At 63.1% G+C, this 56,556-nt stretch carries 54 protein-coding genes (2 of these 54 cut by a window edge); 28 read left to right on the forward strand and 26 right to left on the reverse strand.

Going from position 1 to position 56,556, the window contains the following annotated elements:
- Positions 1-2,669, forward strand: partial view of an efflux RND transporter permease subunit gene (locus PCJ49_RS04445; protein WP_269909912.1) — the 3' portion only. The gene continues 394 nt to the left of window position 1, outside the view; only the last 2,669 of its 3,063 coding nucleotides appear in the window; its start codon lies off the left edge, out of view; the stop codon is at positions 2,667-2,669.
- Positions 2,670-2,724: 55 nt separating this feature from the next.
- On the opposite strand, the gene PCJ49_RS04450 is transcribed toward PCJ49_RS04445, so the two are convergent.
- Entirely contained in the window at positions 2,725-3,489 is a 765-nt protein-coding gene (locus PCJ49_RS04450) for an SDR family NAD(P)-dependent oxidoreductase (RefSeq protein WP_269909913.1), read from the reverse strand.
- Positions 3,490-3,689: 200 nt separating this feature from the next.
- On the opposite strand from PCJ49_RS04450, the gene rhmD reads away from it, so the two are divergent.
- The 4 genes from rhmD to rhaT all read left to right on the forward strand — a co-directional run bounded on the left by rhmD (position 3,690) and on the right by rhaT (position 7,905).
- The gene (gene rhmD, locus PCJ49_RS04455; protein WP_089289614.1) at positions 3,690-4,877 is read left to right on the forward strand and encodes an L-rhamnonate dehydratase; all 1,188 of its coding nucleotides are present in this window, start codon (positions 3,690-3,692) and stop codon (positions 4,875-4,877) included.
- Between the two features lie 232 nt (positions 4,878-5,109).
- Positions 5,110-5,973, forward strand: coding sequence for a fumarylacetoacetate hydrolase family protein (locus tag PCJ49_RS04460; protein WP_269909914.1), 864 nt, complete (start codon positions 5,110-5,112; stop codon positions 5,971-5,973).
- Complete coding sequence (locus tag PCJ49_RS04465) at positions 5,970-6,725, forward strand: SDR family NAD(P)-dependent oxidoreductase (protein ID WP_269909915.1); 756 nt, start codon at positions 5,970-5,972, stop codon at positions 6,723-6,725. Before PCJ49_RS04460 ends, PCJ49_RS04465 begins: the two co-directional genes overlap by 4 nt.
- 106 nt (positions 6,726-6,831) lie before the next feature.
- Complete coding sequence (gene rhaT / locus PCJ49_RS04470; protein WP_089289611.1) at positions 6,832-7,905, forward strand: L-rhamnose/proton symporter RhaT; 1,074 nt, start codon at positions 6,832-6,834, stop codon at positions 7,903-7,905.
- A gap of 27 nt (positions 7,906-7,932) precedes the next feature.
- Here the strand turns inward: rhaT and PCJ49_RS04475 are convergent, their stop codons facing one another.
- Complete coding sequence (locus tag PCJ49_RS04475; RefSeq protein WP_269909916.1) at positions 7,933-8,514, reverse strand: PadR family transcriptional regulator; 582 nt, start codon at positions 8,512-8,514, stop codon at positions 7,933-7,935.
- A gap of 113 nt (positions 8,515-8,627) precedes the next feature.
- Between PCJ49_RS04475 and PCJ49_RS04480 the strand changes: the two genes are divergently transcribed.
- The gene (locus PCJ49_RS04480) at positions 8,628-9,407 is read left to right on the forward strand and encodes a siderophore-interacting protein (protein WP_269909917.1); all 780 of its coding nucleotides are present in this window, start codon (positions 8,628-8,630) and stop codon (positions 9,405-9,407) included.
- Positions 9,408-9,419: 12 nt separating this feature from the next.
- Here PCJ49_RS04480 and PCJ49_RS04485 read toward each other — a convergent pair whose 3' ends face one another.
- On the reverse strand, positions 9,420-10,376 hold the full coding sequence (locus PCJ49_RS04485) for a hypothetical protein (RefSeq protein WP_269909918.1): 957 nt from the start codon (positions 10,374-10,376) through the stop codon (positions 9,420-9,422).
- Positions 10,377-10,607: 231 nt separating this feature from the next.
- Here PCJ49_RS04485 and PCJ49_RS04490 point away from each other — a divergent pair, with 231 nt between their 5' ends.
- The 7 genes from PCJ49_RS04490 to PCJ49_RS04520 all read left to right on the forward strand — a co-directional run bounded on the left by PCJ49_RS04490 (position 10,608) and on the right by PCJ49_RS04520 (position 16,863).
- Positions 10,608-11,432: a hypothetical protein gene (locus PCJ49_RS04490; RefSeq protein ID WP_269909919.1), complete on the forward strand. Its 825-nt coding sequence runs from the start codon at positions 10,608-10,610 to the stop codon at positions 11,430-11,432.
- 16 nt (positions 11,433-11,448) lie between these two features.
- On the forward strand, positions 11,449-11,754 hold the full coding sequence (locus PCJ49_RS04495; RefSeq protein WP_089289606.1) for an STAS domain-containing protein: 306 nt from the start codon (positions 11,449-11,451) through the stop codon (positions 11,752-11,754).
- Positions 11,755-11,775: 21 nt separating this feature from the next.
- Positions 11,776-12,519 carry an ATP-binding protein gene (locus tag PCJ49_RS04500; RefSeq protein ID WP_269909920.1) on the forward strand — a complete coding sequence of 248 codons (744 nt, stop codon included), beginning with the start codon at positions 11,776-11,778 and terminating at the stop codon, positions 12,517-12,519.
- On the forward strand, positions 12,516-13,715 hold the full coding sequence (locus tag PCJ49_RS04505) for a fused response regulator/phosphatase (RefSeq protein ID WP_269909921.1): 1,200 nt from the start codon (positions 12,516-12,518) through the stop codon (positions 13,713-13,715). The genes PCJ49_RS04500 and PCJ49_RS04505 overlap by 4 nt, the downstream gene beginning before the upstream one ends.
- A 3-nt stretch (positions 13,716-13,718) precedes the next feature.
- Positions 13,719-14,063, forward strand: a complete 345-nt coding sequence (locus PCJ49_RS04510) for a PilZ domain-containing protein (RefSeq protein WP_269909922.1) — start codon at positions 13,719-13,721, stop codon at positions 14,061-14,063.
- 167 nt (positions 14,064-14,230) lie between these two features.
- Entirely contained in the window at positions 14,231-16,000 is a 1,770-nt protein-coding gene (locus tag PCJ49_RS04515; RefSeq protein ID WP_269909923.1) for an ABC transporter ATP-binding protein, read from the forward strand.
- Positions 16,000-16,863 (forward strand): alpha/beta hydrolase, encoded by an 864-nt coding sequence (locus PCJ49_RS04520; RefSeq protein WP_269909924.1) that lies wholly within the window; start codon positions 16,000-16,002, stop codon positions 16,861-16,863. The genes PCJ49_RS04515 and PCJ49_RS04520 overlap by 1 nt, the downstream gene beginning before the upstream one ends.
- Here the strand turns inward: PCJ49_RS04520 and PCJ49_RS04525 are convergent.
- From PCJ49_RS04525 to PCJ49_RS04540, 4 genes are all read right to left on the reverse strand, one after another.
- Positions 16,847-18,448, reverse strand: coding sequence for a molybdopterin-binding/glycosyltransferase family 2 protein (locus PCJ49_RS04525; RefSeq protein WP_269909925.1), 1,602 nt, complete (start codon positions 18,446-18,448; stop codon positions 16,847-16,849). The two genes, PCJ49_RS04520 and PCJ49_RS04525, sit on opposite strands and share 17 nt — an antisense overlap.
- Before the next feature lie 5 nt (positions 18,449-18,453).
- Positions 18,454-19,170: an XdhC family protein gene (locus PCJ49_RS04530; protein WP_269909926.1), complete on the reverse strand. Its 717-nt coding sequence runs from the start codon at positions 19,168-19,170 to the stop codon at positions 18,454-18,456.
- Complete coding sequence (locus tag PCJ49_RS04535; protein WP_269909927.1) at positions 19,167-19,499, reverse strand: XdhC family protein; 333 nt, start codon at positions 19,497-19,499, stop codon at positions 19,167-19,169. Before PCJ49_RS04535 ends, PCJ49_RS04530 begins: the two co-directional genes overlap by 4 nt.
- Before the next feature lie 72 nt (positions 19,500-19,571).
- Positions 19,572-20,435, reverse strand: coding sequence for an ATP-binding protein (locus PCJ49_RS04540; RefSeq protein ID WP_269909928.1), 864 nt, complete (start codon positions 20,433-20,435; stop codon positions 19,572-19,574).
- Positions 20,436-20,656: 221 nt separating this feature from the next.
- Here PCJ49_RS04540 and yajC point away from each other — a divergent pair, with 221 nt between their 5' ends.
- Together yajC and PCJ49_RS04550 are read left to right on the forward strand one after the other, a co-directional pair.
- On the forward strand, positions 20,657-21,004 hold the full coding sequence (gene yajC / locus PCJ49_RS04545) for a preprotein translocase subunit YajC (protein WP_089289598.1): 348 nt from the start codon (positions 20,657-20,659) through the stop codon (positions 21,002-21,004).
- 96 nt (positions 21,005-21,100) lie between these two features.
- Positions 21,101-21,475 (forward strand): Mth938-like domain-containing protein, encoded by a 375-nt coding sequence (locus tag PCJ49_RS04550; RefSeq protein WP_269909929.1) that lies wholly within the window; start codon positions 21,101-21,103, stop codon positions 21,473-21,475.
- On the opposite strand, the gene hpnE is transcribed toward PCJ49_RS04550, so the two are convergent.
- The 3 genes from hpnE to PCJ49_RS04565 form a co-directional block, all read right to left on the reverse strand.
- Complete coding sequence (gene hpnE, locus PCJ49_RS04555) at positions 21,472-22,722, reverse strand: hydroxysqualene dehydroxylase HpnE (protein WP_269909930.1); 1,251 nt, start codon at positions 22,720-22,722, stop codon at positions 21,472-21,474. The two genes, PCJ49_RS04550 and hpnE, sit on opposite strands and share 4 nt — an antisense overlap.
- An 8-nt stretch (positions 22,723-22,730) precedes the next feature.
- Complete coding sequence (locus PCJ49_RS04560) at positions 22,731-24,494, reverse strand: squalene/phytoene synthase family protein (RefSeq protein WP_269909931.1); 1,764 nt, start codon at positions 24,492-24,494, stop codon at positions 22,731-22,733.
- A 170-nt stretch (positions 24,495-24,664) separates the two neighbouring features.
- Positions 24,665-25,291 carry a superoxide dismutase gene (locus PCJ49_RS04565; protein ID WP_153203675.1) on the reverse strand — a complete coding sequence of 209 codons (627 nt, stop codon included), beginning with the start codon at positions 25,289-25,291 and terminating at the stop codon, positions 24,665-24,667.
- Positions 25,292-25,508: 217 nt separating this feature from the next.
- On the opposite strand from PCJ49_RS04565, the gene PCJ49_RS04570 reads away from it, so the two are divergent.
- Entirely contained in the window at positions 25,509-26,354 is an 846-nt protein-coding gene (locus PCJ49_RS04570) for a phytoene/squalene synthase family protein (RefSeq protein WP_269909932.1), read from the forward strand.
- Here PCJ49_RS04570 and PCJ49_RS04575 read toward each other — a convergent pair.
- The 3 genes from PCJ49_RS04575 to PCJ49_RS04585 are packed head-to-tail and all read right to left on the reverse strand — an operon-like array spanning position 26,351 to position 28,789.
- Positions 26,351-27,091, reverse strand: a complete 741-nt coding sequence (locus tag PCJ49_RS04575; RefSeq protein ID WP_269909933.1) for a nucleotidyltransferase domain-containing protein — start codon at positions 27,089-27,091, stop codon at positions 26,351-26,353. The two genes, PCJ49_RS04570 and PCJ49_RS04575, sit on opposite strands and share 4 nt — an antisense overlap.
- Positions 27,088-27,588 carry a CinA family protein gene (locus PCJ49_RS04580; RefSeq protein WP_269909934.1) on the reverse strand — a complete coding sequence of 167 codons (501 nt, stop codon included), beginning with the start codon at positions 27,586-27,588 and terminating at the stop codon, positions 27,088-27,090. Before PCJ49_RS04580 ends, PCJ49_RS04575 begins: the two co-directional genes overlap by 4 nt.
- 22 nt (positions 27,589-27,610) lie before the next feature.
- On the reverse strand, positions 27,611-28,789 hold the full coding sequence (locus PCJ49_RS04585) for a bifunctional 2-C-methyl-D-erythritol 4-phosphate cytidylyltransferase/2-C-methyl-D-erythritol 2,4-cyclodiphosphate synthase (RefSeq protein ID WP_269909935.1): 1,179 nt from the start codon (positions 28,787-28,789) through the stop codon (positions 27,611-27,613).
- 247 nt (positions 28,790-29,036) lie between these two features.
- On the opposite strand from PCJ49_RS04585, the gene dusB reads away from it, so the two are divergent.
- The 6 genes from dusB to trkA all read left to right on the forward strand — a co-directional run bounded on the left by dusB (position 29,037) and on the right by trkA (position 37,970).
- Positions 29,037-30,053 carry a tRNA dihydrouridine synthase DusB gene (dusB, locus tag PCJ49_RS04590; protein ID WP_269909936.1) on the forward strand — a complete coding sequence of 339 codons (1,017 nt, stop codon included), beginning with the start codon at positions 29,037-29,039 and terminating at the stop codon, positions 30,051-30,053.
- On the forward strand, positions 30,053-31,174 hold the full coding sequence (locus PCJ49_RS04595; protein WP_269909937.1) for an ATP-binding protein: 1,122 nt from the start codon (positions 30,053-30,055) through the stop codon (positions 31,172-31,174). Before dusB ends, PCJ49_RS04595 begins: the two co-directional genes overlap by 1 nt.
- 3 nt (positions 31,175-31,177) lie before the next feature.
- On the forward strand, positions 31,178-32,626 hold the full coding sequence (gene ntrC / locus PCJ49_RS04600) for a nitrogen regulation protein NR(I) (protein ID WP_269909938.1): 1,449 nt from the start codon (positions 31,178-31,180) through the stop codon (positions 32,624-32,626).
- A 261-nt stretch (positions 32,627-32,887) separates the two neighbouring features.
- Positions 32,888-35,194 (forward strand): PAS domain-containing sensor histidine kinase, encoded by a 2,307-nt coding sequence (locus PCJ49_RS04605; protein ID WP_269909939.1) that lies wholly within the window; start codon positions 32,888-32,890, stop codon positions 35,192-35,194.
- Between the two features lie 6 nt (positions 35,195-35,200).
- Complete coding sequence (locus tag PCJ49_RS04610; protein ID WP_089286813.1) at positions 35,201-36,589, forward strand: sigma-54 dependent transcriptional regulator; 1,389 nt, start codon at positions 35,201-35,203, stop codon at positions 36,587-36,589.
- A 4-nt stretch (positions 36,590-36,593) separates the two neighbouring features.
- Positions 36,594-37,970, forward strand: a complete 1,377-nt coding sequence (trkA, locus tag PCJ49_RS04615) for a Trk system potassium transporter TrkA (RefSeq protein ID WP_269909940.1) — start codon at positions 36,594-36,596, stop codon at positions 37,968-37,970.
- Between the two features lie 400 nt (positions 37,971-38,370).
- Here the strand turns inward: trkA and PCJ49_RS04620 are convergent, their stop codons facing one another.
- Positions 38,371-39,306: a hypothetical protein gene (locus PCJ49_RS04620; protein ID WP_269909941.1), complete on the reverse strand. Its 936-nt coding sequence runs from the start codon at positions 39,304-39,306 to the stop codon at positions 38,371-38,373.
- 654 nt (positions 39,307-39,960) lie between these two features.
- On the opposite strand from PCJ49_RS04620, the gene PCJ49_RS04625 reads away from it, so the two are divergent.
- The 5 genes from PCJ49_RS04625 (at position 39,961) to PCJ49_RS04645 (ending at position 43,322) form a co-directional block, all read left to right on the forward strand.
- Positions 39,961-40,086: a hypothetical protein gene (locus PCJ49_RS04625; RefSeq protein ID WP_269909942.1), complete on the forward strand. Its 126-nt coding sequence runs from the start codon at positions 39,961-39,963 to the stop codon at positions 40,084-40,086.
- Positions 40,083-40,805, forward strand: coding sequence for an HAD family hydrolase (locus tag PCJ49_RS04630; protein ID WP_269909943.1), 723 nt, complete (start codon positions 40,083-40,085; stop codon positions 40,803-40,805). The genes PCJ49_RS04625 and PCJ49_RS04630 overlap by 4 nt, the downstream gene beginning before the upstream one ends.
- 84 nt (positions 40,806-40,889) lie before the next feature.
- A complete protein-coding gene (gene hfq / locus PCJ49_RS04635; protein ID WP_029014379.1) occupies positions 40,890-41,141 on the forward strand; it encodes an RNA chaperone Hfq in 252 nt (83 codons plus the stop codon).
- A complete protein-coding gene (hflX, locus tag PCJ49_RS04640; protein WP_269909944.1) occupies positions 41,128-42,507 on the forward strand; it encodes a GTPase HflX in 1,380 nt (459 codons plus the stop codon). Before hfq ends, hflX begins: the two co-directional genes overlap by 14 nt.
- Complete coding sequence (locus PCJ49_RS04645; RefSeq protein ID WP_269909945.1) at positions 42,495-43,322, forward strand: inositol monophosphatase; 828 nt, start codon at positions 42,495-42,497, stop codon at positions 43,320-43,322. Before hflX ends, PCJ49_RS04645 begins: the two co-directional genes overlap by 13 nt.
- A 43-nt stretch (positions 43,323-43,365) precedes the next feature.
- On the opposite strand, the gene PCJ49_RS04650 is transcribed toward PCJ49_RS04645, so the two are convergent.
- From PCJ49_RS04650 to PCJ49_RS04705, 12 genes are all read right to left on the reverse strand, one after another.
- Positions 43,366-44,148 (reverse strand): SDR family NAD(P)-dependent oxidoreductase, encoded by a 783-nt coding sequence (locus PCJ49_RS04650; protein ID WP_269909946.1) that lies wholly within the window; start codon positions 44,146-44,148, stop codon positions 43,366-43,368.
- Between the two features lie 20 nt (positions 44,149-44,168).
- Positions 44,169-44,984 (reverse strand): nucleoside triphosphate pyrophosphohydrolase, encoded by an 816-nt coding sequence (gene mazG / locus PCJ49_RS04655; RefSeq protein ID WP_269909947.1) that lies wholly within the window; start codon positions 44,982-44,984, stop codon positions 44,169-44,171.
- A 163-nt stretch (positions 44,985-45,147) separates the two neighbouring features.
- Entirely contained in the window at positions 45,148-46,185 is a 1,038-nt protein-coding gene (locus PCJ49_RS04660; protein WP_269909948.1) for an oxidoreductase, read from the reverse strand.
- A 26-nt stretch (positions 46,186-46,211) separates the two neighbouring features.
- On the reverse strand, positions 46,212-46,985 hold the full coding sequence (locus tag PCJ49_RS04665) for an MBL fold metallo-hydrolase (RefSeq protein WP_269909949.1): 774 nt from the start codon (positions 46,983-46,985) through the stop codon (positions 46,212-46,214).
- A 23-nt stretch (positions 46,986-47,008) separates the two neighbouring features.
- Complete coding sequence (locus tag PCJ49_RS04670) at positions 47,009-47,809, reverse strand: TatD family hydrolase (RefSeq protein WP_269909950.1); 801 nt, start codon at positions 47,807-47,809, stop codon at positions 47,009-47,011.
- Positions 47,809-49,368, reverse strand: a complete 1,560-nt coding sequence (gene metG, locus PCJ49_RS04675) for a methionine--tRNA ligase (protein ID WP_269909951.1) — start codon at positions 49,366-49,368, stop codon at positions 47,809-47,811. The genes PCJ49_RS04670 and metG overlap by 1 nt, the downstream gene beginning before the upstream one ends.
- A gap of 40 nt (positions 49,369-49,408) precedes the next feature.
- Positions 49,409-50,530 (reverse strand): DNA polymerase III subunit delta', encoded by a 1,122-nt coding sequence (locus tag PCJ49_RS04680; protein WP_269909952.1) that lies wholly within the window; start codon positions 50,528-50,530, stop codon positions 49,409-49,411.
- The gene (gene tmk, locus PCJ49_RS04685; protein WP_269909953.1) at positions 50,527-51,165 is read right to left on the reverse strand and encodes a dTMP kinase; all 639 of its coding nucleotides are present in this window, start codon (positions 51,163-51,165) and stop codon (positions 50,527-50,529) included. Before tmk ends, PCJ49_RS04680 begins: the two co-directional genes overlap by 4 nt.
- Position 51,166: 1 nt before the next feature.
- On the reverse strand, positions 51,167-52,369 hold the full coding sequence (locus PCJ49_RS04690; RefSeq protein WP_269909954.1) for a D-alanyl-D-alanine carboxypeptidase family protein: 1,203 nt from the start codon (positions 52,367-52,369) through the stop codon (positions 51,167-51,169).
- A gap of 294 nt (positions 52,370-52,663) precedes the next feature.
- A complete protein-coding gene (locus PCJ49_RS04695; protein WP_269909955.1) occupies positions 52,664-53,641 on the reverse strand; it encodes a septal ring lytic transglycosylase RlpA family protein in 978 nt (325 codons plus the stop codon).
- A gap of 43 nt (positions 53,642-53,684) precedes the next feature.
- Entirely contained in the window at positions 53,685-54,692 is a 1,008-nt protein-coding gene (locus PCJ49_RS04700) for a lytic murein transglycosylase (RefSeq protein ID WP_269909956.1), read from the reverse strand.
- A 96-nt stretch (positions 54,693-54,788) separates the two neighbouring features.
- Complete coding sequence (locus tag PCJ49_RS04705; RefSeq protein ID WP_269909957.1) at positions 54,789-55,571, reverse strand: YdcF family protein; 783 nt, start codon at positions 55,569-55,571, stop codon at positions 54,789-54,791.
- Between the two features lie 366 nt (positions 55,572-55,937).
- On the opposite strand from PCJ49_RS04705, the gene PCJ49_RS04710 reads away from it, so the two are divergent.
- Positions 55,938-56,556, forward strand: the 5' end (the start) of a protein-coding gene (locus tag PCJ49_RS04710) for a bifunctional diguanylate cyclase/phosphodiesterase (protein ID WP_269909958.1). 686 nt of this gene lie beyond the right edge of the window; 619 of the gene's 1,305 nt are visible here — the first part of the coding sequence; the start codon lies at positions 55,938-55,940; the stop codon falls past the right edge of the window.

Below are 56,556 nucleotides of genomic sequence, written 5' to 3' on the forward strand. Positions count from 1 at the left end.
TCACCACCAGTTCCGGCTCTCTGCTGACCTATGAGGTGGCGTCCGACCGGATGGATGAGGAGGCGATTTCCTGGTTCATCGATAATGATGTGGCCAAGGCGCTGCAGGCGGTGAAGGGTGTCGCCAAGGTCAGCCGCGTTGGCGGTGTCCGCCGGGAAGTGCAGGTCGATCTTTCCCCCACGCTGATGGCGGGGCTGGGCGTGTCGGCCGCCGATGTGGCCAGCGGCCTGAAGGCGATGCAGAAGGATAATTCCGGCGGCCTGGGGGAAATTGGCAGCCAGCGCCAGTCGCTGCGCACGCTGGCCGCCCTGGATGATCCGCAGGATCTGCGCCAGGTGGTCATCCCCCTGGCCGGCGGGCGCACGGTGCGGCTGGCCGATATCGCCACCATCAGCGACAGCTATGCCGAACGGTCCAGCCGTGCCTTCCGCGATGGCAAGCCGGTGATTGCGTTCCAGGTCAGCCGTTCGCTGGGTTTCTCCGATGTTGCGGTGGCGCAGGCGGCGCGGGCGGCGGTGGCGGCGTTTGCCGCCCAGCATCCGGGTGTGCAGATCAGTGAAATTACCAACGGCGTCAGCGCCATCATCAGCGATTACGAAGGGTCGCTGCATCTGCTCTATGAAGGGGCGGTGCTGGCCATTCTGGTTGTCTGGTGGTTCCTGCGCGACTGGCGGGCGACGCTGATTTCCGCCACCGCCCTGCCGCTGTCGATCATCCCCACCTTTGCCTTGATGTATCTGCTGGGCTTCAGCCTCAACACCGTCTCCCTGCTGGCACTGGCGCTGGTGATCGGCATCCTGGTGGATGACGCGATTGTGGAGGTGGAGAATATCGCCCGCCATCTGCGCATGGGCAAAAGCCCCTATCAGGCAGCGATGGAGGCAGCGGACGAGATCGGGTTGGCGGTGATCGCCACCACCTTTACCCTGGTCGCCGTCTTCCTGCCCACTGCCTTCATGGGCGGCATTCCGGGCAAGATTTTCCGGGAATTCGGGCTGACGGCGGCGGTGGCGGTGCTGGTTTCCCTGCTGGTGGCCCGGCTGCTGACGCCGATGATGGCCGCCTATATGCTGAAACCGACCGACCATGAGGAACATGACGGGCCGGTGATGCGCCGCTATATGGCCTGGGTGCATCGTTGTCTGGGTGCGCGCAAGCGCACCGTGGCGGCGGCTTTGGCCTTCTTCATCGTGGCGGTGCTTTGCCTGCCAATGCTGCCATCGGGCTTTCTGCCGGCGCAGGATCGCGGGCAAACCCGGGTCAGCCTGGAACTGCCGCCGGGCACCACCCTGGACCAGACCACGGAAATGACCCACCGCGCCGCCGAATTGATCAAACAAGTGCCGGAGGTGGTGGGGGTGTTCAGTTCCGTCGGTACATCGGTCAGTGGCGGGGCGCTGATTTCCAGTAGCACCGCTGATTTTGGTGCCGCGACCCTGACGGTCGACCTGCAGGAACGCAGCGACCGCCATCGCAAGCAGAGCGCCATTGAGGCCGATATCCGCCAGTTGCTGCGTGGTCTGCCGGGGGTGCGTGTTTCCGTCGGCGGGGCCGGCAATGGGGAGAAGCTGGAACTGGTGCTGGCCGGCGATGATGGCGCCCTGCTGGAACGGACGGCGGCGACGGTGGAATCAGAAATCCGCCGTTCCATCAAGGGGATCGGCAATGTCACCTCCAGCGCTGCCCTGCAAAGGCCGGAGGTGCATTTCCACCCCGATTATGCCCGCGCTGCCGCCCTGGGTGTGTCCAGCCAGAATATTGCCGACATGCTGCGCGTGGCCACCTATGGCGAATATTCCGCCGCACTGGCCAAGCTCAACCTGTCACAGCGGCAAGTGGATATCCGTGTCCGTCTGGACCCGGCCGCCCGCACCGACCTGGACAGCATTGGCCAGTTGCGGGTGAAGGGGGCCAATGGTCAGGTGGCCCTGGCCTCCTTGGGCGACCTGTCCATGGGCAGCGGCCCGTCACAGATCCGCCGGCTGGACCGGTCGCGCAACATCACCCTGTCGGTGGAACTGAATGGCCGTACCATCGGTGAGGTGATGAAAGAGGTACGCGCCCTGCCTACCATGGCCCATCTGCCCGGCGGTATCCGTATTGTGGAGCAGGGGGAGCTGCAACGCATGGCGGAGATGATGAGCGGATTCGGCCTGGCCATGGCCATCGGCGTCTTCTGCATCTATGCCGTGCTGGTGCTGCTGTTCCATGATTTCTTACAGCCGGTCACCATCCTGTCGGCCCTGCCCTTGTCACTGGGGGGCGCCATCTTCGCCCTGCTGATCTGCAGCATGAGCCTGTCGATGCCGACGGTGATCGGCCTGCTGATGCTGATGGGCATCGTCACCAAGAATTCCATCCTGCTGGTGGAATATGCGGTGATGGCGCGGCGTGAACATGGGATGGGCCGGTTTGAGGCGCTGGTGGATGCCTGTCATAAACGCGCCCGGCCCATCCTGATGACGACCATTGCCATGGGGGCCGGCATGTTGCCCACCGCCATCGGCATGGGGGCTGATCCGGCCTTTCGCCAGCCGATGGCGGTGGTGGTCATTGGCGGCCTGATCACCTCCACCGGGCTCAGCCTTCTGGTGGTGCCGGTGATCTTCACCTATGTCGATGATTTCGTCATCTGGTTGCGGCGGCTGTTCCACCGCCGCGCGGCCTGATACAAGAAGGGCCGCCGCTCCAGACCAGAGCGGCGGCCCATTCTTTTTGGCAGGCTTACTGCAAGTTCACAAACGCACCGCCATCCACCAGGATGGCCGCACCGGTGACATACTTGGCCATGTCGGAGGCCAGGAAGACCACGGCACCGCCAATATCCTCCGGCTGGCCCAGGCGGCCCAGCGGAATACGGCCTTCCATATATTTGCGCTTGGCCTCATCAGCCAGATCATCGCGGTTGATGTCGGTGATGATGGTACCCGGCAGCACGGAATTGCAGCGGATGCCATAGGGGCCCAGCGCGATGGCGCAGCTCTGCATCAACGAATGCACACCCGCCTTGGTGGGGGTGTAATGCGTCTGCATCCCGCCACCGACCAGGGCCGAGATGGAGGAGATGGCGACGATGGCACCGCCCTTGCCCTGATCCTTCATCCGGTTGGCTGCCGCCTGAGTCATGTAGAAGGCGCCGTTCAGATTCACCTTGATGGTGCGGTCCACCACCTCCGCCGGCATGTCCAGAAAGCTGTGGAAGGGGCAGATGCCGGCGTTGGAAACAAACACATCCACGCTGCCAAAGGCATCGACGGCCGCCTTAGCGAATGCGGTGGCGGCGGCAGGGTCGGCCACGTCGCCCTTCACGGCGATGGCACGGCGGCCCAAAGCCTCAATCTCGGCCACCACCGCATCGGCGGCATCCGGGCTGCTGGCATAATTGATCGCCACATTGGCGCCATGGCGGGCGCATTCCACCGCCACCGCCGCACCAATCCCGCGCGAAGCGCCCGTCACCAGCACCGTCTTGCCTTCAAGCAGCATCATTTCCTCCGATTGCGAGTCCCATATTGCGGACATAACTCTCATAAAGCAAAATAGACAGCAAGGGGGAGCTTTACCCACCCTCGCTCCTGTCAAACCACCCCACCCATCGACATCATTGACAGGCGAAGTCCCATTTTATAGAACAGTATCCCATAAATGAGAACGGGCGATGATCGCCCCTCCAGGGAGTGGACAGCATCATGGGCTTTCCCCTTATCCGCGACGTTCGTGCCTATGTGGTGCGGGGTGGCGGTGCCGATTATCATGACCAGGGCGACGGCCATTGGATCGACGACCATATTGCCACGCCGATGAGCCGGTATCCCGAATACCGTCAAAGCCGGCAGAGCTTCGGCATCAATGTGCTGGGCACGCTGGTGGTGGAGATCGAGGCGGCCGACGGCACGGTCGGTTTTGCCGTCACCACCGGGGGTGAGCCCGCCTGTTATCTGGTGGAAAAGCACTTCTCCCGCTTCCTGATCGGGCGTTCCCCGGTGGAAGTGGAGAAGATCTGGGACCAGATGTATTTCGGTTCCCAATATTATGGCCGCAAAGGTTTGGTGGTGAACGCCATTTCCGGCGTCGACCTGGCCTTGTGGGATCTGCTGGGCAAGCTGCGGCAGGAGCCGGTCTATCACCTGCTGGGTGGTGCCGTGCGCGATGAGCTGACCTTCTATGCCACCGGTGCCCGGCCCGATCTGGCCAAGGAAATGGGCTTCATCGGCGGCAAGATGCCCCTGCATCATGGCCCGGCCGAGGGCGAGGAAGGCCTGCGCAAGAATATCGAGGAACTGGCCACCATGCGGGAGCGGGTGGGGCCTGATTTCTGGCTGATGTTCGATTGCTGGATGGCGCTGGACCTGAATTACGCCACCAAGCTGGCCCATAAGGCGCAGGAATACGGCCTGAAATGGATCGAAGAGGCGCTCTCGCCCGACGATTACTGGGGCTATGCCGCGCTGAAGAAGGCAGCCCCGCCGGGCATGTTGGTGACCACGGGTGAGCATGAAGCCACCCGCTGGGGCTTCCGGATGCTGATGGAAATGGATTGCTGCGACATCATCCAGCCCGATGTCGGCTGGTGTGGCGGCGTGACGGAACTGACCAAGATTGCGAACATGGCTGACAGCCGGGGCATCATGGTCATTCCGCACGGCTCGTCAGTTTATTCGTACCATTTCGTCATCACCCGGCACAACAGCCCGTTCGCCGAATTCCTGATGATGGCGCCCAAGGCCGACAAGGTAGTGCCGATGTTCCACCCGCAATTGCTGGGTGAGCCGGTGCCGGTGAATGGCAAACTGAAACTGTCCGACAAGCCCGGGTTTGGTGTGGAGCTGAACCGCGAGGTCGCCCTGCACCGGCCCTATGTGGGGGCGGGAAAGTAACAGACGCCTGGGGGGGCTGTGTCGACTACGTTTTCGTTTTTGACGCCACTCCACTTTCTAACCGTCACCCCGGCGCAGGCCGGGGTCCAGGGTCACAAGCGCTTTGCTCTACGAAACTGGACCCCGGCCGCAGCATGGGTGACGGGAGAAGGGGAAGGACGGACGGTGCCTCACCGGATGTTCGACGCAGCGCCTGCCCCCCATCCATTTCCGATCACGAAAGAAAAAACCCATGAAACTGCTGCGTTACGGCCCCAAGGGGCAGGAAAAGCCCGGTCTGCTGGATGCATCCGGCACCATCCGTGACCTGTCCGGCCATATTGCCGATATCACGCCCGACACGCTGACACCGGCCGGTCTGGCCCAGATCGCCGCCATCGACCCGGCCAGCCTGCCGGCCGTGGAAGGTTCCCCGCGTTACGGCATTCCGATCAATGGCGTGCGCAAATTCATCGCCGTGGGGCTGAATTTCGCGGACCATGCGGCCGAATCCAACCTGCCGGTGCCGTCCGAACCGGTTCTGTTCACCAAGGCCATTTCTTGCCTGACCGGCCCCAATGACCCGGTGATGATCCCCAAGGATTCGGTGAAAACCGACTGGGAAGTGGAACTGGGCATCGTCATTGGCAGCCGTGCGCGCTATGTCAGCGAAGAGGCGGCCTTGGATCATGTCGCTGGCTATGTGCTGATCAACGACGTCTCCGAGCGCGCCTTCCAGATCGAGCGTGGCGGCACCTGGGACAAGGGCAAGGGCTGTGACACGTTCGGCCCGGTCGGCCCCTGGGTGGTAACCTCGGACGAGGTGGGTGATCCGCAGGATCTGGATATGTGGCTGGAAGTGAATGGCCACCGCTATCAGAACGGCAACAGCCGGACGATGATTTTCACCTGCCGCCAGCTGGTCTCCTATATCAGCCAGTTCATCACCCTGGAACCGGGCGACCTGATCACCACCGGCACCCCGCCGGGCGTGGGCATGGGGTTGAAGCCGGAACCGAAATTCCTGAAGGCTGGTGACGTCATCCGCCTGGGCATCTCCAAGCTGGGCGAACAGCGCCAGGACGTGGTGGCCTGGACCCAGGAAGGTGTGGCATGAGCAGCACCATCTATGCCAACCGCTACCAGGGACAGGTCGCCATCGTCACCGGCGGTGCGTCGGGCGTGGGCCGCGACGTGGCGGCCCGGCTGACGCAGGAAGGGGCCCAGGTGGTGATCTGGGACATGAACCTGGATGCGCTGGCCGCTGCCAAGGCGGCCACGGGTGCCGTGGATGCCGTGCAGCTGGACGTGACGGATGCCGATGCCGTGCAGGCAGCGGCCGACGCCGTGGCGGCCAAACTGGGCCGGCTGGATGTGCTGGTGGCCAGTGCCGGCATCACCGGGGCTACGGTGCCGGTGCAGGAATTCCCCCTGGACAGCTGGCGCCGGGTGATCGACATCAACCTGAACGGCTTGTTCTATTGCTGCCGCGCGGTGATTCCGCACATGCTGAAGAACGATTACGGCCGCATTGTCAATGTCTCCTCCGTGGCGGGCAAGGAAGGCAACCCGAACGCCTCGGCCTACTCGGCTTCCAAGGCGGGCGTGATCGGTTTCACCAAGTCCTTGGGCAAGGAACTGGCCAAGACCGGCATCCGGGTGAACGCCCTGACCCCGGCCACCTTCAAAAGCCCGATCCTGGAGCAGCTGCCGCAGAGCCAGATTGACTATATGCTCTCCAAAATCCCCGCAGGCAGGCTGGGGGAGGTGCATGAGGTGGCGGCCATGATCTGCTGGATGGCCAGCCAGGAATGCAGCTTCACCACCGCGTCCACCTTCGACATTTCCGGCGGACGTACAACCTATTGAAAATATTCTGGGGGCGGTGCGAACAGCACCGCCCCTTTTGCATTCATGACAACCCGACAAGAAGCAAGAGCCGCGACACACGCGGCCTGACGGGAGGATGGTACCAATGCCCAATCCATTGATTGGTTTGCTTTTCCATTGGCTGGGCGGCCTGGCGTCTGCCAGCTTTTACGTTCCCTATAAAAGCATCAACCGCTGGTCCTGGGAGATTTTCTGGATCGTTGGCGGCCTGTTCTCCTGGGCCATCGCGCCCTGGATCGTTGCTGGCCTGCGCACCAACGACCTGTTCGGCGTGCTGGGGGCAACGCCGACTGACACGCTGTTCTGGTGCTGGTTCTGGGGCCTGCTCTGGGGTTTCGGCGGTCTGACCTTCGGCCTGACCATGCGCTATCTTGGCCTGTCCCTGGGCATGGCCGTGGTGCTGGGTCTGACAACGGTGATCGGCACGCTGGGGCCGCCGATTTTCGATGGTTCCCTGCTGCATCTGGCGCAGACGGCCAGTGGCGGGGCCACCCTTTCCGGCATTCTGGTGACACTGGTGGGTATTGTGCTGGTGGCCAAGGCCGGCAAATCCAAGGAGGCGGAAGGGGCCGGCGGGCAGGGCGGCGGCGTGGCCGAATTCGACCTGCGTAAGGGGCTGGCCGTCGCTGTCTTCTCCGGTGTCATGTCCAGCTGCTTTGCCTTTGGCCTCGCCGCTGGCCAGCCGATCCGTGACCTGACGCTGGCCGCTGGTACCGACGTGTTGTGGCAGGGGCTGCCGGTGCTGTGTGTGGTGCTGGTGGGTGGCCTTACCACCAATGCCCTCTGGTGCGGTTGGCTGATCTTCCGCAATGGCAGCCTGGGGGAACTGGTGGGCCGTGTACGCGACGGCGGGGCACGCCCGCCGCTGCTGCGTAACTATCTGCTGGCGGCCTTTGGTGGTACGCTCTGGTATCTGCAGTTTTTCTTCTACACCATGGGTGAAAGCCAGATGGGGGCCTATGGCTTCTCCTCCTGGACGCTGCATATGGCCAGCATCATCCTGTTCTCCACCCTGTGGGGCTTCGCGCTGAAGGAATGGGCCGGCACCTCCCGCCGGACCCGCAGCTTTGTCTGGGCGGGTATCGGCGCCCTGGTGGGCTCCACCATCATCATCGGCATCGGCAATGCCCTGGCCGGTGGGGCCGGGGCAGGGCATTGACCACCCGACGCCGGTGAGGGTTGAGGTTCAGGGGGCCGCCGTCTCCGGCAGGCCCCCAATCTCTTTCACCGCCTGCTCCAGAATGGCCTTTACCCTGGCCGTCTCCGCCGCTGTCCATTGGTCCGCGTGGAAGGCCAGGGCCGCTTTCAGCTTTTCCATGCTCTGCATTACCGGCTCTGGCACCGTGCGCTTGACCATGGCGCGGGCGGCGAACTGCATCCGCGACTGCGCCAGTTCCACCGCATCGGCATTTTCAGCCAGCCATTGCCGCCCTGCCGGGGTAACAGCCAGCGGGCGGCGGGCGCCATCGCCCTCCACCGGGGCGATATGGCCCAACTCCTCCGCCATGGTCAGGATCGGATAGACCGAGCCGGGGCTGGGGCTGTAAGTCCCGTGAAAGATGGCCTCGATCGCCTTGATCAGCTCATAACCATGACGCGGCTGGTCAGCCAGCAGGGCCAGCAAGACCAGTCGCAGGTCGCCCGGACCGAAGACCCGTCCGCCACCGCCGCGCCCATGCCGACCATGCCCCAGCCCGTTGCCATCCGGGTGATGGTCACCCCGTTCCCCCTGGCGGCCATGGCCGCGCCCCCGCATTCCGTCGCGCATGATCCCAAATTCCAACGTTAAGTGACCGGATGGTCTGTCCCTGAATTACTCTTGACGTTACAAACGATATATCGTTTGATCGTTACGTACATAAATTCAGGAAAGATCATATCATGGAAAATGCGAACGGGGATGAACGGACCCCACGCCGTGTGCGCCACGAATTGCGCTTCCGCCAGTTGCTGGTTTCCGCCGTCACCGACCTTACCCCTTCCATGCGCCGCATCACCCTGACGGGGCCGGAGTTGGAGGGATTCTACAGCCCCGGTTTTGACGATCATGTGAAGCTGTTCTTTCCCCGACCGGGTGAACCGGTGCCGGTGCGGCCGCCGGCGCCCGATGCAATGGCGGGGGAGGAAAAGCCGATCATGCGGGATTTCACCCCCCGCCATTACGATGCCGCCACCAACCAACTGGCCATTGATTTCGCCTTGCATGAAAGCGGCCCCGCCTCCGATTGGGCGCGGTCAGCGCAGCCGGGTGATCCGCTCAGCATCGGCGGGCCCCGCGGATCGATGCTGATTCCGCTGGCCTTCGACTGGCATCTGTTGGTGGGGGATGAAACAGCGCTGCCGGCGATTGCCCGGCGGCTGGAAGAATTGCCCGCTGGCGCCCGCGCCATCGTCGTGGCCGCCGTGGCGGGACCGGAAGATCAATTGCCCCTGACCAGTGCCGCCGATCTCAGCCTGCATTGGGTTCATCGGCCCCTGACGCAGGGTGACGATGCCGCCCCGTTCCTGACAGCCCTGGCCGGGCTGGATTTTCCGCCGGGCGCATGGTTCGGCTGGATTGCTGCCGAGGCTGGTGTCAGCCGTGCCGTGCGGGTCTGGCTGGAAACCGAACGCGCCGCGAACCCCGCCTGGTTGAAGGCCGCTGGCTATTGGGTGAAGTAAGGCCCACCCGCCTTACTCACCAGCGCCTGTCCGGCGGCGCAGGTTCCCCACTGTTTGCGGCGACACGCCCACCCGGCGGGCGATTTCCCGATCCGACAGGCTGGCGGTTTCCGGGTCCGTCAACATCCGCACCACCTCCTCGCGTCGCTCCGACGCGGTGCGGAAATGGCTGGGTTTGCCCTTATCCTCATCATTCTGTTCCACGGCCCCTTCCAGCCGGGCCAGATGGCGCAAATCCTCAAGCAAGGCTGCTTCCATCCAGCTGCCACGGCCGGCACGGGCCCGCCAATATTCAGCACGCGCCAGGGCATCCTGCGCCGTCTGCGCGCGCAGGCCATGTTCCATCAGCCGGCGAATGACAATCGCACGGGCATGGGCAGGCAGGTCCAGATGGGTCTGACCGTCATTGCCTTCCGCCCGATGCGGCACCAGTGCTGCCAGTTCCCGGTCCCGCCGTTCCCAATATTCCAGCTCCGCCAGGGCACCGGCAATGGTGGTGGGCAATGAATAGGCCGTTTCCACGGCGCGGCGGATATCGGGGGGCATATGCCGGGGCAGGCTGGCCGTCGTCCAGCCATCCAGGCTGCGGGTCCAGCGGTCCAACGGCGCTTCCTGTGGCCGGGCCCAGCGGGCCACGGCCGCGCGCAGCAGTTTTTCCCGGCTGCAGGGGGCCAATGCGGCCTCCCGGCTGCCATAGCGGGCGATGACCTGCGCCACCTCCATCGGTGCATCCCCCTGCCGGGGGGGTGGCGGGGAATGGCGCGGTTGCTGCTGATGGGGACGCGGCGGGGCCGGAGGGGGGGCGGGCGCTGCCGGCGCAGGGGCGAGACCGGAAACCAGATCAACCAGCCGCTTGCCCTCCCGGGCCAGCATCCGGCGCGCGGTTTCTATCGCGGTGGCCGCTTCCCCGGCATTGGCGCTGTCGGCCAATGCCAGAACCTTGGCCAGTTTCGCCACGTCCAACATCATGTCTCCGTCCATTTTGGACAAGCATAACGATTGTCAGTCGATTGTCCAGTTTGGACATTTTCACCGCAACCAGGGCTGAAGATTGAAGCAAAAGATCAGGTTGGCTGTTCGGCAATTGCTGGTGTTGCCCCATTGGTGGTAGCAATAGGTTAGCGGGAAAGCCCGGCCGGACGGGAAAGGTGTCGCCAGCGCACCTGACTGTTCTGACCCTCATGAGGAAGAGCGCGTATCTTGAACGAAATGGGCATCATCCGGGGCTTGTCGGAAGAAGAATACACAGCCCTGTTCGACCGAATCGCCGCGTCCCCTCAGGGTGTTGCCTTCCTGCGTGAACATGCCCGGCGTGCGGGCGAGACGGGGCAGGCGCAGCTTGATGTCGCCTTGCGCGAAATGCGCACCCTTTACAGCCAGCAGGCCAACCTTTATCAGACCGCCGGCCGTGCAGAGGCGCTGCGCGGTGAGTTGATGGAGATGGCGGCCTCCATCGAACAGGCCCGCCGGGAGATCGCGGCCCTGCGCCCGAAAGAGACGGGAAACAACCGACTCGACATCGCCACCAATGAGCTGGATGCCATCGTCTCCACCACGGAACGGGCCTCCATCGAAATTCTGCAATCGGCCGAACGTTTGATGGAAGTGGCCGGCCGGTTGAAGCGCGGCGGGGCTGATCCTGACCTTTGCGCCGATATCGAAAATGAAGTCACCAATATTTTCACCGCCTGTTCCTTCCAGGATCTGACGGGCCAGCGCACCAGCAAGGTGGTGAATGCGCTGCGCTATGTGGAACAGCGCGTCAATGCCATGATCGCCATCTGGAATATCGAAGGGGTGAAACCAACCACCCCGGAGGAGCCGGAGGATAAGCGGCCCGATGCCCATCTGCTGGGCGGGCCGCGATCCGATGGGGTGGACCAGAATGAGGTGGATGCGCTGATGTCCGGTTTTGCCACACCGGCACCGGCGGCAAAGCCTTCCCCGTCGCCAGCACCCGCAAGTGCTGTTGACGAACCGCCCAATCCGTTGGACCAATCTGAAATCGACAATCTGTTCGACTGAATCACGGAGACTTTCGATGGATTACGCCGTCCAGACCGCTGCCGACGGGTTACGCGTCACCCTCGCGGGCCGCATGACGCTGGTGGATCATGAGAAGTTCCGCGCTGTGGTGGAATCAATCGAGCGGATGCAGGGTGAACGCTGCGTGTTCGACCTCAGCGGGTTGGAATTCGTGGATAGTTCCGGCCTTGGCATGTTCCTGATTGCCCGTGATGTGGCCCTGCCGAAGAATGTGGAGATTGAGCTGTTCGGGGCACAGGAATCGGTGCGCCGCATTTTGCAGATCGCCAAATTCCAGACGCTTTTCCGCGTCACGCCTTGACCAGACGGGGAAACGCCAGCCGTGACCGCGCTGCCGCCAACCCCACCAGCAGGCTCTGACCGGCCGCCAGAAAGCGCCATCAATATTGGTGGTGATCTGGCGCCGGCGATGTTGCGGCGTATCGCGGTTCTGCATGGATTCGGCATTGCCCCGCCGGGCGCGCCCTGCACCATCATGATGACCTTGCGCGCCACGGATCGGGAGCTGCAGGCGTGCCTTGCCGGGGGCGCGCGGGGGTATGTGGAGGTGGAGAGCGATCTGGGTTTGCCGGCGCCCGCTCTGCGCGGCTTGGCCGCCCCTGATCGTCTGCATGTTTCGGTGACGACGGCCAGCTGTTTCAGCATGGCCATGCCCCCCATCCTGGGGGGGGAAATGATTGCGCGCGGCTGGCTGCGTCCGGACCGGGTGCATGATCTGGAGCTGTGCCTGCACGAAGCGGTCAGCAATGCCGTGGTGCATGGCAATCTGGGTATCCGCAACGGCCCCGGCGGCGACCGGGAGGCGTTTGACCGCTTCCATCGCGAAATTCACAGCCGCATGGCCATGCGGGACTATGCCCGCCGCCGCGTCTCCATTGATATCAGCAATGAGGCTGATCAGGCCGTGGTTGCCGTCAGTGACGAAGGGGAGGGATATCAGGCGGCAAGTCCGGATGTGGCACCGGATGCCAAATCGGGCCGGGGACTGCGTCTCCTGCGGGAGTTGGCCGATGCGGTGGATGTCACCGCCGGCGGCTCCCGTATCAGCATGATGTTCAAACGATGAGCGGTGGAGCGGATATCGAGAAGGGCGCCTTCCCCGGCGCACCCCGGCGGATTGCCTTTGGCGATTTCCGCGTGCTGATCGTGGATGACAGCCGGTTCAACCGGGAAATCCTCTCGCGCTTCATGCATTGGGTGGGCATTGGTGGCGTTGACTTCGCCACCAATGGCCAGGAAGGGCTGCAGCAGCTGGCGGCCCGTCATTATGATCTGGTGCTGCTGGATATCGACATGCCGGTGATGGATGGGCTGGCCATGTGCCGGCAGGTTCGCGCCAACCCGGCTTGGGCTGATTTGCCCGTTTTGATGCAGACATCCTCCCGCTCCGACCCGGCGGGGGTGAAGTGTTTTGAGGCTGGGGCATCGGATATTCTGGCCAAGCCGATCAATCCGGGTGAGTGCATGGCCCGGGTGCGGCTGCATCTGGAAAAGCAGTTTTTCTTCCGTAACCTGTCTGATTTCCATCGCCGGCTGCAAAGCGACCTGAAGCTGGCCCGCAACATGCAGCTGTCGCTGATCCCAGATCAGCGGGCGATTACGGCGGCCGGGCTGCGCCATGGCCTGTCCATCGAAGGGCGGTTTGAGCCGTCGGACGAATTGGGCGGCGATTTCTGGACCATGTTTGATCTGGATGAAAACCGGCTGGGCATTCTGGCCGCTGATTTCTCCGGCCATGGTATTTCCGCTGCCATCAATACATTTCGGTTCCATACGCTGATCGAGCGTATTCCCCCGCATGGGTACGAGCCGGCGGCCTGGCTGACCATGCTGAACCGGCCGCTGAAGGATTTGCTGCCGGTGGGGCAGTTTGCCACCTGCTTCTATGGCATCATCGACCGGGCCGCGGGCACGCTGCGTTACGCGGCGGCCGGTGCCCCCAGCCCTTTGCTTTATTACGCGGGCAAAAGCACCCTGCTGGATGCCAGCGGCCTGATGCTGGGCGTTTCCAACAATCCGCTGCTGACGGCCGATGAGGTGGCGTTCCCCCAGGGCGCCAGCCTGCTGGTCTATTCCGACGCCGTGACGGAGGCGGAGGATCGCAACGGCCATCTGTTGGGGGAAGAGGGGCTGTTGCGGCTGGTGGATGAAACCTTCGGTACCGATGAAAAGCGGCTTGCGCGTTTGCTCGCCGCCTTTGACACTGTGGTGCAGCGGCCCTTGGCCGATGATTTGACCGCCATCTGCATCAGCAGGCTGTAAGCCATGTCGGGAACCGGATTTTTCAGCGCCATCGCCGCCCTGGTGAAGCCGAACCGCCGCCGCTATGACCGCCGGCTGGTGTCGGCCCCCATCCATCTGCATGTCGGATCGGATCGGTTCGAATGCCGGATCAGCGATGTTTCCCCCTCCGGTGCCCTGCTGGCCGGGGCACCTTCCTTGCCGGTGGGCACGCTGCTGGTGCTGGAAGTGCCGGCGGTGGGGGTGCGGGCCGATGCCCGCGTGGTCCGCCAATCAGACCAGGGGATGGGGGTGGCCTTTACCAAGGAAGGGGTGGGGGCGATCATTGCCGGCTGGCTGCGGGGGCAGAGCCCGGTGGAACCGGCCTGACGGCGACGTGGAATGGCGGGTTTGCGCCGGTTCTCATTGCCGGATGCCCCCCATCCGTCAATATGCTAACTCTTCGCAGCCGGTGACGGGCATTACCGTTGCCCGGATTATCTGCCCGTTGATGGAAACAGCCCGCCTTGGCCACCCCGCCTTTATCCAAAATCATCGTGCCGCAGCCCGCGGATAACAAGCGCAGCCAGCCCACCTTCGTGCTGGTCCGTCGCCTGATGCGCACCTATCTCGGGCCGTACAAGCTGCGGCTGGCCATGGCCCTGGTGCTGATGGTGGCAGAGGCAGCCGGCACAGGCACCATCGCCCAGGGGCTGCAGCCCCTTCTGGATAAGGTATTTCAGCCGGATAACCATGGTTATCTGCTGCCCTTCGCCGGGTTGATCTTTCTGGCCTTTGTGGTGCGGGGCGGCGCCTCCTATGGCCATTCGGTCATGGTCAACCATGTCGGCCAGCGGGTGGTGGCGCGTATTCAGGGGCAGGTTTACAGCCACCTGATCCGGTCCGATCTGGCCTATCTGCATGGCCGCGCCTCTGGCGAGCTGATTTCGCATCTGGTCAATGATGTGAACCAGATGCGCATGGCGGTGTCGGAATGCCTGACCGGTATTGTCAATAATGCGCTGACCCTGATCGTGCTGATCGCGGTGATGTTTGAAAAGGACTGGTTGCTGGGCCTGATCGCCTTCACCGTTTTCCCCTTTTCCGGGCTTTTCCTGTCGCGGCTGGGTAAGCGGCTGCGCCGCATCGCCGCCCGTCAGCAGGCAGAGCTGGGCAATTTCTCCGCCGTATTGAGCCAGACCTTCCAGGGTGCCCGCCATGTGAAGGCCTATGGCATGGAGGCATATGAGGAAAAGCGCGTCGGCGTGACCATCGACCGGTTGCGCAAGCTGACGGCCAAAAGCTATCGCACCGCCGCGTCGACCATGCCGATCAATGAGGTTTTCAGCGGTGTGGCCGTGGTCGGCATCATCCTTTATGGCGGTTATACGATCGGCACGGGTGACAGCACAGCGGGCCAGTTGGTGGCCTTTATCGGCGCCTTCATGCTGGCCTTCCAGCCGATGAAGGCGCTGACCAAGCTGAATGCCCAGTTGCAGATGGGGCTGGCGGCGGCAGAGCGGGTGCTGGCGGTGCTGGATGCCAAGCCCGCCATCCAGGATCGGCCCGATGCCAAAACGCTGCCGGTCTCCATGCATGGTATCCGGCTGGATCAGGTGCGCTTTGGCTATGGTGAGGATACCGTTGCCCTGAATGGCATCGATATTGATATCCCGCCCGGCCGCACCGTGGCCCTGGTGGGTGCCTCCGGTTCTGGCAAGACCACTGTGTTGAACCTGATTCCACGTTTTTACGATGTGGATGCGGGGCGGGTGCTGGTGGGCGGACAGGATATACGCGATGTCACGCTGGCCAGCCTGCGGGCCAATATCGCCCTGGTCAGCCAGGAAACGGCCCTGTTCGATGATACGATCCGCGCCAATATCGCCTATGGCCGCCCTGGCGCGTCAGAGGCAGAGGTGGAACAGGCCGCCCGCGATGCGGCGGCCCATGATTTCATCATCCAACTGCCCCAGGGCTATGACACGGTGGTGGGCGAACAGGGGCTGAAACTGTCCGGCGGCCAGCGCCAGCGGATTGCCATTGCCCGCGCCATGCTGAAGAACGCCCCCATCCTGCTGCTGGATGAGGCGACATCGGCCCTGGACAGTGAATCCGAACGGGCCATCCAGGATGCGTTGCGGCGGTTGCAGGCCGGGCGCACCACCATGGTCATCGCCCACCGGCTGTCCACCATCATTGATGCCGACCGTATCTATGTGATGGACAGAGGCAAGGTGGTGGAACAGGGCACGCATGAGGAGCTGCTGGCGACCGGTGGTGCCTATGCCCGCTATTACGCCCTGCAGGCGGGGCTGGAGGGCTGATGGGCTGGTTGCTGGCGATCCTGGCGCTGTTGTATGTCGCCTTTCTCGCCATGCTGACCCTACAGCAGGAAAAGTTGATCTTCCGGCCGCACCGGGGCCGTGTGAGCCCATCCGATTGGGGACTGGCTGATTTTCGCGTGGTACAGGCCGGCACGGCCGATGGCTTGGCGTTGGATTGCTGGTATCGCCCGGCCGATGGGCTGACCAAGCCCACGATCGCCTTGTTTCCCGGCAATGCCGGCCATCCCGGCTTGCGGGCGGACAAGGCGCGGGCGCTGGCCGATGCCGGCTATGGCGTGCTGATCGCCGGATATCGCGGCTATGCCGGCAATGAGGGGGAACCGTCGGAAAAGGGGCTGATGGCTGACGGGCGGGCCGCGCTGGATTTCCTGGTCGGGCAGGGGGTGTCGGGCCGAAAGCTGGTGATCTGGGGCGAAAGCCTGGGAACCGGCATCGCCGTGCCACTGGCCGTCGAACGCGGGCTGGCCGCCCTGATCCTGGAGGCACCTTTCACCAGCCTGTCGGATGTTGCGGCCCAGCGATACCCATTCATACCGGTGCGCGCCCTGCTGCGTCACCCTTTCAACAGTGCGGCTTTCATGGCGGAGGTGCACGCCCCGGTGTTGATCCTGCATGGCCGCGCCGACCGCACCATCCCGGTGGCGTTGGGGGAGGCGCTGGAGGCATTGGCGACCACCACGGTCACCGCTTGGCGCCCGGCAGCGGGCGCCCATACCGATCTGATGGCCCATGGCGCCATGGCGCAGGTGCTGGCCTTCCTGGGTGGCGAGGCGGGAAAGCCCTCACCGGTGGAGATGGAACAGGTTCGCAGCGGTGGCCGGTCGCTTATCGTTCGCCCGTAAGCGCGATCAGGTCGGCCAGCGCTTCGGGCGTATCCGCATCGCGCAGCACGCCGTCATGATCCATCGGCACGTCACAGATGGCGGTGGCGTGGCGCAGCAACAGGTCACGGGCGCCCCTGTCACCGCTCAAACCCTGCATTTCCGGCAGATAGGTGCTGTTCCACAGAATGGGGTTGCCGCGCTGCCCGCCATGGCTGGGCACGCAGATGCCGCGCCCATCGGCGGGGGAGAAGGCGGCGATCAGCCGATCAATATCCGCCGCCCTCACCAGCGGCATGTCCCCCAGCAGCACCATCACCCCATCCAGGTCGGCGGGCAGGCTGGCCAGCCCGGCTTTCAGGCTGGCGCTCATCCCCGCCGCATGATCGGCGGCATGGGTGATGTGGAGCGGCTGGCCGTCCAGCATCGCCCGTACCGCCGCATCATCATGGCCCGTCACCAGCGTCAGCCCGGATAACTGAGACGCGGCCGCCGCATCCACCACATGGCGCAGCAGGGGCTTGCCCTGCAAAGGCAGCAACAATTTATTTTTCTGGCCCATGCGCCGGCTGCTGCCGGCGGCCAGGATCAGCCCATGGATGCGCGGCTGCCGGGCACCCACGGCGCGGGGCACCGGGCGTTCCGCCACCTCTGCCAGCAGGCCGCCGACCCCCATCGCCATGATATCGTCCGGTGCCACATCCAATCCCGCACCGAACCGCCAGAGCAGCCAATCCACCCCATTCAGTTTGGGGGAGCGGGCACAGCCGGGCAGGCCCAATACCGGCTTGCCCTGCCGTTCCCCCAACATCAACAGATTGCCAGGATCAACCGGCATCCCCAGATGGCGCACGGTGCCACCCGCCTGTTCCAGCGCCAGCGGGATGACATCGCGCCGGTCGGTAATGGCCGAGGCACCCACGATCAACAGCAGATCGGCCCTGTTCGCCGCCAGCACAGCGGCCAGGGCCGTTTCCTCGTGCGCCACCCGCTGTTCCCAGGCCAAGCCGGCGCCAATCCCCGCCAGCCGCTGCGCCAGCACGGCCCTTGTCTTGTCCAGCACGCCGGGCTTGGTGCCGGGCAGCAGCGTCTGCACCAGCCCCACCGACAGGCCAGCCCAGGGGGAAAGCCGGATCGACGGTTCCCCCAGAACCTGTTCCACCTGCGAAATGATGCTTTCAGGGACAGCGAAGGGGATGATTTTCACCGTCGCCACCATCTGCCCCGCCACCACCGGCGTGAAGGGGGGCAGGGTGGCGATGGTCACCCCTTCATCAATCCGGTTTGCCCGGTCAATCACCGCCCGGTCCAGCACCAGCAAACCATCGCTGGCCGCGAACAGATTGACCCGGCCGGTAAAGGCTGCCCCCTGCGTCAGTCCGGGCCCGGCCAGCGGCTGGCCAACGCGGGTGGCGGCCCGGTCTTCCACCACATCATCGGGTTCCAATTGGGCGACAATGATCATTTCGATACCGGATGCAATGATCCGGTCCCGGTCCGCCACCGTCAGCACATGACCCTTGCGCAGGCGTTGATCGGGCAATGACAGCGCATGGGCCAGGATATGGCCAGCCGCCATAAGGGTCGGTACGGAACCGAAACGCATCCACCTTATTCCTTCGCCGCCTTCTGGCGCGGGCCGCGCCGCTGCAGCACCATGTCCGCCAGAATGGAAAGGGCGATTTCCTGCGGGCTGACGGCCCCGATATCCAGCCCGACCGGCCCCCGGATGCGGGCGAAATCCGCCGCTGTCACCCCATCGGCCAACAGCCGTTCGCGGCGGCTGGCATGGCTTTTCCGGCTACCCAGGGCACCGATATAGAAGGCGGGAGTGGCAAGGGCGGCCTTCAGGGCCGGATCGTCGAATTTGGGATCATGGCTGAGCGTCACGATGGCGCTGCGTGCATCGGGCTGCAAGGTCGCCAGCGCCTCATCCGGCCATTCCGGCACCAGGTCGATGTCGGGAAACCGCGCCGGCGTGGCAAAGGCCGCACGCGGGTCGATCACCACCACCTGATATCCGGCCAGCCGCGCCGCCGGGGCCAATGCCTGGGCCAGATGCACCGCACCGATGATGAACAGCCGCAAAGGCGGGGCGAAGATATTGATGAAGAAGCGGCCCTCATAGAATTCCACCATGCCTCTGCGATCATGGCGGATGGCATCCAGCACCTGGGGCAGGAATTCATCCTCCAGCCCCACATCGCCCTGCTGCCGCCCATCGCCGCCCACCAGGGTCTGGAAGCCGGTGCCCATATCGGTGACCAGGGCGACCGCCTGGCCGGCCTGCTGGGCCCGGCGCAGCGCCTCGAATACACGGCGTTTCATGTTACCGGCTCCAGATAGATCTCCAGCTTGCCGCCACAGGCCAGACCCACTTCCCAGGCCATGTCATTGCTGATGCCGAAGGAGAGCAGGCGCGGCTCCCCCTCCTGCATCACCTTTTCCGCCTGAAGCGCCACCGCCCCTTCGATACAGCCGCCGGAAACCGATCCGGCCATGGCGCCGTCCCCGGCAATGGCCATCAGGCTGCCGACCGGGCGGGGGGCGGAACCCCAGGTGCCGATAACGGTGGCCAGCGCCACCGGTTTGCCCGCCGCCAGCCAGTCGGCGGCCTGCTGCAAGATCAGGGCGTTATCCGCCGCCAGCGTACTCATGATGCAGCCTCCGACCCTTCGGGGGAAATGTGGGTGCCACAGATGGGGATTTTATCGGAAAGGCCCAGCGGCTCAACCCAGGCGCCGGCCCTGGCTTCCTGCCAGCTCCTGAATCAATTGCCAAGCGACGCGGCCCGACCGGTTGCCGCGTGTGACCGACCATTCCACGGCAGCGGCGTGCAATTCCTCCACCGGGATGCTCAGGCCATAGGCGGCGGCATAGCCCTCGATCATGGCGAAGAACGTATCCTGATCGCAGGAATGGAAGCCCAGCCACAGGCCGAACCGGTCGGACAGGCTGATCTTCTCCTCCACCGCCTCCGCTGGGTTGATGGCCGTCGAGCGTTCATTTTCGATCATGTCGCGCGGCATCAGATGCCGGCGGTTGGAGGTGGCGTAGAGCAGCACATTTTCCGGCCGTCCCTCGATCCCGCCTTCCAGCATGGCTTTCAGGGATTTGTACTGGCCGTCATCGGTGCCGAACGAGAGGTCATCACAGAAAAGCAGGAAGCGGCGGTCGCTGGCGCGCAGCACATCCAGCAGCTTGGGCAGGGTGGGAATATCCTCCCGGTGGATTTCCACCAACACCAGAAGGCCCGGCGCATCACGGTTGATGCGGGCATGGATGGATTTCACCAGGGAGCTTTTGCCCATGCCGCGCGCTCCCCACAGCAGGGCATTGTTGGCCGGCAGGCCACGGGCGAAGCGCTGGGTGTTTTCCAGCAATTGCTGGCGCTGCCGGTTGATGCCCTGCAACAGTTCCAGCTCCACGAAGGACACCTTTTCCACCGGCACCAGGGCCAGTTCCGCCGCGCGCCAGACAAAGGCGTCGGCCGCCGCCAGATCAGCGCGCGGCGTGGCGGGCGGGGCCAGCCGGTCCAGCGCGTCGGCAATGCGGGACAGGATCGGCAGCAACGGATGGGAAGTGTCGGTCATGGTCATGCGTCTGTCGCGGTTTTCGGGCAAGATGGGGGCTTGCGGGCGGCAAGCGCCCACCCCAATTGTGCGGGGCCGGAACGGTAGCATGTGGAAGCGGCCATCAAACCCGGTTCAGCCGCATGGCTGGGGTGAGTTTCGGTTGCAACCCGCCCGTCCCCTTGTATAGTCCCCGCGTCTGGCGTTTCGCCTGAAAAGATCCGTCCTTTGAGGAGCAGTTGATGTTCATTTCCACGGCCTATGCCCAGGCTGCCGCAGCCCCGACCGATGGGGGCGGGATGCAACAGTTGATGTCGCTGGCGCCGCTGGTGCTGATTTTCGTCGTCTTCTATTTCCTGCTGATCCGTCCGCAGCAGAAGAAGATGAAGGAACATAAGTCGATGCTGGACGCCCTGCGCCGGGGCGACAAGGTCGTCACTGGCGGCGGCATTGTCGGCACCGTCATCAAGGTGGGTACCGATGATGATGTGACGGTGGAAATCGCCGAGGGCGTGCGCGTCCGCGTCATGCGCGGCACCATCACCAGCGTGCTGAGCAAGACCGAGCCGGTGAAGGGCGACGACAAGTAATATCATCGCTTGTTGTGCCTGAAAGGCCCGCGCAGCCCTTGGGAACAGGGGTAACGCGGGCCTTGTTATATCGGACATACACAGCCGAGGTATCCGATGGATGTGACCCCGATCATCCCCGCCGACCGTCAGGTGATCGACACCTATGGGCCCGGCATGTTCCGCGTTTCCAACCGGCTGTATCAGGAGCCGGTGATCGTGCAGCCGGACGTCACCCACCCCTGGGATGTCAGCGGATTCGCCGGCCTGACGCTGGAGAGCTTCTCCTTGATCACCCAGGCCGACCCGAAGGTGGAGGTGTTGCTGCTGGGCTGTGGGGCTAAGATGCAGTTGCTGCCATCGGCCCTGCGCAAGGCGCTGCGGGAGGCCGGCGTGGTGGTGGATGTGATGGACAGCCCCGCCGCCTGCCGCACCTATAATGTACTGCTGGCCGAAGGGCGGCGCGTAGCGGCGGCCCTGCTGCCGGTTTAAGTCCGTACCAGCCGGGCGGCGCGCTGTCCCGATAGAACCGCCCCTTCAATAGTGGCAGGCAGGCCGGTATCGGTCCAATCCCCTGCCAGTACTAAATTATTCAGGCCCTTCACCTGCGAACCGGGTCGACGCGCTGCGTTGGCCGGCGTGGCAGCGAAACCGGCCCGCCGTTCCTTGATGATACGGCAGGGCGGGCAGGGGGCGTTGGGGGTCTGCAACAGGCGGGCAATATCCGCCCACAGAATTTCCCTCAGTTCGTCAGACGGTTGGTCCATCCACCGGTCGGCGGCGCTGACGGTGACCGACAGCACATCGCCCCGCCGAAACAGCCATTCCGCCACCCCGCCCACCAGCCCGATGAAGGGCGGAAGTGACGGTACCGGCGCAGGCAGGCGGAAATGGGCGTTCAGAATGGCGCCATGGTCCAGCGGTACCGTCAGGCCCGGCAGCAGTTCCGCCGCCGTCGATGCGGGTACCGCCAGCACCACGCGATCCTCTGGCCCCAGGCCCAGGGGCCCGGCGCTGAAATCCAATGCCGTTACCCGCCCGTCCTGAATCGTCAAGCCCCGCAGACGATGCCCAAAATGGATGGTCACATCCCTTGCCCGCAGCCAAGCCAAAGCCGGGTCAATGAAGGCGCCTGACAACCCCGATGGTCCGGCAATATAGGGGCGACAGGCCGCCGGCCCCTTCAACAAGGTACGGCGGAAAACAGACCAGAGCAGAGGGGCGGAGGCGTCGGCCGGGGCTGTGTTGAGGATGGATACCGTCAATGGATGCCAGAGCCGCCGGCCGATCGGGCTGTCCATCGCCAGCACATCGGCCACCCGCGCCCGTTGACCATGAAAGGGCAGGGTGAGCGGGCGCAGATAATCCCACCAGCGCGTACCGGGAACCCGGCTGGCGGGATTGAAAATCCAGCCCGGCCCGTCGCCGGGACGCAATACCCAGCTTTCCCCATTGGCCAGATCGTGAAAGGGCATTTCCACCCGGTCCGGGCTTTCCAGCGCGGCCCGCCCGCCGATCCGGTCCAGATAGGCCAGCGCATGATGATTGGCCCCCAACAGCAGATGGTTGCCATTATCGATCAAGCGATCCAGCAGCGGGTCATGGAAGGACCGGCAGCGCCCGCCCGCCTGTCCGGCGGCTTCATGCAGCGTCACACGCCGACCGGATGCCGCCAGTTCAACGGCGCAGGCCAAACCGGCCAGACCGGCCCCGATAATATGGGTGATGGGCTGGGGCAAGGGGGAGATCAGGGGCGCGGTGGCCGGCCGATGACGCTGCCCGCTGCAATGCGGATCTTTTCCAGCTTGCTGAGCTTTGGCCGACGCAGCAAGGCCGCCGGGCTCCACCCCCGTTGCCGCAGTCGGCGCAGGATGCGGTAATAAAGCCGGATCATGGCGATGGCCGGGCGCAGCGGCCGCACATCGCCCTTCAACAGCGTGGCCGCGCGGCGGAAGGCATCCTCTGTCCGCAGGGCCAATGCCTCGCAGGCGGCGGGAAAGGCCGGGTGGCCCAACACCGCCTGTGGGTCGCGTCTGGCCATGGCCGGATCGATCCCTACCTGCCGCAAGATGTCGGCCGGCATGTAGCAGCGGCCGATGGCGGCATCTTCCGCCAGATCGCGCAGGATATTGGTAAGCTGCAAACTATGGCCGACCGCCACGGCGAAGGCGTCGGCCTCCGGGTCATTGCGCCCGAATACCCGGACACAGAGCAGACCGACGGCACCGGCGACCCGCCGGCAATAAAGCTCCAGAGCGGCCGGTTCCGGTGCCCGCACCGGCCCGTCAATATCCATCATCATGCCATCGACCACTGCCTGCAGCTCCGCTTGCGGCAGCTTGTAGCGGTCGATGGCGGCGGCCAGATCGCGCAAGGGGCCATTGCGTTCCGTCCCTGCCGCCGCAGGGCTGTAAAGCGCATCGACCCGGCGGCGCCATTCCGTCACCGCCACGCGCTTGGCCTCCGCCGTACCGGGACCGTCAGCAATGTCGTCCACGGCCCGGCAGAAGCCATAAATGGCGAACATGGCCTGCCGCTTGTCCGGTGCCAGAAAGCGCAGCGGCCAATAGAAGGTGGAATTCTCCCCCGCCTGTTTGGATAAGGAGGGGCAGGGGCCGCGCCGGGCCGGGCGGTGGGCAATGCCGCGCGCCACCCCTTTCACCACCGACCCCAGCCGGGCAAAGCTGCCCAACTGCACCCGTGCCGCCAGCGGATCATGCAGGCGCAGCCGGCGCGACAGGCTTTGCGCCAGGGAGACGATCACCGCCGCCTCCAGCCGCAAGCCGGTACTGACGACAAGGCCGGGCAAAGCCTCCGCCCGCACCAGCAATTCATCCACCCGGTCCAGCACGCGGTTGATCACCTGCCGCACGGCGGGCGTGGCCTGCCGTTCCACCAGCTGTTCGGCACTGCCCCCCGCCTCATCAAACCAGTTGAGCGGCATGTAGCAGCGGCCAATATCCACCCAATCGGACCGGCAATCCTGAACATGATTTAATATCTGCAAGGCGGTGCACAGCGCATCGGCAGCCGGGGCGGCGGCCATGCTTTCGCCATGCAGTTCCAGCAGGAAGCGGCCGACCGGGTTGGCGGAGTAGCGGCAATAAAGCAGCAGATCATCCCATTGCCGGCAATGGCTGCCCAGAGCATCCCGCCGGAACGCCTGCAGCAATTGGCGGGCGTGCAGGCCGGATACACCGGTCGCCGCCTGGCTGGCCTTCAATTGCAGGGCAGGGGCCAGCCAGGGCTGGTTGCCCACCCCGCTGACCAGGGCCCGTTCCAGCGCGTCCAATTGGGCAATGCGCATGTCCGGTTCAGCCAGCGGGTCATCGGCAATATCATCGGCCAGACGGGCAAAGGCATAGAAGGCCATGACATGCGGCCGCAGCGGGGCCGGAATCAAGCGGGAAGCAACGGGGAAATTTTCCCCCGCCGCTGATTTGCGCAGGCTCGGGCCCCCGGAGGGTATCCCCGGTTGGGCGGCAGGATGGGCGGTGCGGAAATCAGCCATGGGTGCTGCTCGCGGAGGACGGTCGGCACTACTCTGCCAGATCATGGGACGGGGGAGAAGCCACCTCAGCGCCTTAAGTTCCCCTGTGGCGAAAAGCCATAAAAAAGCCCCGACCGGTTAACACGGTCGGGGCTTGCTCAACCTTTTGGGTTAAGACTTTAAGGATGACCTTAGATCACCGAGCCGGCCTTGATCTTGGCCAGACGGGCATTCACGGCATCCCAGTTCACCACGTTCCACCAGGCAGCCAGATAGTCCGCGCGGCGGTTCTGGTACTTCAGGTAATAGGCGTGTTCCCACACGTCGTTACCGAACAGCACCGGGGTGCGGTTGAACAGCGGGGTGTCCTGGTTCGGCTGGGCAACGATGGCCAGCTTGCCGGCGGTGTCGGCGGTGACGAACACCCAGCCGGAACCGAACTGCTTGGTGCCGGCTTCGTTGAACTTCTTCTTGAAGTCCTCAAACGAACCGAAATCGCGGACGATGGCGGAACCAACCTCACCGGTCGCCTCGCCGCCGCCATTCGGGCCCATGATGGACCAGAACATGGAATGGTTGGCGTGGCCGCCACCATTGTTGCGCACGACGGTGCGGATGCTTTCCGGCAGCTCGCCCAGGCGGGCCAGCAGGTCTTCCAGCGACAGGCCATGCAACTGGCTGTGATCAGCCAGGGCATTGTTCAGATTGGTGATATAGGTCTGGTGGTGCTTGCCATGATGCAGACCCATGGTCTGGGCATCGATGTGCGGCTCCAGCGCTGCGGTGTCGTAGCTGAGTTCCGGCAGGGTGAACGCCATGATGGACGGCTCCTGTGGCTGAATGTTGCACCGCCCCAATGATTGGAACGGCCTGACACGGGGTTGAGAGATACGACCGCGGTGACATATGGTCAACCCGCTGCGGTGGCAAAGGTTCAATCATCTCCACAGGATGAACGGACTCTAGGAAAGGGGCGCACCAGCGCCTATAAGCCATGCTTCCAATCCCGTTCCGCCGCCGCCAGAGACCCCCGATATGGCCGAACCGATCCTGAGCGCGTGCGCCGACTCCGTGCGCCGCTACGACCATGACCGGTACCTGACCGCCCTGTTCGCCCCCGCCGACCGGCGCGAAGACCTGTTCGCGCTCTATGCCTTCAATCTGGAGGTCGCCAAGACGCGGGAGGTGGTGAGCGAGCCTATGTTGGGTCAGATCCGCCTGCAATGGTGGCGGGAAAGCATCGAGGGTGCCTATGAAGGCCAGCCCCGCCGGCATGAGGTGGTGGAGCCGCTGGCCGCCGCCATCACCCGCCATGGGCTGGACCGCGCCCTGTTCGACCGGCTGATCGACGGGCGCGAAGCCGATATGGATGATGAGGCGCCGGCCGATCTGGAATGCCTGATCAACTATGCCCAGGTCACCGGCGCCCCGGTGATGCAACTGGCGGCCCAGATACTGGGGGCGACCGATCCGGCCAGCCAGGAGGCGGCGCGGCTGGTCGGCACCGGCTGGGCCCTGACCGGCATCATCCGTGCCGTGCCCTTTCTGGCGCGCGGTCACCGGTCGCGCCTGCCGGCCAATCTGATGATCCAGCATGGCGTGACCGAACCGGCACTCTATGAGATGAAGCCGGAAGCGGGGCTGGCCAAGGTGGTGCAGGTGGTGGCCGATAGTGCTGCCGACCATTTGCGCCGCGCCCGCGCCCTGCGCGGGCAGGTGGCGAAGGCGGCCCTGCCGGCCCTGCTGCCGGCGAAGCTGGGCGACCATTATCTGGGGCGGATCGCCAAGCTGGGCTATGACCCGCTGCACCGCGACCTGCTGCGCCCACAGGTGGGGCGGCAGATCAGCTTGGCCTGGGCGGGGCTGCTAGGGCGCTATTAATCCCCCAACCGCCAGTCCGCCGGGGCCGGCCGGCGGTCGCCGGCCATGAAGCGGCCGCCATAGGGGGCAAGGCAGAGATCCACCAGCGCCAGCACCTCCGATGGGTCTTGATTGGCAAACAGCTCCCCAAAGGCATGTTCGAAGGTGGCGGCCAGCATCGGGTCCAGCCGCATCAAGGCTTTGGCCAGCCCCTTGCCGCTGCCCGTCCAGGCGCCGGCGGCGCGCACAGTGAAATCCGCCAGATCAATGTAAAGCCGCGCCCCGATGGCCAATTGCTCAGCCGGGCTGCGCGGCTGGGCCAGATCGGCGGCAAGGTCGGAGATGGCATAGCGGCGGGAGCGGTTTTCTTCCTCCGGCAATTCGGGCGGGCCGCCATCCAGCACGGCCTGGGCCTGCCGCTTCAATTCCTCAATCAGGCCGGGATCGCCCGCCACCGGCAGGCCATTGGCCACCATGCGGGCCAGCGAGGGCTTGCCCATCTGGCGATCCGCCTCCCAGAAATAGGCCAGCGTATCGGGATCGTGCAGGAACAGTTCCACGGTGATGCCCAGCCGTTCATGCGTCTCCCGCACAGCACTGGGCAAATGGTGATAGACCAGCACGGCATCAATATCCGATCCCGGCCCGGCATTACCCTTGGCAACGGAGCCGGCCAGAAAGGCGGCGATCACATCGGGCTGATCGGTCCATTCCCGCAGGATGGTGTCGGCGATTTCAATGGTGGGCGTGATGCTCATGCCGCGTTCCCTTGGGTGACGGCCAGCGCCAGGGTGAGGGCGCGTTCAACGGTGGCAAGGCGAACCGCGGTGCGGTCGCCGGCAAAGACATGGCGTTCCACCAGTACCGCACCGCCCCGCCGGGCGCGGGCGATATAGACCAGCCCCACCGGTTTTTCCACCGAACCGCCGCCCGGTCCGGCAATGCCGGTGACGGCCAGCGTAACGTCAGCCCGGGAATGGGCCAGTGCGCCCAGCGCCATGGCACAGGCCACCGGCTCACTGACAGCGCCATGATCTGCGATCAGCGGGGCAGGGACACCCAGCATCGCCGTCTTGGCTTCATTGGTGTAGGTGACAAAGCCCCGGTCGACCACGGCGGACGATCCGGCCACGGCGGTCAGGCAGCCGGCAATCAGCCCGCCGGTGCAGCTTTCCGCCGTGGCGATCCACAGGCCCGCCGCCTGATAGGCATCGCGGATATCATCGGCCCGCTTGGTCAGGTGTTCCGGGAACATTGGCCATCCCCCTGTCAGGCGATCAATCCAGCACCAGCGGCAGGCGCACCGTGGCGGCGGCCTGGGCGGCGATGCCTTCCCGGCGGCCGGTGAAGCCCAGCCCTTCCGTCGTCGTCGCCTTCACGCTGACACGGGAAGGATCGATGGCCAGAATCTCCGCGATCCGTTCCACCATGGCGGCCCGGTGCGGGCCGACCTTGGGCCGCTCGCAGATCAGGGTGACATCGACATGGGCGATCACGCCAGCCTTTTCCGCCACCAGATCGGCGGCATGGCGCAGGAATTGCGCGCTGTCCGCCCCCTTCCAGCGCGGATCGGTGGGTGGGAAATGCTGACCGATATCGCCGGCGCAGATCGCACCCAGCAGGGCATCGGTCAGGGCATGAAGGCCGACATCGGCATCCGAATGCCCCTCCAGCCCCTGATCATGCGGGATTTTCAGACCGCAGAGCCAGACATGATCCCCATCATGGAACTTGTGGACATCAAAACCGGTGCCGGTACGCACATCGCCCAGGCCCGCCAGATAAAGCCGTTCGGCGCGGGCCAGATCGTCCTTGGTGGTCACTTTCAGATTATCCGGGTTGCTGGGGACAAGGGTGACGGACAGGCCGGCCTGTTCGGCCACGGCGGCATCGTCGGTCAGGTTCAGGCCGGCGGCGCGGCGATGGGCGATCAGGATATCGGGGAAGCGGAAGCCCTGCGGTGTCAGCGCCCGCCACAGGCCGGTGCGGTCCACCGTGCCGGCGCTGGTAACCTTGGCACCACCCGCATCCCCGCCGCGCTTCAGCGTGTCGGCCAAGGGCGTGGCGGCAATCGCACCCGGTGCCTGTTCCAATGCGGCGATCACCCCGGCGATGGCAGCCCCATCCACCAGCGGGCGGGCGGCATCATGGATCAGCACCAGATCGGGCGCTTGGCCGGCCAGGGCCTCCAGCCCGTTCAGCACACTGTCCTGTCGCGTCGGCCCGCCGGTGATGGGCGGTGGCAGGTCCAGCCCCGCCACCGCCTGTTCGTAAAGGTCGCTGAAGGCCGGATCAATGACGACGCGGACAGCGGTAATCTCCGGCCGGCGTAAAAACGCCTCCACCGTGCGGCGCAGCACGGGCTTGCCCGCCAGTGGCAGATATTGCTTGGGCAGATCGGCCCCGAAACGGGTGCCGCGTCCGGCGGCGACGATCAGGGCAACACAGCTTGGCATCGGGCGACCATGGCAATGGGTGGGATGGCGGAACCTAGCGCGCTTCGACGGCTTCGCCAACCCGTGCCGCACCGGCCGGTTTGCGTCACCGCAGCAGCGGACATGCGGCTGCGCAATATTGCAATTTTCAAACGATATGATAGCGTCTCGCCTAATTTTGATGCATCTGCGAAATATGCCTGTTTTTTAGGCGATTTTGCACCCATATCGGGGCAGTGCATCAAATCGGTGCAAAGGTATCAGCGATATGGCGAAGCGTCTCAACCCCATCCAGATTGGCCCCGTGCGCATTGAGGATCCGGTGATCCTGGCGCCGCTTTCCGGCGTCACCGACATGCCCTATCGCCGGCTGGTGAAACGCACTGGCGCCGGGCTGGTGGTGTCGGAGATGATTGCCAGCCAGGCAATGATCCGCGCCACCCGCGAAAGCCTGCTGAAAACGGAATGGAGCCTGGATGAGGCGCCGATTTCCATGCAGTTGGCCGGGTGTGAGCCGGATGTGATGGCCGAAGCCGCCAAGCTGAATGAGGATCGCGGCGCCCATATCATCGATATCAATTTCGGCTGCCCGGTGAAGAAGGTGGTCAACGGCTATGCCGGTTCCGCCCTGATGAAGGATGAGCCGCTGGCCGGCAAGATCATGGAGGCGACCGTCAAGGCCGTTTCCGTGCCGGTGACGATGAAGATGCGCAAGGGCTGGGACGCCAATAATCTGAATGCCCCGCGTCTGGCGAAAATCGCCGAGGAATGCGGTATTCAGATGCTGACCGTGCATGGCCGCACCCGTTGCCAGATGTATAACGGCACCGCCGACTGGAAATTCATCCGCGAGGTGAAGGAGGCGGTGAAGATCCCTGTGATCGCCAATGGCGATATCAACAGCTTTGACGATGCCGTGCGCTGCCTGGAGGAATCCGGGGCCGACGGCATCATGATCGGGCGCGGCACTTACGGCCGGCCCTGGTTCATCGCCCAGGTGATGCATTATCTGCGCACGGGCGAGATTCTGCCGGAACCGTCGCTGGCCGAGCAGATGCAGATCGTGCTGGAACATTATGATGCGATCCTGGCCCATTACGGCATCGATGCCGGGCTGAAGATCGCCCGTAAACATGTCGCCTGGTATTCCAAGGGCCTGCCCGGTTCCGCCGATTACCGCAACGCCATCATGACCACGGAGAGCCCGGACGTGATGAAGCAGCATATTGCCGGTTTCTATAAGGCGAGCATGGACCGGGGCGTCATCGCGCGGGTGGCCGCCTGATGGCGCGCAGCCCGGTCTATCCCCGCCGCAATGGCGGCGATATTGATCCGACGGCCATTCTGGCTGCCCTGCCGGACCCGGTGATGGTGGTGGATGGCGAGGGGCTGATCCGCTTCATCAATCTGGAAGCCCAGGAATTCTTTGATGTCAGCGCCACCCGCGTCATGGGGACGCCGCTGAGCGAGCTGATCCCGGAGGACAGCCCCGTCTTCAACCTGCTGGATCAGGCCCGCCTGACCCATTCAACGGTCTGCAAATACGGGATCAGTGTGGAGACCCAGCGCATCGGTCCGCACAGCGTGACCATGCAGGCGGCCCCCCTGGGCGATCCGCCCGATCAGGTGGTGCTGACCATCCATGAACGCTCCATTGCCCGGCGGATCGACAGTCAGCTGAACCATCGCGGGGCCGCCCGTTCCGTCGTCGCCATGGCGGCCATGCTGGCGCATGAGGTGAAGAACCCGCTGTCCGGCATCCGGGGGGCGGCCCAGTTGCTGGAAGAAAATGCCAACGAAGATGACCAGATACTGACCCGCCTGATCTGCGACGAGGCGGACCGCATCGTCGCGCTGGTGGACCGGATGGAGGTGTTTACCGATGGGCGTCCGCTGGAGCGCCAGGCGGTGAACATCCATGCCGTGCTGGAACATGTGCGCCGCATCGCCCAGACCGGCTTTGCCCGCCATATCCGCTTTATTGAGAAATATGATCCTTCCCTGCCGCCGGTGCTGGGCAACCGCGACCAGTTGGTCCAGGTCTTCCTTAATCTGGTGAAGAACGCGGCCGAGGCCTGCCCGGAACAGGGGGGGGAGATCATGCTCTCCACCGCCTATCAGCATGGGGTGCGGCTGGCCGTGGCGGGATCAGACAGCCGGATGCATCTGCCCCTGCTGGTCTGTGTGGCGGATAACGGCCCTGGCATCCCTGATGACCTGCGCGTCAACCTGTTCGATCCCTTCGTCACCACCAAGATGAATGGAACCGGCCTGGGTCTTGCATTGGTCGCCAAGATCATCGGTGACCATGGGGGGGTGATCGACTTTGAAAGCGTGCCGAAACGCACGATCTTCAAGGTTTCCCTCCCGGTCACCGGTGCTGGGGTTAACGGAGAGGGTGCCTAAAAAATGGGCGCAACCATTCTCGTTGCGGATGATGACCGGGCGATCCGGACCGTGCTGACACAGGCGCTGACCCGCCTGGGGCACGAAGTGAGAACGACAGGCAATGCCGCCACCTTGTGGCGGTGGGTGCAGGAAGGGGAAGGTGACCTGGTCATCACTGATGTGGTGATGCCGGATGAGAATGGGCTTGATCTGGTCCCGCGCATCAAGAAGCTGCGACCGGAATTGCGCATCATTGTCATGAGCGCACAGAACACGCTGTTGACCGCGGTCAAGGCAGCGGAGCGTGGTGCCTTTGAATATCTACCCAAGCCCTTCGATCTGAAGGACTTGATGGCGATTGTGCAGAAGGCGCTGTCGGCCCCGTTACCAGCCAGCCAGCCAGCCCCTGCACCGCAGCCGGAAGAGGAGGAGGAGAGTCTTCCCCTGATTGGCCGTTCGCCGGCCATGCAGGAAATCTATCGTGTCCTGGCCCGGTTGATGGGCACGGACCTGACGGTGATGATCACGGGGGAATCCGGTACCGGCAAGGAACTGGTGGCGCGCGCGCTGCACGATTATGGCAAGCGGCGGGGCGGCCCGTTCGTCGCCATCAATATGGCGGCCATCCCGCGTGAACTGATCGAATCTGAACTGTTCGGGCATGAGAAGGGGGCGTTCACCGGCGCCACCATGCGGTCAACCGGTCGGTTTGAGCAGGCCCAGGGCGGCACCCTGTTCCTGGATGAAATCGGCGATATGCCGCTGGAGGCGCAGACACGCCTGCTGCGCGTGTTGCAGGAGGGCGAATATACCACGGTTGGCGGGCGCACCCCGATCAAGACCGATGTGCGCATCGTGGCGGCCACCCACCGTGACCTGCGTACCCTGATCCGTCAGGGCCTGTTCCGGGAGGATTTGTTCTATCGCCTGAATGTCGTGCCGATCCGCCTGCCGCCTCTGCGTGAACGCACAGAGGATGTGCCGGCCCTGGTACGGCATTTCTTGAACCAGGCCGCACAGCAGGGCTTGCCGCACAAAAGCGTCGATAACGCCGCCATGGACCGGCTGAAACGCTATCGCTGGCCGGGCAATGTGCGTGAACTGGAAAATATGGTGCAGCGGCTGGCGGCACTCTATTCCCAGGAAATTATCAGCCTGGATGTCATCGACACCGAGCTGGCGGAAACCAACCCGGCCGCTGCCCCCACACAGGAACCGGTGAATGAGGGCTTGAGTGCCGCTGTTGAACGGCATCTGCGGGAATATTTCGCGGCGCATAAAGACGGCATTCCCGCCGCCGGCCTTTATGACCGCATCCTGCGGGAGGTGGAGCGGCCGTTGCTGTCCCTGTCGCTGACCGCGACCAGGGGCAATCAGATCAAGGCCGCCCATATGTTGGGGCTGAACCGCAATACCTTGCGCAAGAAGATCCGTGACCTGGATATCCAGGTGGTGCGCGGGTTGAAGTAAAAGCCGGATTGCCGGGGTACAGGGAACATCCTGTACCCCGGCAGTTTGGAGGGGGAGCAGGGCTTCCCGATCAGTGCTATCGACAGCTGTTCACATTCACCCTGTCCAACCACACCTTGTGGCAGCTTTGTCACGTTGCGGGCTGGCGCATAGTGTAGCTTTCTGGTAACAGTTCTGCTTCGCGCAGGTTCCGTCCAGCCAAGGCAGACGCTTTGCTCCCTACCGGATTGTTTGACGCCATTACCCTTCCTTCGGTGCCGCATGACTGATGTGGCACCCGACCTGACGCCCCCGTCGCAAGGGCTGTGGCGGCGCATTTTCGGCTGGTCACGCGGGCGGCACCTGTCGGCCATTGCGGCGGTGGCGCTGACCATTGCCGCCATTGCTGCCGGTGCCGCCACCTATGCGGCACTGACCGAGACCTTGCCCGTCGGCAATGATCAGAACACCGTCACCCTGTTGCTGACGCTGGATGGCGTGCTGCTGCTGCTGTTGGGGGCGGTGGTGGCAAGGCGCATCGTGGCGCTGTGGGTGGAACGGCGGCGCGGCATGGCGGGGTCGCGCCTGCATATGCGACTGGTGGCCGTCTTCTCCATCCTGGCGGTGCTGCCTGCCATCATCATGGCTATCTTCTCCGCCTTGTTCTTCTATGTCGGCCTGCAAAGCTGGTTCAGCGACCGGGTGCGGCTGGTGGTGAATGAATCCCTGGCCGTGGCCGAGGGATATCTGAAGGAACACCAGCAGACCCTGTCGCGCGATGCGGAGGTGATGCGCAACGACATTGCCCGCCTGCCGCCCTCGATCTATTGGGATCCGCCGCGTTTCCGCCAGTTCTTCCAGATGCAGGCGCTGCAGCGCTCCGTGACGGAAGCGGTGATCTTTGACGGTACCGGCCGGGTGGACGCTGTGTTCGGCCTGGGGTTCGCCTTCGATTTCACCACGGTGAACACCAACGATCTGGAACGCGCCCGCAAGGGTGAGGTGGTGCTGATTGTCAGCGAAAGCGGCAACCGGGTGAATGCCATCATTCTGTTGGATGCCGATTTCGATCGTTTCCTGTTCGTGGGCCGCCCGGTGGAAAGCCGGGTGCTGGAACATATGGACACGACGCAGAGTGCGGTTCAGGAATATCGCCAGATGGAGGGCCAGCGCTTTGCGCTGCAGGCCCGGATGACGGTGATCTTCGTCGGCATTGCCGTGCTGCTGCTGCTTTCCGCCATCTGGATGGGGTTGAACTTTGCAACATATCTGGTGGCCCCCATCGGTGCCCTGATCGCCGCCGCCGACCGTATCCGCGCCGGCGATCTGACAGCGCGCGTGCCCGATACCGGGCTGGAGCCAGAGGATGAGCTGGCTTCCCTCTCCCGCGCCTTCAACCGCATGACCAGCCAGTTGGAAAGCCAGCGCGGCGAGCTGGTGGAGGCAAACAAGCAACTGGACCTGCGCCGCCGCTTCACCGAGGCCGTGCTGGCCGGTGTCTCGGCGGGTGTGCTGGGGCTGGACCATCAGGGCCGCATCAACCTGCCCAACCTGTCGGCGGCGCAATTGCTGGGCGTCGGGGATCCGGCCAGCCTGATCGACCATGACCTGCTGGAAGTGGTGCCGGAAATGGCGGAGCTGATGGCCAGCATCCGCCGCCGCGCCGGCCGGCAGGTGGAAGGGCAGGTACAGATCCGCCGCAATGGCCAGATGCGCACTCTGCTGGTGCGGCTGGCGGCAGAGATCGTGGCCGGGGAGGTGAAGGGCTATGTCGTCACCTTTGACGATGTGTCCGAACTATTGTCCGCCCAGCGCAAGGCGGCATGGGCCGATGTGGCCCGCCGCATTGCGCATGAGATCAAGAACCCGCTGACGCCCATTCAGCTTTCGGCGGAGCGGCTGCGCCGCAAATATCTGAAGGAAATCACCAGCGATCCCGATACGTTCCGCACCATGACGGACACCATCGTCCGCCATGTCGATGATATTGGCCGCATGGTGGATGAATTCTCTGCCTTCGCCCGGATGCCGCAGCCGGTGATGAAGCCAACCGCGATGCAGGATCTTTGCCGACAAGCGGTGGTGCTGCAGGGCTCCGCCTATCCGGCGATCCGCTTCCAGGCAGCCTTGCCGGAAGCGCCGCTGCTGCTGACCTGTGACAGCCGGCAGATTGGTCAAGCCCTGACCAATCTGCTGAAAAATGCCGGTGAATCCATCGAAGGCCGGATTGAGGAAACGCCCGCCGGCACCGATGCACTGCCCGGTGAAATCACCCTGCGCCTGACGGTGGAGGATGAGCGGGTGTTGCTGGCGGTGGAAGATAATGGCAAGGGCCTGCCGGTCACGGAGGAACGTGACCGGCTGACCGAGCCCTATGTGACCACGCGGGCCAAGGGCACCGGCCTTGGCTTGGCGATTGTGAAGAAGATCATGGAAGATCACGGCGGTGCGCTGCTGCTGGAGGATCGGCCGGGCGGTGGTGCCCGGGTGACCCTGGTGGTGCCGCGCGGCATCGAAGCCACGGGCGCGCCCGTTCTCGATGCTGCCGCCGACCGTGACGCGATGACCGCCGCCGGGCGGAGGGGTTGAGGAAAAATGCACGACATTCTCATCGTCGATGACGAAGCCGATATTCGTATGCTGATTGCCGGCATCCTGGAGGATGAAGGCATGGGCACCCGCGAAGCGGCGGATGCCGATCAGGCCCTGGCCGCCGTGGCACAGCGCCGCCCCAGCCTGGTGATCCTGGATATCTGGCTGCAGGGCAGCCGGCTGGATGGCCTGCAGATCCTGGCGGAACTGAAACGTGACCATCCGGATGTGCCGGTGGTGATGATTTCCGGCCATGGCAATATTGAAACGGCGGTCTCAGCCATCAAATCCGGCGCCTATGATTTCATCGAAAAGCCGTTCAAGGCCGACCGGCTGCTGCTGCTGGTGGAACGTGCCATCGAGGCGGCCCGGCTGAAGCGGGAAAATCGGGAACTGCGCCTGCGCACGGGCGTGGAACTGGACCTGATCGGCCGGTCGCTGCCGATCAACCAGATGCGCCATTCCATTGAAAAGGTGGCCCCCACCGGCAGCCGGGTGCTGGTTTCCGGCCCGCCGGGCAGCGGCAAGGAAGTGGCCGCCCGGATGCTGCACGCCCGGTCGCGCCGGGCCGACGGGCCGTTCGTGGCGCTGAACTGCGCCACTATGCGGCCCGACCGGCTGGAGGTGGAGCTGTTCGGCACCGAACATGCCAGCGAGGGTGGCGGGCGCAAGGTGGGTACCTTTGAACAGGCCCATGGCGGCACGCTCTATCTGGATGAAGTGGCCGACATGCCGCTGGAAACCCAGGGCAAGATCGTGCGGGTGCTGCAGGAACAGACGTTCGAGCGGGTGGGCGGCACCTCCCGGGTGGAGGTGGATGTCCGCGTCATCGCCAGCACCAACCGCGACCTGACGGCGGAAATCGAACAGGGCCGCTTCCGGCAGGATCTGTTCTACCGTCTTTCCGTCGTGCCGCTGAAAATGCCGGCCCTGCGCGAACGGCGGGAGGATATACCCCTGCTGGCCCGCCATTTCATGCAGCGCACGTCGGAATCCGCCGGCCTGCCCATCCGCGTCTTTGGCGAGGATGCCATGGCAGCACTTCAGGCCTATGACTGGCCGGGCAATGTGCGCCAGTTGCGCAATACGGTGGAATGGCTGCTGATCATGGCGTCCGGCGATGCCTCGGAACCGATCCGCGCCGACATGCTGCCGCCGGAAATCGGCGCCATCACGCCGACGGTGCTGAAATGGGAGAAGGGCGGGGAGATCATGGGCCTGCCGCTGCGGGAGGCGCGTGAAGTTTTTGAACGCGAATATCTGTTGGCCCAGGTGACACGCTTCGGTGGTAACATCTCCCGCACCGCCAGCTTTGTTGGCATGGAGCGGTCAGCCCTGCACCGCAAGCTGAAGTCGCTGGGTGTCCATGGTTCCAAACTGATCGTGGAGTAAGCCCATGAAGGTCATCGTCTGCGGCGCCGGTCAGGTTGGCTCCAACATTGCCCGCTATCTGGCATCGGAGGGCAACCATGTCACCGTCATCGACCAGTCACAGGAACTGATCCAGAAGATCAGCGACCAGCTGGAAGTGCAGGCGATGGTGGGCTTTGCTTCCCACCCCAATGTGCTGGAGGCGGCGGGCGCTGCGGATGCCGACATGATCATCGCCGTCACCCTGGCGGATGAGGTGAATATGGTCGCCTGCCAGGTGGCGGCCAGCCTGTTCAACGTACCAACCAAGATTGCCCGCGTCCGCCACCAATCCTATCTGCAACCGATCTGGGCCGACCTGTTTTCGCGTGGGCATCTGCCCATCGATGTCATCATCTCGCCTGAGATTGAGGTGGCGCGGGCCGTGTCCCGTCGCCTGCAAGTGCCGGGTGCCTTTGACATGATCCCGCTGGCCGATGGGCTGGTGCGGGTAATCGGGGTGGTCTGTTCGCAGAACTGCCCGATCATCAATACGCCGCTGCGCCAGTTGACCGGCCTGTTCCCCGACCTGTCCATCGAGGTGGTGGCCATCATCCGGGGTGACCAGCAGTTCATCCCCGGTGGCAATGACCAGATGCTGGCCGGTGACGAGGTTTATTTTGTGGCCGACACCAAGCATGTCCCCCGCGCCATGGCCGCCTTTGGCCATGAGGAGCGGGAGGCGCGGCGGGTGGTGATTGTCGGTGGTGGCAATATTGGCCTCTGTCTGGCGGAAGAAATTGAGGCCAAACACCCCGGTGTTTCCGCCCGCATCATTGAAATCGACCGCCGCCGGGCCACCCAGGTGGCCCAGAAACTGGGCCGCACCATGGTGCTGCATGGCGACGGGCTGGACCCGGCCATTCTGGAAGAGGCCAATATCAGCGCATCGGAAACCATCGTCGCCGTCTCCAACAGCGATGAAGGCAATATCCTGGCCAGCCTGCTGGCCAAGCGCCATGGCTGCCAGCGCGCCATCACCCTGATCAACAAGACGACCTTCCAGCCGCTGGTGCAGCCGCTGGGCATTGACGCGGTGGTCAGCCCGCGTTCCATCACCGTCTCATCGATCCTGCAGCATGTACGGCGCGGGCGGATCAAGGCCGTCCACGCCCTGCGGGAGAATTTCGCCGAGGTGATCGAGGCGGAGGCGTTGGAAACCTCCACCCTGATCAATATGCCGCTGAAGGATATCAAGATGCCGGCCGGCATCATTGTCGGCGCCATTGTGCGCGGGCAGGAGGTGATTATTCCGCGCCCCTCTACCGTCATCAAACCCAATGACCGGGTGATTATCCTGGCGGAGGTTGGACAGGTGAAGAAGGTTGAGAAGATGTTCGCCGTAAGGCTTGAATTCTTCTGACCGGGCTGGTCATAAGTTGTTAAGCAGCCGCAATTTGCGTTCAACCTGATCGATAACGGGCGCCCAATCGCCTGATTGGGGTTGGCGGAAAAAGGGCATCGTTGGATACCAGGAGCTGGAACTCCGCTCCCGCAGCCACCGCCAGCCCAGCAGCACCCAGGTTGACCGCTACTACACTCCTGCCAGATGTACGGCGGAAGTATCGACGCTAATTGCCAGATCATACCAGTGTCGGTAAATTCTGACTCGTCAGCATTTACCGACTTCGGCGGCATCAGCCGCCGCTCCGCCCGATTGTTCAGCTCCGCTGGTCCAGCACTCTTGGCGCGGGTTGTGAAAATCGCCTCCGGACCCAAGGTCCGGAGGCGACATCGCCACTCTTGGTCGGTCGGCCAAGTGTTTAGGCGAAAATGGCCGTATTACCGTTTTTTGCAACGCATATCCGACCCACGAACGGACCTCCGTTCGGCCCCACCTGGTACTCGTGATTCACGATGACTGCCGCCGGGTTGGTCAGGTTTTGCACTGTCACCTCCGGTGCATTGAAGTTGGCGCAATATCCCAAGGAAACAGACCCCGTCCCAGCTTCGTTCAGAATAGTGGCGTTGTTCGCCTCCACGGCGGAAATGAGCACACGTTCGCCGTTGGCAGCGCGGGCCAGGGCGTAGGGTACCACAGACCAGGTGCCGTTCGGATTGTAGGTCACGTTGAATGTCGTAAAGCCAGAGGTGGCGTCGCACAGTGCGGCATTGATAGACGACTGTGTGAAATTCATGACAGAACCGGGCGTGTAGGTGCCAGTTTGGACATAAAATTTCAAGATTGGTTGACAATCCAGGTTTTTTCCCGGTTCAGCGGTTACGAAGTTGGAGAGGATAACACCACCCGTCGACGTACGCACACCTGAGCCTGCGTTGTATTTGGCGAGAATTGGGTCGTAGGACGGGGTGACAATACGGAACGTCCCTGGCTGCGGGCCGCTGGAGTTCACGGGCGGCGATAAGCCCAGTGGGTTTACGGTCATGTATGTTGTGTCCAGCGTAGGCGCCCCGCCATCGGCCGGGGCCAAGTCGATCGCTTGTATCGCGGAACTGTATCCTGAAGGCTGTCCAACTATCGGCGGAGAAACTTGCTGCTGGACCGCCGCATAATGTTGTAATAGAATCTGAAATGTTAAAACAGCACCAGAACTTGCAGACGGAGATAGAGGAGAGGTGAAAATGCTATTTGAGTATACTTTCGATCCTCCTACATATATAGAGGGCTGCTGAAAGAAAAACATGTTTTGTTGAGTTGGACTGTTGTTCGTTACGTTGATTGTTATCAGGGTTGCCATGTTCGAAGATCCTTTATGGTTTTGTTTCTGGTTTTGGCCCTCAAAAGGAGCGCACGCTCGATTTGGCCACCACCATTAGTATATTAAATAAGTACGAAAAAAACCAAAAACTAGAAGGTTTATCATTAAAAATAATTAATGATAATAGAATATTCGTTTAATACGTTATTATAATAAATTATGTGAAATAAAGTGGAATAAAGATAATTTATACTCGTTAAGCGTGGGTCGCCTTGTTCTCCCGCATGAACCATTGGGGCGATCAGTCCTCCAAACACCAGATGGATGAGAGCACCAGAATGTTTTTTGGTACTTCCAGTGTTCCGCGGTAATGGCTAGCATCACGCGATCAATGCGCCGACCGGTTCTTCGAATAAAGCTTTTCCTTTACAATGGATGCTGTGGGTTAATTGGAAGAATGTGAGATAGATCGGCAGTTTTTTTGTAAAATTTCGCAACACTGGCGTAATCAGTATTGCTGGATGTACCAGAATCTCTTCATTGTGTTGTCATGAAGCTCGTGACAAGCGTCGTCATTCTTGTCACGTGCGTAATGGCAGCGAGGCAAATGCCGCAATGACGTTTCCGACCCTTGACCGTGCTGGACCGGACGCGCGACATCTGGTTCAACTTTCATCCCTGGAACCTGCCACCATGCCACGCATCGTTTATGTCAATGGCCGCTACCTGCTGCATGACCAAGTCCATGTGCAGGGTGAGGATCGCAGCGTCCACTTCGATCAAGTCGGTACTGCCGACCCGCTGCTGAAGGGGCAATGATGAGCCATAATGTCACCCCGCCACAGGCCCCTACCCGGTTGCCGCGCGCCGTTCTGTTCGATTGGGACAATACATTGGTTACCAATTGGCGTTGTATCCATGCCTCCATCAATGCGGCCCTGGCTGATTTCGGCCTGCCGCTCTGGACGCTGGAAGAAAGCTATGAACGGGTGCGCCACAGCCTGCGCGACAGTTTTCCGCTGATCTTCGGGGAAGAATGGCCGCGCGCGCGCGACATTTTCTATGCCCATTTCGAAAAGCATCATCTGAATTATCTGGATGTGCTGCCCGGTGCGACGGAATTGCTGGCGCTGCTGCAGCAAAGGGGCGTGGTGCTGGGCGTGGTCAGCAACAAAACCGGCCGTTTCCTGCGGCGGGAGGCGGAGGTTCTGGGCTGGACCGGCTACTTTACCGCCGCCCTGGTGGGTGCAAATGATGCCGCCGCCGACAAGCCCGATCCGGCCCCGGTGACCATGGCGCTGGCCGGGACGGGGATCGAACCGGGGCCGGATGTCTGGTTCATCGGCGATGCGGATGTTGATATGGAATGCGCCCACCATACCGGCTGCGTCCCCATTCTGGTCGGCCATACGCCGGCAGGGGGGGAGGGGTTGCGGCATTTTCCCCCTGCGTTAAGGCTGGATAGCTGTGCGGCTATTTCATCCTTGGTTATTACATTTGATGATACCATATCTGGCGATGCTGGGATGGACCGGTAAACTGCCGGACACTGGCATCATGTCGATGTAGTCGGGTACCCACCAGGGTGCCCCAATAAACTGAGCATAAGCGAGGCTGCTCCAATGTCTGAAAAATCCCAAAACGTTCAGGACGTCTTCCTCAACCATGTCCGTAAAAGCAAGACCCCGGTGACCGTGTTCCTGGTCAACGGTGTGAAGCTGCAGGGCATCATCACCTGGTTCGACAATTTTTCGGTCCTGTTGCGGCGTGACGCGCATTCCCAGCTCGTTTACAAGCACGCCATCTCGACCGTGATGCCGGCGCATCCGATTCAACTGTTCGACCCGCCGGCGAAGGAGAATGACCACGACTGAGTTGGGTAACCTCGAAGCGCGCGGGTCTTCCACCCGCGCCTTCGTTCTGCACCCGGTCCTGCCAGAGGACCGAAATGGTGCCCGTGAACCTGAATCCTGCCTGGAAGAGGCCGTGGGCCTCGCCGCCGCCATTGAGGTGGAGGTTGCCGCGTCGCGCATCGTACGCACGATGCGCCCGCGACCGGCCACCCTATTCGGCAGCGGTGCGGTGGAAGAGGTGGGGGCGGCGATTGCGGCGGAAGAGATCGGCCTTGTCATCGTAAACCATGCCCTGACGCCCATCCAGCAGCGCAATCTGGAACGGGACTGGAAGGCCAAGGTCATCGACCGCACGGGCCTGATCCTGGAAATTTTCGGCAAGCGCGCCCGTACCCGTGAAGGTCAGCTTCAGGTGGAACTGGCGGCGCTGACCTATCAGCGGTCCCGCCTTGTCCGTTCCTGGACCCACTTGGAACGCCAGCGCGGCGGTTTCGGCTTCCTGGGTGGTCCCGGTGAAAGCCAGATCGAAATGGACCGCCGGCTGATCAGCGACCGCATCGTCAAGCTGAAGGCGGAACTGGACGAGGTGCGCCGCACCCGTGGCCTGCACCGCAAGGCGCGCGAAAAGGTGCCTTATCCGGTGGTGGCGCTGGTCGGTTATACCAATGCCGGCAAAAGCACCCTGTTCAACCGCATGGCCGGGGCGGATGTGTTCGCCAAGGATCTGCTGTTCGCCACGCTGGACCCGACCATGCGGTCGATCACCCTGCCGTCGAACCGCAAGATCATCCTGTCCGACACGGTGGGCTTCATTTCCGACCTGCCGCATGGTCTGGTGGAGGCGTTCCGTGCCACCCTGGAAGAGGTGATGGCCGCCGACATCATCCTGCATGTCCGCGACGTGTCGCATCCCGATACGGGGGCGCAAAAGGCCGATGTGGAAGCGGTGCTGCGCGATATGGGGATTGAGGCGGAGAGCGACGAGCGGGTGATGGAGGTGCTGAACAAGCTGGACCGGCTGGGGGAGGAGGATCAATCCACCCTGTTGCGGCAGGCCCGGCGTACCGGCGGCATCGCCATTTCAGCCCTGACCGGCGATGGCATCGACACGCTGTTCAACGCCATTGACCGCCGCATGGTGGCCGGGCGGGAGGTGGTGGATTTTGTTCTGCCGCCAGACGATGGCGCCGCCATGGCTTGGCTTTATGAAAAGGGCGAGGTTCTGGAACGTGACGATCAGGAGGAGCATATCCGCTTGCGCGTCGGGCTGGAGCCGGCCGATCTGGCGCGGTTTGAGGGGCGCTTCCCCTATAAGGCGCAGCTTGGCCCCGGTCAGGTCTCTGCACGGGAAGCCAGGCAGGAGGGGCGGCAGCCATGGCTTCCCTGACGGCCCATGCCCGCGTTGATATGGATGCCGTGGCCGCCATCCTGCGGGATGTCGCGGCCACGGAAATCATGCCGCGTTTCCGTAACCTGCAATCCAGCGACATCCGGGAAAAGAACCCCGGCGATCTGGTGACGGTGGCGGATGAGGCATCCGAAAGGGTGCTGACGGCACGGTTGCGCGACCTGCTGCCCGGTTCCATCGTGGTGGGGGAGGAGGCGTGCGCCGCCGACCCCGCCCTGGTGCGGCATCTGGCCCATGCCGCAGAGCCGGCCTGGATCATCGATCCGGTGGATGGCACCCACAATTTCGCCCATGGCAAGCCGGTGTTCGGCCTGTTGCTGGCCCTGTCCCAAGGTGGACAGGCGACGGCCGGCTGGATTTACGATCCGGTGGGCGACCGGATGGCGATGGTGGAGGTGGGGGAGGGCGCCTGGATGGCGGGCCAGCGCTTGACGGCCAAGCCGGCAGCGCCGATCCCGCAGATGCAGGGCTCGCTGTCCACCAAGTTCTTTGCGCTGGAGGAACGCCAGCGGCTTGATAAGCTGCGCCCGCATTTCGCCGATACCTATCGGCTGTTCTGCGCGGCGCATGATTATCTGAACCTGCTGACCGGTATCGGCCAGTTCGCCATGTATAACCGCATCATGCCGTGGGACCATGCCGCTGGCACCCTGGCCTATGGCGAAGCGGGCGGCCATGTCGCCAAATTCGACGGCACACCCTATCGCGCCGCCGATGTGGATGGTGGGTTGCTGATGGCACCTGATCCTGCCACCTGGTCCGACCTGCGCGATTTCATTTTTCCTGAAACTTAAATTCAGCGTGGGCGATCAGGCCCGCGCTGTTCTTTCATCAGGCTCAAGACTTCGGCGTGCGATGCACGGCCAAAACGCCCGGCCCCTGGGTGGTGGGCATGATCTCCAGCCGGTTGACATTGAAATGTGCCGGTAAGGTTGCCGCCCAATAAACTGATTCAGCGACATCTTCAGCCGTCAGCGGCACCGTGTCGGCATAGACCTTGGCGGCCCGTTCCGCATCCCCCTTGAAGCGCACCAGGCTGAAGCTGGTTTCGACCATGCCGGGTTCGATGCAGGTGACGCGCACGCCCGTGCCGATCAGATCGGCCTTCAGGGCCAGACTGAACTGCGTGACGAAAGCCTTTGACGCACAATAGACATGGCCGCCGGGATAAGGGTAGCTGCCGGCGATCGAGCTGATATTGATGACATGGCCGCGCCCGCGTTCCACCATGCCGGGCAGGACCAGTCCGGTGATGATGGCCAGCGCCTTGTCGTTGGTATCGATCATCACTTCCCAATCATCCAGATTGGCCTTATGCGCGGGCTCGGCACCCAGGGCCAGCCCGGCATTATTGATCAGCAGATCGATATCCTTGAATTCGGCGGGCAGGGCGGCCAACGCCGCTTCAACCGTCTTGCGGTCCCGCACATCCAGTTCCAGCACATGCACCGGCACATCCAGCGTATCCAGCAGGGGACGCAGCTTTTCCGGCTTGCGGGCCGTCAGGATCAGTTTGGAGCCGATGGCGGCGAAACGGCGGGCAAAGGCGGCACCAAACTCACCAGTGGCACCGGTAATCAGCACGATATTGGGCCGGTGGGCGGGGGCAGGGTGGTTCATGGCGTTGTTCCTTCAAGCGTTCAGGCGTTATCCGGGCGTTCACGGCGCTTGGCATCCACCCACAGGGCTTCCATTTCTTCCAGGCTGGCCTCTGCCGGGCTGCGGCCCTGGGCGGCAAGGCCGGCTTCCACCTGCCGGAAGCGGCGATCAAACTTGGCATTGGTGCCGCGCAGGGCGGTTTCCGGATCGATATCCAGGCGGCGGGCCAAATTGACCAGGGCGAACAGCAGATCGCCCAACTCATCCTGCATCCGTTCCTTGGTCGGGGTGGCGGCCGTGATCTCCACCCGCAATTCGCCGATTTCCTCCTCGATCTTGTCCAGGATTTCCTCGGCGCGGGTCCAGTCGAACCCGACACGGGCGGCACGTTTTTGCAGCTTTATCGCACGGGTCAGTGCGGGCAGACCGGCAATCACCCCGTCCAGCGCGGAGGGTGGCTTGCCGCTGGCGGCGGCCTTCTCGGCGCGTTCCCGCGCCTTCAGTTCCTCCCAGTGGCGGACCTGATCATCCGCCGTCGCCACATTCACCTCACCGAAAACATGGGGGTGGCGGCGTATCATCTTGTCGGCGATATGGCCGGCAATGGCGTCAAAATCGAACAGGCCGCGTTCCTTGCCCATCTGGGCATAAAAGACGCTCTGAAACAGCAGGTCGCCCAACTCGTCCTTCACCGCCATCATGTCGCCGGACTGGATGGCGTCTGCCACCTCATAGGCTTCTTCAATCGTGTGGGGGGCGATGGTGGCGAAATCCTGCTCCAAATCCCAAGGGCACCCACCATCGGGATCACGCAATTTCGCCATGATATCCAGCAGGCGGGAAAGATTGTTGGACATGGATCAGGTTCCGGTCGTTGACGGCAGTTTGGACCTTAGCCCGTTGCAGGCGGTCATTCCAGCAGCAGGAAATAGGTAAAAATACTCTATATACGAAAATATTCTTAATACGCGATAAGGAAGATTATGGAAATTAAAGATAGCGGCGCGGCATAAAACCCGTTTAGCTCAGGGAAATTTCCCGCTTCTGGTCAGCGGCCCGCTGACCATTCTCAATGAGTTCCATCACCTGAATGGCTTCTTCGGGCCGAACGGGATTGTCCGCACCATGCAGAATGGCGTCCCGCAGCTTTGCGAAATACCGCAGATAATTGCCGCGTTCGGCGCTGACCGTCCGGTTCGACAGGCTGCCATCCTCGGCAACGCTGGTCATGGATGGCGGCTGATAGGCCGCGCCCCAGCCATCACCGCCCGGCTGCCGGCCAGCCTTCAGCGCGTCCTCCTGGCTGTCCAGCCCATGGCTGATGAAGCTGGCCTTGTCGCCATGTACGGCAAAGCGCAGGCCGCTGGCCGGTGTCAGCATGGAACCATGCAGGATGACCCGCAGACCATCGGCATAGCGCAGCAGCGCATGGAAATAATCCGGTGCCCCGTCGCCGGCACGCTGGGTGCCGATATCAGCGTAAATAGATTGCGGCCGCCCGAACAGGCAGAGCGCTTGATCAATGACATGCGGTCCCAGATCGTACCAGAGGCCGGCACCGGGCCCCGGCTTTTCCCGCCAGCGGTCACGCACTGCCGGACGGAACCGATCGAAATGGCTTTCAAACTGGGTGACGCGCCCCAGTTCCCCGGCATTGATCAACCGCTTCAGGGTGAGGAAATCACCGTCCCAGCGGCGATTATGGAAAATAGATAAAATCCGGCCGCAGTGCTTTGCCTGCGTGGCCAGCCGTTTGGCATCAGCCAGATCCACGGTGAACGGCTTATCCACCACCACATGCTTGCCGGCGGCCAGCGCCCGGCCGGCAAGGTTGGCATGGGTATCGTTGGGCGTGGCGATGACGATCAGGTCAATGTCAGCGGCGTCAAAGGCCTGCTCCGGTGTCGGCAACACCGTCACATCCGGCCAATGCCCCCTCACCTTCTCTGCATTGCTGGAGACAATAGCTGCCAGTTCAAGGCCGGGCGTCGCTGCAATCAACGGGGCATGAAAGGTCTGTCCCGCATAGCCGTAGCCGATAAGAGCGACGTTTAACATTGCAGGATATCCCTTTGATCTGACGCTCAGATAACCTCAATCACCATGCCATCATAGGCGGGTTCCACACCATCCGGCAACAGGCTGCACAGCGTGTCGTAATCCATCATATGGTTCATATGGGTCAGAATGGCGCGCTTGGGCCGCAACCGTTCGATCCAGGCGCGCGTAATATCCCAATGGGCGTGAACCGGATGTGGCGGCTCCAGCCGCACACAATCCACAATCCAGGTGTCCACCCCTTCCAGAATCTCGAATGCCTCGTCACTCAAGCGCACCACATCGGTGGAATAGGCGATGCGCCCGAAGCGAAAACCAAGGCTATTGGAATGGCCATGATCCTGCACAAAGGGAATTATATCAATGGAACCAATGCGAAACGGTTCATTGATGATGTGTGGTGTGAGCACCGGCCGCGCATAGATATTGCCACCCGGTGGCAATGGCTTGAAACAGTAATCGAACCGCTGGCTCAGGATCGCCAGCGTGTCGGCATCGGCATGAACATCCAGCGCTTTGCCGGTCAGCCAGTTGATGGCCCGCAGATCATCAATGCCATGGGCATGGTCGGCATGGGCATGGGTATAAAGCACGCCATCCAGATGCTGCACCCCGGCATCCACCAACTGTTCGCGCAAATCCGGTCCGGTATCGACCAGAATGGCGGTGGACGCATTCTCCACCAGGATGGAGGGGCGGCGGCGGCGATTGCGCGGGTTGGCTGGATCGGCCTTGCCCCAGACATTGCCGATCAACGGCACACCGGAAGAGCCACCGCAGCCCAGAATGGTGACACGCATGGCCGCCCCTTTTTCCCCCGCCGTCACGCCGCCAGCGACAGGGCGACGGCGGGCACCTTGGTGAACAGACGCTGGAAATTCGCCGTCGTCACCCGTGCCAGTTCGGCCTCAGCAACGCCCTTCACCTCCGCCACATGGCGGGCGGTGTGGGCAACGAAGGCCGGCTCGTTCCGCTTGCCACGCATCGGCACCGGGGCCAAATAGGGCGCATCGGTTTCCACCAGAATGCGATCCAGCGGCACATCGGCGGCAATGGCGCGCAAATCCTCCGACTTCTTGAAGGTCACGATGCCGGATAAGGAGATATAGAAGCCCAATTCCAGCGCTTCTTCAGCCAGTTGCCGGCCAGAGCTGAAGCAATGCAGCAACCCGCGCAGCCGCCCCTGCCCCTCTTCCCGCAGGATGCGGATGGTGTCCTCATCCGCATCGCGGGTATGGACGATGATCGGCAGGTCGGTTTCCAGGCACACCCGGATATGGCGCCGGAACGCTTCCTGCTGAATGTCGCGCGGGCTCTTATCGTAGAAATAATCCAGGCCGGTTTCACCGATGCCGACCACCTTGGGATTTTCCCTGGCCAGTTCGATCAGTTTTTCAACATCGCAAAGGGCAAATTCCTCCGCCGCCTGATGCGGATGGATGCCCAAGGTGCAATAAACATCGGGATAGGATTGAGCAACATCAAGCACTTGCCCGAATTTGCTGACATGGGTGCAGATGGAAAGCATCAAGCCAACGCCCGCATCGCGGGCGCGCTGCACCACGGCATCGCGCTCCGGCGCGAAATCCGGGAAATCCAGATGGCAATGGCTGTCGACCAGCATCACTTGGCCTCCTCCCCCTCCGGCGCCACATAGCGCGGGAAGGCCGGCTGCGGGGCGGGCAGCGGCGTACCGGGCACCAGCTTGGCGGTCAGCAGATCGCCAAAGCCACGCTGATCGGCCGGAACCACCAGTTGATCCAGAATGCGGGCGCTGCTGTCGGGCATGAAGGGCTGGGTCATGATCGCCAACTGGCGGATCACATCGGCCAGATTATAGAGCACGGTGCCCAGGCGGACCTGATCGGTCTTGCGCAGCGTCCAGGGGGCCATTTCATCGACATAACGGTTGGCATCGCCGACCACGCGCCAGATGGCATCCAGCGCCTTGTTGAAGGCCTGGTTGTTCAGTTCTGCCCGCACGCTATCCAGCATACCGGCAGCAGCACCCAGCAGCGTGTTGTCGGCTTCTGTCAGCGCATCCGGCTGGGGCACCTTGCCTTCATGATATTTCTGGATCATGGACAGCACGCGCTGGCACAGGTTCCCGTAGTCATTGGCCAATTCGCCATTGATCCGCTGCATCATGGCGCGCTTGGAGAAATCGCCATCATTGCCGAAGGGGATTTCACGCAGCAGGAAATAGCGGGTCTGGTCCAGACCATAGGTGTCCAGCAATTCCTGCGGCTTCACCACATTGCCCAGCGACTTGGACATTTTTTCGCCTTCCACGGTCCACCAGCCATGGGCGAACACACGGCGCGGCAGCGGCAGGCCGGCGGCCATCAGGAAGGCCGGCCAATAGACGGTGTGGAAACGCAGAATATCTTTGCCCACCATATGCAGGTCGGCCGGCCAATATCGGGCAAAATCCGTGCCCTCGCCCGTGTCGGGATAGCCGATGGCGGTGATGTAATTCACCAGCGCATCCAGCCAGACATACATCACATGCTTTTCATCGCCCGGCACCTTCACCCCCCAATCGAAGGTGGTGCGGCTGACCGAGAGGTCGCGCAGACCGGTCTTGACGAAGCTGATCACTTCCGACCGCTTGCCGGACGGCATGATGAAATCCGGCTGTTCCTCATAAAGCTTCAGCAGCTTTTCGCCATAGGACGCCAGCTTGAAGAAATAGCTCGGCTCCTCCACCCATTCCACCGGGGCGCCGGTGGGGGCGAAGCGCTGGCCATTGCGCTCCGTCAACTCATCCTCACCGTAATAGGCCTCGTCGCGGACGGAGTACCAGCCCTTGTAGCTACCCAGATAGATGTCACCATTATCCAGCAGCTTCTGCCAGACGGCCTGCACGGCCTTGATGTGGCGCGGTTCGGTGGTGCGGATGAAATCGGTGTTGCTGATATTCAGCAGGGCCGCCAGATCGCGGAAATTCTGGGAATTCTTGTCGGCCAGCGCCTGGGGCGTGGTGCCGAAATTCTCCGCCGATTTCTGCACCTTCTGCCCGTGCTCGTCGGTGCCAGTGAGGAATTTCACATCAAACCCGTCCAGCCGCTTGAAGCGGGCCAGCACGTCGCAGGCGATCGTCGTGTAGGCGTGGCCGACATGCGGGGCGTCGTTCACGTAATAGATCGGCGTCGTGATGTAGTAAGGCGCGCGCCCGGACATGGTGCTTCTCCGTAAAAAACGGCAAATCGGAAACGTTTTTTCAGGCAGACGCCGCTTCAATCTGCATCAAAACACCCATCAGGGTCTGACGCCGATCCAGGCTGGCATGATCCGCCTTGCTGAACAGATGGTTGGTGTTCTCCCACACCTCCACCCAGCGATCAAGGCGCCCGGCCCGAAGGCTCCCCTGCATCAGGCGGTGGACAAGGGCGGCTTCCCCCGGCACCACCTCCGGCGGGATGGTGCCGCGCGCGGCGGCGCGCGCGATACGGCCCAGCCACCAGCCGATCAGTTCGGAAATGGCGGCCCAACTGGCCTCATCATTGCCGCGCAGCACGGCATCAATGAAGGCATAGGCACCCAGAATATCCAGCCGGGGCAGCGTGTCGAACACGCCCAGCATGGCCTTGTAGAGATCCATGCCACCGGCATGATGCAGCTCCAGCGCCTTGCCCACCGAGCCTTCGCCCAAGCGGGCAAGGGCCGTGCGGTCACCATCGGCCATGTCAGGCTGATAGCGGAACAGCAGGCTTTTCACCTGCGCCTCGCTCAGCGGCTCCAGCATCAGCTTGCGGGTACGCGACCGGATGGTCGGCAGCATGGCGCCGACATTATCCGCCACCAGCAGGATCAAAGTCTTGGGCGGCGGCTCTTCCAGAATTTTCAGGATGGCGTTCTGGCCGCTGGTGTTCAACTGGTCAGCGCCATCCACGATCACCACGCGCCAGCCGCCCTCTGCCGAGGTCAGGTGCAGGAAGGGGGCGATCTTGCGCACCTCATCCACCGGCAGGTCACGCTTGTAGCGTTTGCGCTTTTCGTCCCAGGTGCGCTGGATGGTCAGCAGGTCGGCATGGCCGCTGGCGGCGATGCGGCGACAGGCCGGGTGCTCGGGATCGACATTCAGGCTGGTCGGCGTCGGTGGCGGGCCGAACAGGCCGCCATCGACCTCCCCTGGCAAACCCTTGACCAGGACAAAGCGGGCCATGCGATAGGCCAGCGTCGCCTTGCCGACACCCGGCGGCCCGCCGATCAGCCAGGCGTGATGCATCCGACCGGAATTCCAGCTTTCCAGCAACAAGGCCTGGGCAGCGGCATGGCCTTCCAGATGGGTATTGCGACGCGGATGATAGGTCTCCGCGTCGAACGGGGTTTCCGCGCTCACCGCAGGCCCCCCAGCCGGTCCCGCACGGTCTGGCGGATGGCGGCCTGGATAGCATCAATGCCTTGGGCAGCGTCGATGATGGCGCAGCGTTCCGGCTCGGCCGCTGCGATGGCGAGATATCCCGCGCGCAGACGCCGATGGAAATCCAGCTTCATCTGCTCGTACCGGTCTTCCCCGCCATTGCGGGCGGCGGCACGGGCAAGACCGATGGCGGGATCAATATCCAGGATCAGGGTCAGGTCGGGCTGGGTCTCCCCGACCGCAATCCCCCGCAACTGTGCCAGCAACGCCTTGTCCAGCCCATGCCCATCGCCCTGATAGGCACTGGTGCTGTCGGCGAAGCGGTCGCACAGCACCCATTGCCCCTGCTCCAATGCCGGCAGAATGGTCCGCTGCACATGGTCATAGCGGGCGGCAGACAGCAGCAAAGCTTCGCTGACCGGCAGCCAGCGGCCAACATCGCCATTGACCAGCAGGTTGCGAATGGCCTCCGCCCCCGGCGAACCGCCGGGTTCACGGGTGGTCACCACCTGCCGGCCATCGGCGCGCAACGCCTCGGCCAGCAGGCGGATCTGGGTGGATTTGCCTGCCCCTTCGCCGCCTTCCAGGGTGATGAAGCGGCCGCGTTCAGCCATGTTACGGGGCCTTTGCCGGTTCCGCCGCCGGCGCGGCAGCAGGCTTGGACGGCCCGAACAGCATATGGGAGGCGGCAGCGGCCACACGACCGAACAGGCCCAGCCGTTCCACATCAGCCGCCGCCACCAGCGGCACCTCCAGCGTCGGGAAATCCGGTGCCGTCACCTTCAGGGTTGCCAGCTTGGTGCCCTTGGCAACCGGTGCCGCCACCGGCGCATCAGCCACCAGCGTCACCTTCATCAGGCGGCGCTGTTCATGGGTCAGGGTGATTTTCATCTGGCTCTGCACGGTCAGCGGCACGGTTTCCGCCTGCCCCAGCCAGACGGGCAGGTTGTCCACCACCTCCCCCGCCTTGAAGAGGGTGTAATTGTCAAATTCGCGCCAGCCCCATTCCAGCAGACGGGCGCTTTCATCGGCGCGGGCCTGCATATTGGGCAGGCCATTCACCACCAGGACAAGCCGGCGCTCATTGCGCTTGCCGGTGGCGATCAGGCCGTAACCGGCAATGTCGGTATGGCCGGTCTTCATACCGTCCACACCCATATTGCGATAGAGCAGCGGATTGCGGTTGCCCTGCTTGATGCCGTGATAGGTGAACTCCTGTTCCGAATAATAATGGAAATATTCTGGGAAGTCCCGGATCAGCCGGACAGCCAAGGTGGAAAGGTCACGCGCGGTGGAATGATGATCTGGGTCCGGCCAACCTGATGCGTTCGTCAGGTTGGTGTTGTTCATGCCCAGTTCCTTCATCCGCTTGTTCATGGCGGTGGCGAACGCCTGCTCCGTCCCGGACAGGCCCTCGGCCAGCACCACGCAGGCATCATTGCCGGACTGGATGATCATGCCGCGGATCAGGTCTTCGACCTTGATGCTGTTGCCCAGCTCCACGAACATCTTGGAGCCCTGGACCTTCCAGGCGCGTTCCGACACCGGCAGCGTATCGTCCAGCTTCAGCCGGCCTTCCTTCAGCCGTTCGAATACCATGTAGGCCGTGGCGACCTTGGACATGGAGGAGGTCGGCATCTGCTCGTCGGCATTTTTCTCAAACAGGACCGTGCCTGTATCTGCGTCCAGCAGAATCGCCTCCCGGGCGATTGTGTCCAGGCTGGCCGCCATTGCCGGCGTGGCTGCGGCGGTGAACAGGAAGGCCACCGCCACCCGGCGGACAGCGCCCTTCATCCGACGTGCGAACCGAAATTCCATGGTAATCCGCTAACCCTTTGTCTGCGTAAAGCGACACCGGGGGCGCTTCATGCGCCCGGTACCGGCATAATGACGGCACAACACGGTGAATGCCACCCCTAGAACGCCGCAGGGGTGGATACAAGCGTCGCGCCTGCCGATACCAGGAGCCATGGATCATGGCTCCTGGTCATTACAAGTTCCCTCAAGCGCCGGGCGGCGGCATCCGCCGCCTTGGCTTGCGCGGGCATGGGCCCGCGGGCCAGCGGTCGCTGGCCTCCAAGGGTCATTTGGCATGACCCTTGGGGTTACCGCTTAATCGACGATGATGCGCGCACCATTGGTACCGGTCTGCAGCACCTGGGCCAGCACCTGATCAGCCCTGTCCACATTCTCGAACGGGCCGACGCGGACGCGGAAGAACTGCGTATCGCCCACCATCGCCGACGAGATGTTGGTGGGGGAGATGGAGTTCAAGCGCGCCCGCAGCTTGTTGGCATTATCATAGATGGTGAAGGAACCCGCCTGCACATAGATGCGCTGCGGGCCCGGCGGCACCGGCTTCTGTTCCACGACGGGGGCCGGCATGAAGCGGCCATCATCCGTGGTGGTGCCAGCAACCGTAACCGGCGGGGCAACATTGCGCGATGGGGTTGGCTTCGGCGGCGGCAGGGGGGCGCCTTCCACCGTCACCTTGGGACGGGGGGCGGCCTGCGGCACCGGGCCGCCATCAGGGGAGCCGGCCACCTGAGTGCCACCGGCATTCATCGCCGCTGCCGCAATGGCGCGGCTTTCTTCGGCCAGAATCTCCACCCGCACCTTGGCGGTGCCCTTCTGGTCAAACCCCAGCAACTGGGCGCCACGGCGCGACATATCGATGATGCGGCCGGGCACGAAGGGCCCGCGATCATTGATGCGCACCACGATGGAACGGCCATTTTCCAGATTGGTCACGCGCACCAAGCTGGGCATGGGCAGCGTCTGGTGGGCCGCCGTCAGCTCATTCTCATTATAGGCCTCGCCATTGGCGGTGGCCTTGGTGTGGAAACCGGGGCCATACCAGCTGGCAATGCCGGTCTGGTTATAGCTGTAATCGACCTGCGGATAATACCAGACCCCTTCGATTTGATAGGGGTTGCCGACCTTGTAGGTGCCGCCCGGTGTCGGGCCGGCGGCTGCGGCGGGGGCACCTGCCTGCTGGGGTGCGGCGGGCGGCGGCTTGGAGGCGCAGGCCGAAAGGCCGGCCATCGTCACACCAAACAACACCCATTTTACCACATTTGCCCGCGACATGCCGCTCTGTCCCCAACCGATTGTGGCGGCACACTACATCAAGTCAAACGCCCGCGCCAATATGGTCGGCGAGAATTCCCACCGCTGTTGCGAAATAAGTCGAGCGGTTCCAGTCCATGATGGTGCGGTAATTCTCATAGACCAGATAGGCCTTGCCGCCGGGGCCATCGGGCAGCACCAGTGACGCGGAAAGGGAGGCTGCTGGCAGTGGTTTGCCATTCATCTGATGCAGCCCGCGCTTGGCCCAGACGGACAGGGGCTGGGCCTTGTCGAATCCGGTCCAGCCGGCAGCGGCATTGCCTTTCGGCAATTTCACCTCCCGCCCCCAGGTCTGATCCATCCGCCAGCCGACCTTGGAGAGATAATTGGCGGCAGACGCAAAGACATCGGCCGGCGTGCCCCAGATATCGCGCCGGCCATCGCCGTTGAAATCCTGGGCATAGCGCAGAAAGCTGCTGGGCATGAACTGACTCTGCCCCATGGCACCGGCCCAGGAACCCAGCATCCGGTCGGCCGTGATATGGCCCTCGTCGATGATCTGCAGCGCCTCCAGCAATTCCTTGCGGAAATAGGCGCTGCGCCTTCCATCATAGGCCAGGGTCGCCAGGGCATCGACCACCTTGAAGCCGCCCATGTTGCGGCCGAAATCCGTCTCCATGCCCCAGAGCGCCACGATGAAGCGGGGCTGCACACCATAGTGCCGTCCTACCTTCTCCAGCAGGGCATGATGGGTGCGGTAAAGTTCGCGGGCCTTGGCGATCCGCTGCTTTGTCACCGTGCGGGAAAGGTAGGTATCAAAGCTGATGGTCCGTTCCGGCTGTTTGGCATCCAGTTCCAGGATGCGGGGAATCGGCGCAATCCCCGTCAGTGCCAGCTCAAGGGTAGGGGCAGAGATGCCTTTGGTCGCCGCCTCCTGCCGCAGCGCCTCCAACCATTGCGGGAAGTCCACCGTCTGTGTCGCGTTGCCCGCCACAGGCAGCAGCGAAAGACCCAGCGCGAGCAGCCATACGGCGGCCCGCCCGGTGCGGCGCGTGGATATGCTGTCGGTCAAGGCGCTGGCTCCAATTCTGCCTTCGGCCCTCTGTTTTGGCACGCGGCTGCACGCAAAAGCAACCGGGGTGCGGCGGACCAAGAGGGGGTAAGACGGTCAGGGGGCCGGGAACAGGGCGGAGGTACGGCCGGACAGCCAATAGACGATCAGCCCGCGATATTCATAGGCCGCACGTTCCAGCATCGACAGATTATCGGACAGGTTCAAGCCGAAGCGCCATCGTTCCGACCGGTTGGCCCCATAGCTGACCGGGTAGGGCACGACATCGATGCCCACCTTGCGGAAAATGCCCACGGAACGCGGCATGTGGGCGGCCGAGGTGACCAGCAGCACGCGGCCGCCCGGCGGCAGCAATGGTTGGCTGTTGACGGCATTTTCCCAGGTATTGCGCGAGGTTCCTTCCAGCCGCACCCGGTCCATATCCACGCCTAAATCGGCCAGCAGGGCGGCGGCCACCGGGGCTTCACGCGCGTCGGGTTCGCGCGGGTCGCCACTGCCGCCGCTGAAAATCACCGGGATATCCGGATAATGCCGCATCAGCCCCGGTACCACGGTCAGCCGCTCCGCCTCCTGGTTCAGCTGGGGGGCGCCATGCTCCATTGAGCCGATGGGGCCGACGGCCCCCCCCAGCACGATGATGGCATCGATTCCGCTCGGCGGGGTGCCGGGCGCCGGGAAGCGCTGTTCCAGGGGCAGCAGCACCCAGGTTGCCAAGGGCGTGACCATGATCAGGGTCAGCAACAGCGCCGCCAGGGCCAGAAACCACCGTCCCAGCGCCCGCCCGGCCAGCATCAGCAGAAAGCCGGCCAAGGCCAGCAAGCCGATGATATTGCCCGGCGCCGTCAGTGCCGCCAGCAGTTTCCCCAGCTCAAATCCCATCGCCAATGCCCTTCCCTGCTTTCAGATGATCCGTGCCCATACCGCACCGCTGCCAAAGAATTGAAGCAAATGTCCCTAATCCTGGTTCCAAATCGATGGCAATTGTGAAAATATGCTGTGGATAACCTGATGAGAGTCAGGGGTGTGGGGTTGCCATGTGTTTCCCAATGGGGATGGGGGAAGCGTTCGGTATGTTCAGCGAATTTTGGAACATATTCGTCACGGGCGCTGAACCGGAAACATTGATATACTGGTCTAACATGGAGCCATGTTTCCCTTGCCACCCCATCTATACCGTTGCCCGTTTTTCGGAATATTGACGTCGTGACATTACCCAACATCATGACGCCGGCGGAAACTCCGGCCGTGAAATCTTCCGCCCGTGATGCGGTTACGGGCCTGTGGGAGATGCGGCCCTTCATTTCCCAAGTTGATCAAATCCTTCATGATCATCAGGGGCGGCTGATCGCCGGCCTGCTGGTCATTGAAATCGAACGGATGCATCAGCTGTTCCAGGTGCATGGCCAGGGCGCGCTGGATTATGCCATGGCCCTGCTGGTGGAGCGGTTATTGCCGGCCTGTGGCCCCCAAGACCTGATCTGCCGTTTCGCCCAGACCCAGTTTGCCATTTTCCTTCCCGGACTGGATCATGCCGGCAAGGCCTTGTTCGCGGCCTCGGCCATTGCCAATAATATGGCCGCGCCGATCATCATCGAAGGCCGGCAATTGCATGTTTCGGCCAAGATGGGGGTCGCGGTTTCCCCCAATGATGCCACCGATGGCGCCAGCTTGATCCGCAATGCCTGTGTCGCCCTGCGGGAGGCGGTGGCATCGGGAACCACCAGCTATCTGCATTTCACCCGCGCCATGCAGGATGATTTGCGCGACAAGCTGGATCTGGAGGATGCCTTGCGGGTGGCCATGCAGGAAGGCCAGCTGAGTGTGCATTACCAGCCCAAGGTCGCCATCGCCGGCGGCCATGCCA

It is taken from the genome of Niveispirillum sp. BGYR6 (assembly GCF_027568365.1).
Classification (GTDB): domain Bacteria; phylum Pseudomonadota; class Alphaproteobacteria; order Azospirillales; family Azospirillaceae; genus Niveispirillum.

What these genes read in the sequence shown, in the direction of transcription:
- PCJ49_RS04450 (WP_269909913.1), bottom strand. Translation starts at nt 3,489, where the DNA reads ATGATGCTGCTTGAAGGCAAGACGGTGCTGGTGACGGGCGCTTCGCGC.
- rhmD (WP_089289614.1), top strand. Translation starts at nt 3,690, where the DNA reads ATGGGCTTTCCCCTTATCCGCGACGTTCGTGCCTATGTGGTGCGGGGT.
- PCJ49_RS04460 (WP_269909914.1), top strand. Translation starts at nt 5,110, where the DNA reads ATGAAACTGCTGCGTTACGGCCCCAAGGGGCAGGAAAAGCCCGGTCTG.
- PCJ49_RS04465 (WP_269909915.1), top strand. Translation starts at nt 5,970, where the DNA reads ATGAGCAGCACCATCTATGCCAACCGCTACCAGGGACAGGTCGCCATC.
- rhaT (WP_089289611.1), top strand. Translation starts at nt 6,832, where the DNA reads ATGCCCAATCCATTGATTGGTTTGCTTTTCCATTGGCTGGGCGGCCTG.
- PCJ49_RS04475 (WP_269909916.1), bottom strand. Translation starts at nt 8,514, where the DNA reads ATGCGCGACGGAATGCGGGGGCGCGGCCATGGCCGCCAGGGGGAACGG.
- PCJ49_RS04480 (WP_269909917.1), top strand. Translation starts at nt 8,628, where the DNA reads ATGGAAAATGCGAACGGGGATGAACGGACCCCACGCCGTGTGCGCCAC.
- PCJ49_RS04485 (WP_269909918.1), bottom strand. Translation starts at nt 10,376, where the DNA reads ATGATGTTGGACGTGGCGAAACTGGCCAAGGTTCTGGCATTGGCCGAC.
- PCJ49_RS04495 (WP_089289606.1), top strand. Translation starts at nt 11,449, where the DNA reads ATGGATTACGCCGTCCAGACCGCTGCCGACGGGTTACGCGTCACCCTC.
- PCJ49_RS04505 (WP_269909921.1), top strand. Translation starts at nt 12,516, where the DNA reads ATGAGCGGTGGAGCGGATATCGAGAAGGGCGCCTTCCCCGGCGCACCC.
- PCJ49_RS04510 (WP_269909922.1), top strand. Translation starts at nt 13,719, where the DNA reads ATGTCGGGAACCGGATTTTTCAGCGCCATCGCCGCCCTGGTGAAGCCG.
- PCJ49_RS04520 (WP_269909924.1), top strand. Translation starts at nt 16,000, where the DNA reads ATGGGCTGGTTGCTGGCGATCCTGGCGCTGTTGTATGTCGCCTTTCTC.
- PCJ49_RS04525 (WP_269909925.1), bottom strand. Translation starts at nt 18,448, where the DNA reads ATGCGTTTCGGTTCCGTACCGACCCTTATGGCGGCTGGCCATATCCTG.
- PCJ49_RS04530 (WP_269909926.1), bottom strand. Translation starts at nt 19,170, where the DNA reads ATGAAACGCCGTGTATTCGAGGCGCTGCGCCGGGCCCAGCAGGCCGGC.
- PCJ49_RS04535 (WP_269909927.1), bottom strand. Translation starts at nt 19,499, where the DNA reads ATGAGTACGCTGGCGGCGGATAACGCCCTGATCTTGCAGCAGGCCGCC.
- PCJ49_RS04540 (WP_269909928.1), bottom strand. Translation starts at nt 20,435, where the DNA reads ATGACCGACACTTCCCATCCGTTGCTGCCGATCCTGTCCCGCATTGCC.
- yajC (WP_089289598.1), top strand. Translation starts at nt 20,657, where the DNA reads ATGTTCATTTCCACGGCCTATGCCCAGGCTGCCGCAGCCCCGACCGAT.
- PCJ49_RS04550 (WP_269909929.1), top strand. Translation starts at nt 21,101, where the DNA reads ATGGATGTGACCCCGATCATCCCCGCCGACCGTCAGGTGATCGACACC.
- PCJ49_RS04560 (WP_269909931.1), bottom strand. Translation starts at nt 24,494, where the DNA reads ATGGCTGATTTCCGCACCGCCCATCCTGCCGCCCAACCGGGGATACCC.
- PCJ49_RS04565 (WP_153203675.1), bottom strand. Translation starts at nt 25,291, where the DNA reads ATGGCGTTCACCCTGCCGGAACTCAGCTACGACACCGCAGCGCTGGAG.
- PCJ49_RS04570 (WP_269909932.1), top strand. Translation starts at nt 25,509, where the DNA reads ATGGCCGAACCGATCCTGAGCGCGTGCGCCGACTCCGTGCGCCGCTAC.
- PCJ49_RS04575 (WP_269909933.1), bottom strand. Translation starts at nt 27,091, where the DNA reads ATGAGCATCACGCCCACCATTGAAATCGCCGACACCATCCTGCGGGAA.
- PCJ49_RS04580 (WP_269909934.1), bottom strand. Translation starts at nt 27,588, where the DNA reads ATGTTCCCGGAACACCTGACCAAGCGGGCCGATGATATCCGCGATGCC.
- PCJ49_RS04585 (WP_269909935.1), bottom strand. Translation starts at nt 28,789, where the DNA reads ATGCCAAGCTGTGTTGCCCTGATCGTCGCCGCCGGACGCGGCACCCGT.
- dusB (WP_269909936.1), top strand. Translation starts at nt 29,037, where the DNA reads ATGGCGAAGCGTCTCAACCCCATCCAGATTGGCCCCGTGCGCATTGAG.
- PCJ49_RS04595 (WP_269909937.1), top strand. Translation starts at nt 30,053, where the DNA reads ATGGCGCGCAGCCCGGTCTATCCCCGCCGCAATGGCGGCGATATTGAT.
- ntrC (WP_269909938.1), top strand. Translation starts at nt 31,178, where the DNA reads ATGGGCGCAACCATTCTCGTTGCGGATGATGACCGGGCGATCCGGACC.
- PCJ49_RS04605 (WP_269909939.1), top strand. Translation starts at nt 32,888, where the DNA reads ATGACTGATGTGGCACCCGACCTGACGCCCCCGTCGCAAGGGCTGTGG.
- PCJ49_RS04610 (WP_089286813.1), top strand. Translation starts at nt 35,201, where the DNA reads ATGCACGACATTCTCATCGTCGATGACGAAGCCGATATTCGTATGCTG.
- trkA (WP_269909940.1), top strand. Translation starts at nt 36,594, where the DNA reads ATGAAGGTCATCGTCTGCGGCGCCGGTCAGGTTGGCTCCAACATTGCC.
- PCJ49_RS04620 (WP_269909941.1), bottom strand. Translation starts at nt 39,306, where the DNA reads ATGGCAACCCTGATAACAATCAACGTAACGAACAACAGTCCAACTCAA.
- PCJ49_RS04625 (WP_269909942.1), top strand. Translation starts at nt 39,961, where the DNA reads ATGCCACGCATCGTTTATGTCAATGGCCGCTACCTGCTGCATGACCAA.
- PCJ49_RS04630 (WP_269909943.1), top strand. Translation starts at nt 40,083, where the DNA reads ATGATGAGCCATAATGTCACCCCGCCACAGGCCCCTACCCGGTTGCCG.
- hfq (WP_029014379.1), top strand. Translation starts at nt 40,890, where the DNA reads ATGTCTGAAAAATCCCAAAACGTTCAGGACGTCTTCCTCAACCATGTC.
- hflX (WP_269909944.1), top strand. Translation starts at nt 41,128, where the DNA reads ATGACCACGACTGAGTTGGGTAACCTCGAAGCGCGCGGGTCTTCCACC.
- PCJ49_RS04645 (WP_269909945.1), top strand. Translation starts at nt 42,495, where the DNA reads ATGGCTTCCCTGACGGCCCATGCCCGCGTTGATATGGATGCCGTGGCC.
- PCJ49_RS04650 (WP_269909946.1), bottom strand. Translation starts at nt 44,148, where the DNA reads ATGAACCACCCTGCCCCCGCCCACCGGCCCAATATCGTGCTGATTACC.
- mazG (WP_269909947.1), bottom strand. Translation starts at nt 44,984, where the DNA reads ATGTCCAACAATCTTTCCCGCCTGCTGGATATCATGGCGAAATTGCGT.
- PCJ49_RS04660 (WP_269909948.1), bottom strand. Translation starts at nt 46,185, where the DNA reads ATGTTAAACGTCGCTCTTATCGGCTACGGCTATGCGGGACAGACCTTT.
- PCJ49_RS04665 (WP_269909949.1), bottom strand. Translation starts at nt 46,985, where the DNA reads ATGCGTGTCACCATTCTGGGCTGCGGTGGCTCTTCCGGTGTGCCGTTG.
- PCJ49_RS04670 (WP_269909950.1), bottom strand. Translation starts at nt 47,809, where the DNA reads ATGCTGGTCGACAGCCATTGCCATCTGGATTTCCCGGATTTCGCGCCG.
- metG (WP_269909951.1), bottom strand. Translation starts at nt 49,368, where the DNA reads ATGTCCGGGCGCGCGCCTTACTACATCACGACGCCGATCTATTACGTG.
- tmk (WP_269909953.1), bottom strand. Translation starts at nt 51,165, where the DNA reads ATGGCTGAACGCGGCCGCTTCATCACCCTGGAAGGCGGCGAAGGGGCA.
- PCJ49_RS04690 (WP_269909954.1), bottom strand. Translation starts at nt 52,369, where the DNA reads ATGGAATTTCGGTTCGCACGTCGGATGAAGGGCGCTGTCCGCCGGGTG.
- PCJ49_RS04695 (WP_269909955.1), bottom strand. Translation starts at nt 53,641, where the DNA reads ATGTCGCGGGCAAATGTGGTAAAATGGGTGTTGTTTGGTGTGACGATG.
- PCJ49_RS04705 (WP_269909957.1), bottom strand. Translation starts at nt 55,571, where the DNA reads ATGGGATTTGAGCTGGGGAAACTGCTGGCGGCACTGACGGCGCCGGGC.